At 50.1% G+C, this 57,671-nt stretch carries 44 protein-coding genes (1 of these 44 running past the window's edge); 25 read left to right on the top strand and 19 right to left on the bottom strand.

Annotation, left to right across the window (positions count from 1 at the left end):
- On the top strand, nucleotides 1–64 hold the final stretch of the coding sequence (locus tag AB1756_03815) for a hypothetical protein (GenBank protein ID MEW5806465.1). 2,774 nt of this gene lie to the left of the window's left edge; the window shows 64 of its 2,838 coding nt (coding positions 2,775–2,838); its start codon lies beyond the left edge, outside the window; it ends in the stop codon at nucleotides 62–64.
- A 101-nt stretch (nucleotides 65–165) separates the two neighbouring features.
- Here AB1756_03815 and AB1756_03810 read toward each other — a convergent pair whose 3' ends face one another.
- From AB1756_03810 to AB1756_03785, 6 genes are all read right to left on the bottom strand, one after another.
- Nucleotides 166–1,068, bottom strand: coding sequence for a permease-like cell division protein FtsX (locus AB1756_03810; GenBank protein MEW5806464.1), 903 nt, complete (start codon nucleotides 1,066–1,068; stop codon nucleotides 166–168).
- Nucleotides 1,065–1,736 (bottom strand): cell division ATP-binding protein FtsE, encoded by a 672-nt coding sequence (ftsE, locus tag AB1756_03805; GenBank protein MEW5806463.1) that lies wholly within the window; start codon nucleotides 1,734–1,736, stop codon nucleotides 1,065–1,067. The genes AB1756_03810 and ftsE overlap by 4 nt, the downstream gene beginning before the upstream one ends.
- A gap of 27 nt (nucleotides 1,737–1,763) precedes the next feature.
- The gene (locus AB1756_03800; protein MEW5806462.1) at nucleotides 1,764–2,513 is read right to left on the bottom strand and encodes a DUF6588 family protein; all 750 of its coding nucleotides are present in this window, start codon (nucleotides 2,511–2,513) and stop codon (nucleotides 1,764–1,766) included.
- On the bottom strand, nucleotides 2,510–3,475 hold the full coding sequence (locus AB1756_03795) for a transketolase family protein (protein MEW5806461.1): 966 nt from the start codon (nucleotides 3,473–3,475) through the stop codon (nucleotides 2,510–2,512). Before AB1756_03795 ends, AB1756_03800 begins: the two co-directional genes overlap by 4 nt.
- The gene (locus AB1756_03790; protein MEW5806460.1) at nucleotides 3,472–4,308 is read right to left on the bottom strand and encodes a transketolase; all 837 of its coding nucleotides are present in this window, start codon (nucleotides 4,306–4,308) and stop codon (nucleotides 3,472–3,474) included. The genes AB1756_03795 and AB1756_03790 overlap by 4 nt, the downstream gene beginning before the upstream one ends.
- An 83-nt stretch (nucleotides 4,309–4,391) precedes the next feature.
- Nucleotides 4,392–5,339 (bottom strand): peptidase MA family metallohydrolase, encoded by a 948-nt coding sequence (locus tag AB1756_03785; GenBank protein MEW5806459.1) that lies wholly within the window; start codon nucleotides 5,337–5,339, stop codon nucleotides 4,392–4,394.
- A gap of 351 nt (nucleotides 5,340–5,690) precedes the next feature.
- Here AB1756_03785 and AB1756_03780 point away from each other — a divergent pair, with 351 nt between their 5' ends.
- The gene (locus tag AB1756_03780; protein ID MEW5806458.1) at nucleotides 5,691–8,114 is read left to right on the top strand and encodes a M1 family aminopeptidase; all 2,424 of its coding nucleotides are present in this window, start codon (nucleotides 5,691–5,693) and stop codon (nucleotides 8,112–8,114) included.
- Nucleotides 8,115–8,145: 31 nt separating this feature from the next.
- Here the strand turns inward: AB1756_03780 and AB1756_03775 are convergent, their stop codons facing one another.
- The 6 genes from AB1756_03775 to AB1756_03750 form a co-directional block, all read right to left on the bottom strand.
- A complete protein-coding gene (locus tag AB1756_03775) occupies nucleotides 8,146–9,489 on the bottom strand; it encodes a sigma-54 dependent transcriptional regulator (GenBank protein ID MEW5806457.1) in 1,344 nt (447 codons plus the stop codon).
- Nucleotides 9,490–9,566: 77 nt separating this feature from the next.
- Nucleotides 9,567–11,105 (bottom strand): Do family serine endopeptidase, encoded by a 1,539-nt coding sequence (locus tag AB1756_03770; protein MEW5806456.1) that lies wholly within the window; start codon nucleotides 11,103–11,105, stop codon nucleotides 9,567–9,569.
- 34 nt (nucleotides 11,106–11,139) lie between these two features.
- Nucleotides 11,140–11,508 carry a response regulator gene (locus AB1756_03765; protein ID MEW5806455.1) on the bottom strand — a complete coding sequence of 123 codons (369 nt, stop codon included), beginning with the start codon at nucleotides 11,506–11,508 and terminating at the stop codon, nucleotides 11,140–11,142.
- A gap of 130 nt (nucleotides 11,509–11,638) precedes the next feature.
- Complete coding sequence (locus tag AB1756_03760; protein ID MEW5806454.1) at nucleotides 11,639–13,012, bottom strand: sigma-54 dependent transcriptional regulator; 1,374 nt, start codon at nucleotides 13,010–13,012, stop codon at nucleotides 11,639–11,641.
- Nucleotides 13,013–13,018: 6 nt separating this feature from the next.
- Complete coding sequence (ligA, locus tag AB1756_03755) at nucleotides 13,019–15,055, bottom strand: NAD-dependent DNA ligase LigA (GenBank protein ID MEW5806453.1); 2,037 nt, start codon at nucleotides 15,053–15,055, stop codon at nucleotides 13,019–13,021.
- Between the two features lie 69 nt (nucleotides 15,056–15,124).
- Nucleotides 15,125–16,543 carry an ATP-binding protein gene (locus tag AB1756_03750; protein ID MEW5806452.1) on the bottom strand — a complete coding sequence of 473 codons (1,419 nt, stop codon included), beginning with the start codon at nucleotides 16,541–16,543 and terminating at the stop codon, nucleotides 15,125–15,127.
- Between the two features lie 201 nt (nucleotides 16,544–16,744).
- Here AB1756_03750 and AB1756_03745 point away from each other — a divergent pair, with 201 nt between their 5' ends.
- From AB1756_03745 to AB1756_03660, 18 genes are all read left to right on the top strand, one after another.
- Nucleotides 16,745–17,914, top strand: coding sequence for a helix-turn-helix transcriptional regulator (locus AB1756_03745; GenBank protein MEW5806451.1), 1,170 nt, complete (start codon nucleotides 16,745–16,747; stop codon nucleotides 17,912–17,914).
- Complete coding sequence (locus AB1756_03740) at nucleotides 17,911–18,642, top strand: hypothetical protein (protein MEW5806450.1); 732 nt, start codon at nucleotides 17,911–17,913, stop codon at nucleotides 18,640–18,642. The genes AB1756_03745 and AB1756_03740 overlap by 4 nt, the downstream gene beginning before the upstream one ends.
- Before the next feature lie 392 nt (nucleotides 18,643–19,034).
- Nucleotides 19,035–19,478 carry a division/cell wall cluster transcriptional repressor MraZ gene (locus AB1756_03735; protein ID MEW5806449.1) on the top strand — a complete coding sequence of 148 codons (444 nt, stop codon included), beginning with the start codon at nucleotides 19,035–19,037 and terminating at the stop codon, nucleotides 19,476–19,478.
- A gap of 43 nt (nucleotides 19,479–19,521) precedes the next feature.
- Nucleotides 19,522–20,448, top strand: coding sequence for a 16S rRNA (cytosine(1402)-N(4))-methyltransferase RsmH (rsmH, locus tag AB1756_03730; GenBank protein ID MEW5806448.1), 927 nt, complete (start codon nucleotides 19,522–19,524; stop codon nucleotides 20,446–20,448).
- Nucleotides 20,445–20,876: a hypothetical protein gene (locus tag AB1756_03725; protein MEW5806447.1), complete on the top strand. Its 432-nt coding sequence runs from the start codon at nucleotides 20,445–20,447 to the stop codon at nucleotides 20,874–20,876. The genes rsmH and AB1756_03725 overlap by 4 nt, the downstream gene beginning before the upstream one ends.
- An 8-nt stretch (nucleotides 20,877–20,884) precedes the next feature.
- Nucleotides 20,885–23,062: a penicillin-binding protein gene (locus tag AB1756_03720; GenBank protein ID MEW5806446.1), complete on the top strand. Its 2,178-nt coding sequence runs from the start codon at nucleotides 20,885–20,887 to the stop codon at nucleotides 23,060–23,062.
- A complete protein-coding gene (locus AB1756_03715; GenBank protein ID MEW5806445.1) occupies nucleotides 23,013–24,554 on the top strand; it encodes a UDP-N-acetylmuramoyl-L-alanyl-D-glutamate--2,6-diaminopimelate ligase in 1,542 nt (513 codons plus the stop codon). The genes AB1756_03720 and AB1756_03715 overlap by 50 nt, the downstream gene beginning before the upstream one ends.
- On the top strand, nucleotides 24,541–25,935 hold the full coding sequence (gene murF, locus AB1756_03710; protein ID MEW5806444.1) for a UDP-N-acetylmuramoyl-tripeptide--D-alanyl-D-alanine ligase: 1,395 nt from the start codon (nucleotides 24,541–24,543) through the stop codon (nucleotides 25,933–25,935). The genes AB1756_03715 and murF overlap by 14 nt, the downstream gene beginning before the upstream one ends.
- Nucleotides 25,935–27,020, top strand: coding sequence for a phospho-N-acetylmuramoyl-pentapeptide-transferase (mraY, locus tag AB1756_03705; protein ID MEW5806443.1), 1,086 nt, complete (start codon nucleotides 25,935–25,937; stop codon nucleotides 27,018–27,020). The genes murF and mraY overlap by 1 nt, the downstream gene beginning before the upstream one ends.
- Nucleotides 27,021–27,034: 14 nt before the next feature.
- Complete coding sequence (gene murD, locus AB1756_03700; GenBank protein MEW5806442.1) at nucleotides 27,035–28,405, top strand: UDP-N-acetylmuramoyl-L-alanine--D-glutamate ligase; 1,371 nt, start codon at nucleotides 27,035–27,037, stop codon at nucleotides 28,403–28,405.
- The gene (ftsW, locus tag AB1756_03695) at nucleotides 28,398–29,489 is read left to right on the top strand and encodes a putative lipid II flippase FtsW (GenBank protein ID MEW5806441.1); all 1,092 of its coding nucleotides are present in this window, start codon (nucleotides 28,398–28,400) and stop codon (nucleotides 29,487–29,489) included. Before murD ends, ftsW begins: the two co-directional genes overlap by 8 nt.
- Before the next feature lie 20 nt (nucleotides 29,490–29,509).
- Nucleotides 29,510–30,598 (top strand): undecaprenyldiphospho-muramoylpentapeptide beta-N-acetylglucosaminyltransferase, encoded by a 1,089-nt coding sequence (gene murG / locus AB1756_03690; GenBank protein ID MEW5806440.1) that lies wholly within the window; start codon nucleotides 29,510–29,512, stop codon nucleotides 30,596–30,598.
- Nucleotides 30,595–31,989 (top strand): UDP-N-acetylmuramate--L-alanine ligase, encoded by a 1,395-nt coding sequence (gene murC / locus AB1756_03685; GenBank protein ID MEW5806439.1) that lies wholly within the window; start codon nucleotides 30,595–30,597, stop codon nucleotides 31,987–31,989. The genes murG and murC overlap by 4 nt, the downstream gene beginning before the upstream one ends.
- Before the next feature lie 7 nt (nucleotides 31,990–31,996).
- Nucleotides 31,997–32,908, top strand: coding sequence for a UDP-N-acetylmuramate dehydrogenase (murB, locus tag AB1756_03680; protein MEW5806438.1), 912 nt, complete (start codon nucleotides 31,997–31,999; stop codon nucleotides 32,906–32,908).
- A gap of 21 nt (nucleotides 32,909–32,929) precedes the next feature.
- Nucleotides 32,930–33,760 (top strand): FtsQ-type POTRA domain-containing protein, encoded by an 831-nt coding sequence (locus AB1756_03675; GenBank protein ID MEW5806437.1) that lies wholly within the window; start codon nucleotides 32,930–32,932, stop codon nucleotides 33,758–33,760.
- Nucleotides 33,761–33,765: 5 nt separating this feature from the next.
- Nucleotides 33,766–34,995: a cell division protein FtsA gene (gene ftsA / locus AB1756_03670; protein MEW5806436.1), complete on the top strand. Its 1,230-nt coding sequence runs from the start codon at nucleotides 33,766–33,768 to the stop codon at nucleotides 34,993–34,995.
- 27 nt (nucleotides 34,996–35,022) lie between these two features.
- Nucleotides 35,023–36,225 carry a cell division protein FtsZ gene (gene ftsZ, locus AB1756_03665; protein ID MEW5806435.1) on the top strand — a complete coding sequence of 401 codons (1,203 nt, stop codon included), beginning with the start codon at nucleotides 35,023–35,025 and terminating at the stop codon, nucleotides 36,223–36,225.
- Nucleotides 36,226–36,235: 10 nt separating this feature from the next.
- The gene (locus AB1756_03660; protein MEW5806434.1) at nucleotides 36,236–37,240 is read left to right on the top strand and encodes a diguanylate cyclase; all 1,005 of its coding nucleotides are present in this window, start codon (nucleotides 36,236–36,238) and stop codon (nucleotides 37,238–37,240) included.
- A gap of 190 nt (nucleotides 37,241–37,430) precedes the next feature.
- On the opposite strand, the gene AB1756_03655 is transcribed toward AB1756_03660, so the two are convergent.
- Nucleotides 37,431–38,162 carry a creatininase family protein gene (locus AB1756_03655; protein ID MEW5806433.1) on the bottom strand — a complete coding sequence of 244 codons (732 nt, stop codon included), beginning with the start codon at nucleotides 38,160–38,162 and terminating at the stop codon, nucleotides 37,431–37,433.
- 131 nt (nucleotides 38,163–38,293) lie between these two features.
- Between AB1756_03655 and lnt (AB1756_03650) the strand changes: the two genes are divergently transcribed.
- Both lnt (AB1756_03650) and AB1756_03645 read left to right on the top strand, forming a co-directional pair.
- Nucleotides 38,294–40,726 carry an apolipoprotein N-acyltransferase gene (lnt, locus tag AB1756_03650; protein ID MEW5806432.1) on the top strand — a complete coding sequence of 811 codons (2,433 nt, stop codon included), beginning with the start codon at nucleotides 38,294–38,296 and terminating at the stop codon, nucleotides 40,724–40,726.
- Between the two features lie 366 nt (nucleotides 40,727–41,092).
- Nucleotides 41,093–43,285, top strand: a complete 2,193-nt coding sequence (locus AB1756_03645; protein MEW5806431.1) for a CocE/NonD family hydrolase — start codon at nucleotides 41,093–41,095, stop codon at nucleotides 43,283–43,285.
- Nucleotides 43,286–43,336: 51 nt separating this feature from the next.
- Here AB1756_03645 and lnt (AB1756_03640) read toward each other — a convergent pair whose 3' ends face one another.
- Together lnt (AB1756_03640) and AB1756_03635 are read right to left on the bottom strand one after the other, a co-directional pair.
- Entirely contained in the window at nucleotides 43,337–44,977 is a 1,641-nt protein-coding gene (gene lnt, locus AB1756_03640) for an apolipoprotein N-acyltransferase (protein ID MEW5806430.1), read from the bottom strand.
- Nucleotides 44,974–46,269 (bottom strand): beta-ketoacyl-[acyl-carrier-protein] synthase family protein, encoded by a 1,296-nt coding sequence (locus tag AB1756_03635; protein ID MEW5806429.1) that lies wholly within the window; start codon nucleotides 46,267–46,269, stop codon nucleotides 44,974–44,976. The genes lnt (AB1756_03640) and AB1756_03635 overlap by 4 nt, the downstream gene beginning before the upstream one ends.
- 203 nt (nucleotides 46,270–46,472) lie before the next feature.
- Between AB1756_03635 and cyaB the strand changes: the two genes are divergently transcribed.
- Genes cyaB through AB1756_03620 form a run of 3 tightly spaced genes read left to right on the top strand, consistent with a single transcriptional unit; the run spans nucleotide 46,473 to nucleotide 49,207 of the window.
- The gene (cyaB, locus tag AB1756_03630) at nucleotides 46,473–47,045 is read left to right on the top strand and encodes a class IV adenylate cyclase (protein MEW5806428.1); all 573 of its coding nucleotides are present in this window, start codon (nucleotides 46,473–46,475) and stop codon (nucleotides 47,043–47,045) included.
- Nucleotides 47,042–48,106: an NDP-sugar synthase gene (locus AB1756_03625; GenBank protein MEW5806427.1), complete on the top strand. Its 1,065-nt coding sequence runs from the start codon at nucleotides 47,042–47,044 to the stop codon at nucleotides 48,104–48,106. Before cyaB ends, AB1756_03625 begins: the two co-directional genes overlap by 4 nt.
- Nucleotides 48,107–48,130: 24 nt before the next feature.
- Nucleotides 48,131–49,207 carry a phosphotransferase gene (locus AB1756_03620; protein ID MEW5806426.1) on the top strand — a complete coding sequence of 359 codons (1,077 nt, stop codon included), beginning with the start codon at nucleotides 48,131–48,133 and terminating at the stop codon, nucleotides 49,205–49,207.
- A 9-nt stretch (nucleotides 49,208–49,216) separates the two neighbouring features.
- On the opposite strand, the gene AB1756_03615 is transcribed toward AB1756_03620, so the two are convergent.
- From AB1756_03615 to AB1756_03600, 4 genes are read right to left on the bottom strand one after another with little or no spacing between them, the layout of a single operon-like run.
- Nucleotides 49,217–49,867: a methyltransferase domain-containing protein gene (locus tag AB1756_03615; GenBank protein ID MEW5806425.1), complete on the bottom strand. Its 651-nt coding sequence runs from the start codon at nucleotides 49,865–49,867 to the stop codon at nucleotides 49,217–49,219.
- Between the two features lie 23 nt (nucleotides 49,868–49,890).
- Nucleotides 49,891–52,995, bottom strand: a complete 3,105-nt coding sequence (locus AB1756_03610; GenBank protein ID MEW5806424.1) for an efflux RND transporter permease subunit — start codon at nucleotides 52,993–52,995, stop codon at nucleotides 49,891–49,893.
- 27 nt (nucleotides 52,996–53,022) lie between these two features.
- Nucleotides 53,023–56,235 carry an efflux RND transporter permease subunit gene (locus tag AB1756_03605; protein MEW5806423.1) on the bottom strand — a complete coding sequence of 1,071 codons (3,213 nt, stop codon included), beginning with the start codon at nucleotides 56,233–56,235 and terminating at the stop codon, nucleotides 53,023–53,025.
- A gap of 30 nt (nucleotides 56,236–56,265) precedes the next feature.
- A complete protein-coding gene (locus tag AB1756_03600; GenBank protein ID MEW5806422.1) occupies nucleotides 56,266–57,477 on the bottom strand; it encodes an efflux RND transporter periplasmic adaptor subunit in 1,212 nt (403 codons plus the stop codon).
- Nucleotides 57,478–57,671 lie beyond the last annotated feature (194 nt).

Here is a 57,671-nt window from a genome sequence, read left to right as displayed (position 1 = left end):
GACGGATATCAAATCGTCGGAGTCGGGTTTCCGCACCGATTTCTACATCGCATACGAATTCTAACTGATCGTGGTCTTGTTCATAGCATCCTGACGCAGCATAAGCTCAATATTCCTGAAAACTACAATAATTGAGGAATGAAAATTCAGGAATCTTTCATGTTATCAGATGGTGAGGAAGCGGCGAATGGAGAGAAAGCTTCCCGCCAGCCCGATGGCCATTCCAGACACAACGACGAGCAGAAACTGGGGAAGGGTGATGAATGTGGATGTAAAGAACCCCAGGAGGATGCTGTAGCTCTCTCTGGAGTAAGCGATGAAGAACCAGTATGTTCCATAAAGAGCAGCTACTGATAGGAAGGCGGCAATCAATCCCTGAAGAACTCCCTCGGCAAGGAAGGGTCCCCTGATGAAGCTATTGGTCGCTCCCACCAGTCGCATGATCTCTATCTCATCCCTGCGGGAATAGACGTTGAGCCTGATGACACTTGATATGGTAAAGGCAGCCGCGAAATAGAGGATTCCTCCGAGGAGGATGCCTCCGCCCTTCATAAGATTCAGATAGGAACCCAGTTTCTTTATCCATTCCCTGTCGCACTGTATGTCCTCGATACCATCTAACCGGGAGAACTTCCTGATAAAACTGGATATTGTGTCCTCGGAGTTCCCGGTCTCTGACAAGGCAACCTCGAAAGAAGCCGGTATGGGATTGTCTTCAAGTTCCTCGGGAATATCCTTCAGGTCAGGGAAATCCTTTTTGAACCTCTGCAGGGCTTCAGGCTTTGGGATGAACTGAAATGATTTTACGATACCATCCTCTTCCAGCAAGAGAGCGATCTCTTCCCTCTCGGAATCCGAGATATCGTCCTTCAGATAGATGTCGATCTGCGCTTTTTCCGAGAGAGCGTTGAAGAAGAGTGTGGCGTTCGCCATGAGTAGGAGAAAGATCCCTATTATATAAAGGGAGATGGCGATGGTGGCGATCGAGATGGAATTTACACCTTTCGCATACCATAGGTTGTAAATGGACTCAGAAATAAAGTACTTCAAGTTCTCGAGATATTTCAAATTGCAACCTTTCTATCCTCGAGGATCCGTCCCTTCTCGATCAGAATGGCACGCTTGTTCATCCGCCGGACCAGGTCTCTGTCATGCGTAGCCACGATGATCGTAGTTCCCCGCGCATTGATATCTTTGAATAGCTGCATGATCTCCAGGGCAAGGTCTGGATCGAGATTCCCGGTCGGTTCATCGGCAAGGAGGATCATGGGCTCATTGGCGATGGCCCGCGCTATGGCAACTCTCTGTTGTTCCCCGCCCGATAGCATCTTGGGATACTGATGAAGGCGATGATTGAGCCCGACGATACGCAGCGCGTTATAAGCCTTCCTCCTCATCTCCTTGCTCGATATCCCCAGTATTCTCAAGACATAGGAGACATTATCCAGGACGTCCTTTCTTTCGATGAGCTTGAAGTCCTGAAAGACTACCCCGATGGTCCTTCGAATGTACGGGATCCTGGAGTCAGGGATGGCGGTCACATTTTTCCCGTCAACCAGGATCTGCCCTTCCGTGGGAGTTTCCCCTCTGAAGATCAATCGCAGAAGCGTCGTCTTTCCTGCCCCGCTCGGACCAGTGATGAAGACGAACTCCCCTTTCTCCACGGAGAAGGTTACATCGTTGAGCGCGCCGATGTGTGGTCCGTATCTCTTGGAAACATGATGAAAGCTAATCATTCAAAGCTCGTCTCATGAATTCCATTTTCAGAAGTGAAGGGAGAGTTTAGCCGTAAGCGAATCGACGCCCCCGCCCCTGTCATACTCTGCCACGATGGCCACGATCCCAAACGTAAATCTGGCGCCGGCAAAGTATCTTCCCATGATGAACGATTCATCGAGAGGCACCGCTGGCGTGAACGGAAGATCAGCCGCTTCCGAGCGAACGGAGAGAAGACCTGCACCTGCATAGGGAGTGAAGAAGGTAAATCCCTTGCTTATGGAGAGATCGATCCCTTTGGTGTTCATTTCAAGATGATCCACCCCGTTCAACCTCGTGTATGCGGCTCTCGCGGCGAGTGCCGGAGTGACGGTTCCCCCTTTCAGGAAAGCCCATTTCACTTCCGCCCCCTGAATCTTCACATTGCTGTCCGGAACCATTGCGTAAAATGCGCCAATATCTATCTGCTTCGGCAGACCAACGCGGACCTGCAGAGCCGGCACTATAAGATAAGAGGAGACGTCCGTCTCCTGAGTGGCAGAGCTCCAGTAATCTGAATCTTCTGTGATATTGATCCCGCGGACTTGAATAGAGATATCGACGCCGGGAACGCCGAGACCCTCTGCAGGAGCAAGGGGGAAGTAGCTGATGGCAAATCCTATTTCTTCGCTCAACTTCCTGAAACCATCTTCCGTGAAATCCTCCGTGATCTCGATGTCAACGCCTGCAAGTGCGGACGAAACACCAAGAATTAAAATGAGAGCAAGATTCCATACGATCGATCTTTTCAAGGTCATCTCCTCCTTTTTCTCTCTATTACTTTCAGGGCAGCCTCTTCGATATCTTTCGGCATCAGATGAAAATGTGCTAATAGCTCCTCCGGCTTACCCGAAAAGCCAAACTGATCATGAACGCCGATCATCTCGATGGGAACAGGACATTCCTTCGACACGCGGGAGGCCACCAAGCTTCCAAGACCGCCGATGACGGAATGTTCTTCTGCGGTCACGATGCATCCAGTCTCCCTCGCTGCTTTTACGATCTCTTCTATATCGAGCGGTTTTATGGTGGAGACGTTGATGACCCGGGCGGAGATCCCATTCACCTTCAACAGCTCCGCTGCGAGAAGTGAGTGATATACCATGAGGCCCGTGCCAAGGAGTGAAACATCCTCGCCCTCCTGAAGGCGTCTTGCTTTTCCTATCTTGAAGTGGTAGCTCTCGTCGAAGAGGACCGGAAACTTCTCCCTTGAGAGGCGCATATAGACGGGACCGTCATGTTCTGCAATTGCCTTCACCGCCTTCTTTGTTTCCGCGGCATCGGCCGGACAGATGACGGTCATGTGGGGAAGCACGCTCATGAGCGCAAAATCTTCGCACCCCTGATGAGAGGCGCCATCCTCTCCGACTGTGATCCCTCCATGGCTTGCTACCAGTTTAACGTTATGATGCGAGAGACAAACCGATTGCCTGATCTGAATCCATGGAATGCCTGAAAGGAAAACGACGAACGAAGTTGCGAAGGGGATCAGCCCCGAAGCTGCCAGCCCGGCAGCCGTCGAAACCATGTCCTGTTCATGGAGCCCGAGCTGTATGAACCTATCTGGAAAAGTCTCTTTAAACCTGTGCGTCCTCGTCGATTCTGCCAGATCGGCATCGATGACGACGATCTTTTTGTTTTCCTTCCCCAGTTCGACAATAGCTTCACCAAAGGCGTCCCTCGTCCCCGCCATCTTCATCGTATTCGCACTGCCACTCATCCGCCGAGTTCCTCCAAAGCCTTGCGGAGCTGTTCATCGTCTGGAGCCTTGCCGTGAAACTCTACGTTGTTCTCCATAAAGGATACCCCCTTCCCTTTGACCGTCTTCGCAATGATGATGCTCGGTTGACCCTTTACGCTCTCCACTTCATTCAGGGCGTTCATGATGGAGTCAATATCATGTCCGTCGATGACGATGACGTTCCATCCAAAAGCCTTCCACTTGTCCGCCAGAGGTTCAAGCGCCATGATCATTTCGGTATTGCCGCCGATCTGGAGCATGTTCCTGTCAAGGATTGCGCAGAGATTATCGAGCCTGTAATGGGCAGCCGCCATGGCCGCTTCCCAGACCTGCCCCTCCTGAATCTCGCCATCCCCCATCAGGATGTAGACTCTCGCCGGGATCCCCTGGATCCTCAACCCATGAGCCAGTCCGTTGGCAACGGAGAGCCCCTGGCCCAACCCACCCGAGGAGATGTCGATGAAGGGAAGATAGGAACGTTCGGGATGCCCTTGAAGTTCCGATCCGAATTTTCTGAAGCTGATGAGCCTCTCTTCCGGGATGTATCCCGCTCTTGAAAGAATCGAATAGTAGGCGGGCGAAGCATGCCCCTTGGACATAATGAACCGATCTCTGCCATGCAGAGATAGATTCTTCGGATCATGTCTCATTTTCTTGAGGAAGAGGACGGTTAGAATGTCGATCGCTGACAGAGAGCCGCCCGGATGTCCGCTCCCCGCTTTATGCGTCATCCTGACGATATCAATCCGGCATTGCCGCGCGATTTCCTTGAGTTTCTGAATCTCTTCTTCGTGGAGTCTCATCTCCGGCATTTGCAATCACATCTCTCCTTTAAAATGTCACTAATTCTATACCGCAAGGGATTCCCTTTCAACCATAATTCTTGCACCTCCTACTATTGTTCCCAGTAATCTTCTTCCCAGCTTTTGAGAGTTTCTCGATTTCTCCTCTTCTTTCGCAGGTAGCCAAGAAGGAACAGGAGAGTGATACCGATCCAGAGGGTGATGGAAGAGGTGGCAATAGGGATCCACCTGTACCAGAGTGTTGTCCTGCTAATCCATCTCCTCTCGACACCTCTGAGATCTGCTCCGATGATGGCAGCAAAGGCAGAGTCGAAGTCGTTTCCTTTCTGCATCTCGGCAATCAGGAGCGAGATGGAATATTCTCCATAGTTCTCGGAAAGATAAGATAAAAATGAAAAGGATTCAACATAGGCCTTTTTTGCTTCATAGCGGTCTTCCGGGAAGCTTCCTCTGAGTGCATCCAGAGGTATGTATGTACCAGTGATAAGCGATGAAACGAGTTCGTAATGATCTCGCATCCCCCAGCGCCTGGCCTGGAGCATCGCCACTCCCTCGTCGAACCATCGGGGAACAAAGATCCCGCTCTCTTTCATCGAATGGTATAGATAGATATGGCTCAGTTCATGGGCAAAGACGGAAACGGCATCCATGTCGGGGTAGAACCCAAGCCTCTCAACGATTATTGCCATGAGCCTCTCCGACGGATAGGCTTTCCCAGCTGCCCAATCCGGTTCATATCCGATGGGAACCGACTTTCGGGACTCTTCCGATTCCGATAGAACGAGAAGCGTAACTTTCCCATCGAGCCTAATTCTAAAATCTTCCTCGAATCGGGGGAAGATCCCTGCCGAAGCACCCAGAATGATTGATGAGATCCTTCCCGATTTCGCCGTATCGAAGTAAATGTTCATGTACCGATTCTGCAACGCATTGAAAGATCTCAATTCCGGAGAGTTCTCTTCATGTTTCGAATAAGCCGGGATAGGAAAAATCAGGAAGAAGGCCGGGATGAGGATGCAAAAGATTCTGCCTGGCTTCATAAATCTGTAGAACCAACTCAACTCGACTTGCTGATGGATGCTTTTTCCATGACTTTCACAGGAACCTTGTTCATCGGAATTATAACATTCCCCTTTTCTCTTTCACCCAGAGAGATCTTCATTAAATTGCATCACTTCTCAGGTTACTGATGATCGTGCGATCGGCTTTTTCCATGCAAGAAGAACAATCGCCTGTTGGCTGCGTATATTAAGTCATAAAATGGAGGTTGAAAACTGCAATATTGAGTTTGATAAATTCGCATGTGAATGTTACCCTATAAGAACTAAAGAGATAGTGGAGATTTTCTAAAACAATTTTTATCAAGCGATCACCGGAATGGAGGAATGGCTATGGGATTCTTAAGATCAAGAGAAGTCGATCTTTTCAAACTGCTGATTTTCGTTATTCTAGTCTGTTCTGGAACTCTCACCTTTAATACTATCCTGGCGGATGAAGCGCAAGAAGCAGCAACGAAAGAGGGAATATTGAGCCTCATTGAAAAACTGAAAAAGATGGAAATCGATACTTTGAAAGTGGCCAGACTCGAGAATTTCTCCTTCAAGAAAGATAGAGTTGAGTGGAAATTCGAATCGGGATACATCTGCCTGACCAAACCGATCCCTGAGATTCCCAGGGCGGGGGGAGCCTTCTTCATCGGTCAGGGAAGGATGATCTTCGAACCTCCTGGAAAGATAGAGAAGGAAGAGATCAAAAATTACACTGACAAGGAGACTTTCAACGAACCCTTCAAGGAACTCTTCATCCGATTCAACGATGATACCCGGCAGATTTTCGAGCCGCTGATGAAAGATGCCAGCAGTGATGAGGGGAAAAAGGCAGCGGAGAAGTTCAAGAATCGCCAGCAGGCTCTCTACGACCTCCTCTTCAACTTGGAGTTCCCGGCCATAGAGGACTATTACTCCGAAGTTCCAAGGAACGCTTACCTGTTTGCGGAAACAGAAGTCGAGAAGCTGGGACTCATCGGCTTCGTTTACTCCCCCGCGGGTGTCTTAGAAGGTGCTGAAGAGATAATGCTTATCAAGAGAAAAAAGCTGGGCTTCGGTGCAACTACCTTTGAAAATATAATCACGGCTTTCAACAAGAAAGAAGATTATGAAAAGGGGATAGACCTCGATCGAGAAGACATCAATCTCTATAATGTGACTCATTACGACATGGACTTCACAATTGAACCGGGAAACCTGATATTCAACGCAAAGGTCTCCATGCGTTTCACGCCCCTCGTGGATAAGCTGTCTGTCATCCAGATCCCACTTGGCGCGGACTTCGATCCGGACCGACACGACAAACAGATCCAGATCAATAAGATCACAGATGAAACAGGAAAAGATCTTCCCTTCATCTATAAGAACTTCACAGTCCTGATTCAACTTCCCGGAACGCTGAATAAAAATGATGTGGCCGTGCTGAATTTTGATTACAAGGGGGATTTTTTGAGACCCGATCCTCCAGTTTCTCCTCCCCCTGGATACAGGCTTGATCCTTCTCTGGAGTTTCTTCCTGAAGGGGAATCCACGTTCAGGCTGTTGAACACCTATCCCTGGTTCCCCCAGTACGGCTATCTGAAAAGGTACAGCTTCGATATGACTATCCGGGTTCCAAAGCCTTTCATTGCTATCGCTTCGGGAACAACCTTGAAGCGCTGGACGGAAGGGCCCTATAATTGCCTCCACACGAAGGAGGATAAGCCGGTCGCCCTCGCCAGTGTCCTCTTCGGCAAATACATAACGATCAAGGACGATTCGAAGAGGCCTGTCATATACGTCCATTCCCTCTTCAAGCAACAGAAACAGGCACAGGGCATTCTGGAGGAATCGAGAATTATCGTGACGGAATACGAAAAATATCTGGGTTCCTTCCCATACGATGAACTGGACATTGCCCAGATGGGTTTCGGCTATGGTTTCGGTCAGGCCCCTCCGGGGCTCGTTCAGCTAACCGGGGAAGCTTTCCTGGGAGACAACGAGTTGGAGGCCATTCCCTGGAGAATCGGTGGCAAGCCGGGTTTCCGTGCCGGATTCCTCTCTCACGAGATCGGTCACGAATGGTGGGGCCATGTTGTGAGCTGGAAGAACTATCACGAGCAGTGGCTCAGCGAGAGCTTCACCGAATACATGGCGGGGCTCTATCTGGAAGCTTCGAAGGGAACCAAAGAGTTCGAATATAAACTGAACAACTGGAAGGAAATGTCCTATATGCGAAAAAATATCGGTCCAATCTGGTTGGGCTACAGGGATCAGAATGGAGCCATGATCTCTCTCTACTTCAAAGGACCCTATGTCCTTCACATGCTCAGGATGGCCTTATGCAAGGTGTACGGACCGGAAGAAGGAAACAGGCTCTTCTTCGAAAGCTTGAAGAGATTCTGCGAACAGTTCCGCGACCAGAATACCGTCACAAAGGATTATCAGCAGATCCTGAGAGAGACAACCAAGGCGAACTGGGACTGGTTCTTCGATCAGTGGTTCCGCGAAGCAGGTTTTCCCGAATTAAAATATTCCTACATATCCAGGCAGACGGAAGATGGAAAGTATCTCGTCGAGGTCAAGATCAAGCAAACTGATAAGGAACATCTCAAGAGGATGCTCATCCCGATCTTCTTCCACTTTCCTGGAAATGAACTGGGCAGAAAAGATGTCCTGATGGAACAAACGGAAGAGGCTGTCTTCAGATTCAAGTACTCCAAGAATCCTGAGAATGTGACGATCGATGATGCCAAAGAGCTCCTTGCCGCTGCTTCCTGGGGTGAGTGATTTTCAGAATTGTGGTATCAGGCAGAGAGGGCTACCTGTCCTTTTCACGAGAGATGCCATAGATCTCCATCTTCTTGTAAAGGTTGGAGCGCTGCATCCCAATCTCCTTGGCCGTTCTGGCGATGTTCCAGTTGTTTTCCCTGAGTTTCGCCACGAGGAATGCCCGCTCCGAAACATCTTTAAAATCCTTAAGCGTCTTTGCGGACTCGAGGGATAGCCTCTCCGGTGCTGTTTTGATGAGGATCTCTTCGGTAATGTCATCCGCATCGATAACATTTCGCGTCTTCATGATGATGAGCCGTTCGATGCTGCTTTTCAGTTCCCTGATATTGCCCCGCCAGGGAAGTTCCATCAATGCCTTCATTGCTTCCTGTGTGATCTCCTTGACCTTATAGTTGTTCTCACTGCAGAAATTCTCCATGAAGTAATTGACGAGAGGAGGGATGTCATCGCTTCGCTCCCTGAGAGGAGGACAATGGATCGGGACGACGTTCAGCCGGAAGTAGAGATCCTCGCGGAAGGTTCCCTTCTCGATCTCTCTCGGAAGGTCTTTGTTGGTTGCCGCGATCACCCGTACGTCGACGTTGAAGCTCCGCGCCGAACCGACAGGCTCAACCTCCCCGTCCTGGAGGACCCGCAGGACCTTAGATTGCGTTTTCAGAGTCATGTCCCCCACCTCGTCGAGAAAGATGGTCCCGCCATCTGCCTGAACGAACTTTCCTATCTGCTCCCTGTGAGCACCCGTAAAGGCTCCCTTCTCATGCCCGAAGAGCTCGCTCTCTATCAGTTCCTCGGGAATGGCGGCACAGTTGACCTTGATGAAATCCCTGTCCTGCCTTGAGCTCTGCCTGTGGATTGTCCTTGCAACAAGCTCCTTCCCTGTGCCGCTCTCACCGGTTATAAGGACAGTTGCATTCGTCCCCGCTACCTTTGCGATGTCTTCCTTGAGCCTCTTCATGGCACCGCTTTCGCCTATCATCCGGAACCTGTTCTCTTCGTGTTTTTTTAAAGTGATGTTTTCTTCCTTCAATCTCTTCTGCTGGATGGCATGCTTGATGATGAGAAGGACTCTTTCCCTCTCAAGCGGTTTTTCCATGAAATCGTAGGCTCCTATCTTCGTCGCTTCAACGGCAGCCGCAATAGTTCCGTGCCCGGAGATCATGACAACGGGGATGAGTGGATGTGATCTTCTGAGCTGAGTCAGGACCTCCATACCATCCATCCTCGGCATTTTGATGTCGAGGAGGATCAGATCCGGATTTTCCTTCACCCTCTCCAGCCCTTCCATCCCATTCCTGGCAGCGATGAACTGATACCCCTCATACTCGAGAATCATCCTGAGCGAGGACAGGATGTCATCCTCATCGTCCACCACAAGAACTTTCCCTTTCGCCTTTCCCAGGGAACACCTCCCGGTTCTCAGTTATTCTAAGTAATTTTATAAGGAGCTGCTTACCTAGAGGGCCTCAGGAAGATCATGTGGGAAGTTCCATCCTGGAGGATGATCTGAAACTTTACAACATCATCTTTGCCAACCTTCCTGATCTCCCTGTTGAAGTCAGAAACATTCTTCACACGGACCTCATTCACTTCCGAGATGACCTGCCCTTCCTGGATGCCTTCGTCCGCGGCATCGCTGAACTTCTTCACGTCAACGATGACGACACCCTGGACCCTCTCATCAATTTCAAAATAGTACCTGTTCTCAGAGGTAAGATTATCCACCGCGATGCCAAAGCGATCATAAGAATCACTCTCTTCTTCTTTTTCAGGATATTCTTCTCCCTTCTCCGCGGAAATTGTTTCTCTCTCGCCAAGTTTTACTTCAAGGGTCATCCCCTTCCCATCCCGGAAGATCTCGAGTTTCACTCTGTCACCGGCCGATCTCGAAGAGATCTCAGAAACTAGGTCCTGACTTTCCTTGATCTCTTTTCCATCGACACTCAGGATAATGTCCCCTTTTCTGATGCCAGCCTTATCTCCAGGCAACCCTGGCTGGACTGCATCTACAAAGGCACCTTTTCTCGATCCAAGTTTGTAGTAATCCTGGATCTTCTCATCGACACTTCGGACGACCACACCAAGATAGCCGCGGGAAACTTTCCCTTTTGCCTTGAGCTGATCGAGAATCGCTTTCACCTGATTTATCGGAATGGCAAAACCTATCCCCTCTGCAAGGTTACCACGATATATGGCAGTATTGATGCCGATAACCTCGCCTCTTGCGTTGAGGAGAGGCCCACCAGAGTTCCCTAAATTAATGGCAGCATCTGTCTGAATAAACGTCGCCAGGGGGCTATCGCTCATCATCATCAAGTTCCTTCTTCCCTTGGCACTTACCACCCCTACCGTTACTGTATGCTTGAGCATGTATGGATTGCCGATAGCCGCCACCCATTCCCCCACTCTAATCTTATCCGAGTCTCCGAGAGGAAGGACAGGAAGAGCTCTCCTGGGCTCGATCTTAATCAATGCGACATCGATCTCAGGGTCGCTGCCGATCAGCTTGGCCTCATACTTTTCATCGTTCTCCATGGTGACCTCGATCCTTGTAGCGTGCTCGGTGACGTGATTGTTGGTCAGGATGTAGCCATCCGGACTGATGACGAATCCAGAGCCGCCTCCATCCTCATGTTCGAACTCTTCCTGCCTAGGAGACCTTCGCCGGTAATGTTGGCGTTGCTCTTCTCTTCTATCCTGTCTTTCAGGCATCCCAAAGAATCTCCAAATGAAGTCATCTAAGGGAAAGTAACGCTCATCGATCACCCGTTTCTTGGAGTACTTTATGACGCTCACGACAGCAGGATTGGCCTTTTCGGCGATATCCGCAAAGCTTGGAGCCTGAATGGCCATATCCGGAGCCGTCGAATAGAGCTTACTTTCAGCCGAAGCTACCGGGATCCTGTTCACCATGCCATTGATGACCATTCCAAAAATTATGGATACGCCCACAATCAACAGAAGCAATATAAATTGAAATCTCTTGTTCATTCCTGATCCTCCGAAGTTAGAGTAAAGATAATAATCAAGCCTCGAGGGCTTCCTTGATGGATTGTTTCAATTTCACCACATCCACTGGCTTATGGAATATTTTTGCCACGCCCAGAACTTCCGCTCTCCGTATGATCTCATCGGTCAGATAGGCGGAAATCAGTATGACTTTGGGAAGGAACTTCATCTTTCTCATCTCGACTAGAAGCGTAAGCCCATCCATGACTGGCATCTTGTAATCGAGGATGACAAGCCCGGCCGATCTGAATTTCTCAAGGTCCCTGAGGACCTCTGTCCCATTTTCCGCAGTCATGGCTATATACCCACATCTTCTGAGAAGCTTCCTGTAAGTATCAAGGACGGAAGGGTCATCATCAACTACGAGAATTCTCTGGTTTTCCATAGCTGCATATAAATCGCAAAACTTATACCATTTTTATGTTAGCGGTATTTTATATATCTTTTTTATCATCAATTAGTTATAAAATGCCCCCAGCCGATAGAATCCGGACAGTGCCTTTTTGACACAGATCTCAGCTTCTGCCTTCTTTTTCATATTCCCTCAATTTACGATACAGGGTCCTGAGTCCCATTCCCAGCATCTCTGCGGCGCGTGTCCTGTTCCCACCGGCCTTCTCAACCGCCTTGAGTATGGCTTCTTTTTCTACCTCCCGTATCGTTTTGGTCATTCTCATCTCCTCCAGTTCCTTGATTCCCTTTCTTCTGTAATCTTCCGGAAGGTCTTCAAAGCCGATCTCATGCTTATCGGTCATGACGACCAGACTTTCAATGAGATTTTTAAGTTCCCTGACATTCCCCTCCCACTCGTGCTCCATCAGGGCCAGCATCACGTCTGAACTGACCTTCACTATCTCCGATCTCGTGTTTTCTTCGGAAAACTTCTTGAGGAAATGGTTGACGAGAAGGGGGATGTCTTCCTTCCTCTCTCTCAGAGGAGGGATCTTGATGGTTACTACCTTGAGACGATAGTAGAGGTCTTCCCGGAATGTTCCATCTGCAACCATTCTTTCTAGATCGATTTTCGTCGCCGCGATAATTCTTGTGTCGATTTTGATCGTCTCAGCGCCGCCTACCCTCATGAATTCCTTCTCTTCGAGGGCTCTCAGCAGTTTGACCTGGATCTCCATTGGAAGCGAATCCACCTCGTCGAGGAAGAGCGTCCCTCTGTCCGTCAACTCGAATTTTCCGATCTTCCTACCGATGGCTCCTGTGAAAGAACCTTTCTCATGCCCGAAGAGTTCGCTTTCAAGAATCTCTAAAGGAATGGCAGCGCAGTTGAGGGCCAGAAAGCGTTCACCTCTCCTGGGAGAGTTCTCGTGAATGGCATTGGCGATGAGTTCCTTCCCCGTTCCACTCTCTCCAATGATAAGAACGCTGCTCCTCGTGGGGGCAACCATCTTGATCTGCCTGAAGACATCCCTCATCGGAGTCGATTTTCCGATAATATTCTCAAAGGTAAACTCCCCCAGTCTTTCTTTGAGCTCTTCCACCTTCCTCTCGAGAAGCTTCTTCTCTACGATGGCACCGACTCTCTTTCTCAATTCGAAGAGATCAATCGGCTTCTGAAGATAATCTTCCGCTCCCTTCTTCATCGCCTCGACGGCAGATTCTATCCTGGCATGCCCTGTTATCATGAGAACGGCGATGCTGGCATTGTACTTTTTGATCTCCCTGAGAAGGTCCATCCCATCCATATCCGGCATGATGAGATCCGTTATGACAAGGAAGACGTTTTCCCCTTTCCTGAGATAATCGAGCGCTTCTGCAGAACGTGAAAAGTCCTTCACATGATACCCCGTCTTTCTCAGGGCGCGTGCCATGGTCTCCCTATTGGAATCCTCGTCCTCGACAAGAATTATTTTTGCCTCTTCTCTCACAGATTTCACCCCACATCACCTTCTTGAATGATCGAGCATTTTGAGGAAGTCATCCTCGGAGATGGTTTTGACTCCCAGCTTTCTTGCCTTATCAAGCTTGGAACCGGCCTCCTTTCCTACGAGCAGAAAGTTTGCCTGCTTGCTTATGGAAGAAGAGACTCTGCCTCCGAGCGATTCAATTATCTCCGTCGCTTCTTCTCTAGTGTATTTATCAAGAGTTCCTGTCAGGACAAAGGTCTTGCCCTCGAAGACCGATGCCACTGCTTGCTTTTCCAGTTTCTCTTCCACCTTAAGACCTGCTTTCTTCAACCTTCTGATCAGGTCAATGTTACTCTTCTGAGAGAAAAAGATTCTGATGGATTGAGCCATCTTCGGTCCGATCTCTCTTATGCTCTGAAGTTCTTCCTCCACGGCTCCGGCAAGGAGATCGATTGATGGATATTTCATTGCCAGAATCTTGGCTCCCCTCTCTCCCACAAGCCGTATCCCGAGGGCAAAGATCAGTTTGTGTAGAGATTTAGATTTGCTCTTTTCTATTTGCTCCATGAGGTTTTCTGCTGATTTCTGTCCCATCCTTTTGAGCCCCGCGATCTCTTCTTTCTTCAGGCTGTAAATGGAGGAGATGTCCTTGATCATCCCATTCTCAATAAGCTGATCCACAAGGGCTTCGCCCAGCCCCTCGATGTCCATCGCTCCTCTCGACGCGTAGTGGAGAACGCTTTCCCTCAGCCTGGCGGGACAGCTTGCTCCTGTGCATCGGGCGATTGCCTCTCCTTCAGGTCTGAAGATCTGGCTTCCACAGACGGGACACTTCATCGGCATGTGAAACATACGGGCGTTTTTAGGCCTTTTGCTCTCTATGACCCTCACCACCTTCGGGATGACGTCTCCCCCCTTCTCTATGATGACCGTGTCACCGATTCTAATATCTTTTCTCCTGATCTCGTCTTCGTTATGAAGCGTGGCTCTCGAAATGAGGGACCCGGCAACGGCAACCGGCTCCAGATCAGCCACAGGAGTCAAAGCTCCTGTCCTTCCCACTTGGACGACGATATCCTTTACGACGGTCGTTGCCTGAGTGGCCGGGTATTTGTAGGCGATTGCCCACCGGGGGAACTTCGACGTTGTTCCAGCTTTTTCCTGAAGGAGGAGAGAATTCAGTTTGATGACGACACCATCAATGTCGTAATCGAGTTTTTCTTTACTCTCTTCCCATTCCTTGCAGAATTCAATGACCTCTCCAATACTCCGGCACAACCTGGACGCGGGATTTGTCTTCAGTCCCAATTCTCTCATGAAATGAAGCCCATTCCACTGCGTCTTTACATCCGCGCCTCTTACTTCTGTCAGCGCCCAGAAGCAGATGTCGAGTTTCCTGGTAGCAGTTATCCTGGGATCGAGGAGTCGGACTGATCCCGCAGCCGCATTTCTCGGGTTGGCAAAGAGCGTCTCTCCCTTCTGTTCCCTCTCGCGGTTGATCCTCTCAAATTCAGTCCGCGGAATGTAAACTTCTCCTCTAACCTCGAGATAGGGGATATCCTTCAGAAGCCTCAGCGGGATAGACTGTATGGTTCTGATGTTGGGGGTGACATCCTCGCCCGAAAGGCCATCTCCTCTCGTTACTGCCTGCTCCAGGACTCCTCTCGAATAGCTTAATGAGATGCTCATCCCATCGATCTTCAGCTCCGATACGTAATCAAGCTCCTGGATTCCGAGAAGCCTCTTAAGTCTCGTGTCGAATTCTTTCAGCTCTTCTGTATCATAGGCGTTGTCCAGAGAGAGCATCGGTCGTGTATGCGAGATCACTGGAAACTCTTTTGCAGGCTCTCCTCCGACTCTCTGTGTTGGAGAATCGGGCGTGATCAGATCTGGAAACCTCTCCTCGATTGTCTTTAGTTCTTTTTCCAGGAGGTCGTACTCATGATCGGAAATCTCCGGCTGGTTGTCCACATAGTACCTTTTCCTGTGATAATTGATCTGAGCTTTTAGCTCTTCAGCCTTCTTTGCCGCTTCAAGCTTGGTCATTTTCTTTACTCTGTCCTTGAAGCTCATGTCTCGTTCCTATTCAAAAACTCCTATTCGCAGATGGGAGCCTTTTCGACACCAAAAATCGCGGAGTCATCACCTTCCCTTTTCGTGGACTCGCGGCAGGAATATGGTGAACCTGGTCCCGTGATCCCGCTCCGACCAAAGGTCGATCTTACCTCCGTGAGATTCTATTATCTTCTGCGCGATTGGAAGCCCGAGACCGGTTCCACCGCCCCGAGTCGAGAAGAAGATGTCGAAGACCTTATTCTTCATCTCCTGTGACATGCCAGGGCCATTGTCTGCAATCTCAACGATCACCCTTCCTTCTGAGCCCATCCGCGTAGTAACAGTGATGATCCCGCCCTCCTTTAATATCTGCTTGGCATTGATCAAGATATTCATCAATGCCTGCTTGATCCTGTGCTCGTCCAGTTCCACGGAGGGGAGATATGGATCGAGATTCAGGTTCACATCGATCTTCTTCTGCTCGATCTCCGGTTTCAGGAATCTAACCACTTCACTTACGGCCTCATTGATGTCCCCCTCTGAAAGATTCAGTTTCTGAGGCCTCGCATAGGCAAGGAAGTTGTTGACCAATCTTTCCAGTCTGTTTATCTCTCCCTTGATCCCCTTGAGGAGCTCATTGAACTCTTCGCTTCCATCGAAGCTCTTCTCGCCGATCTCCTCTTCAAGCATCTGTAGATTCATATTCATTGCGTTCAGGGGGTTTCTGATCTCATGGGCCAGTCCGGAAGCCAGCGTGCCGACATAGGCAAGGCGATCGGCGGTCTGTGCCTCCGCCTCAAGCCTTCTTGTCTTGTTCAGCAGCTTGATCACATAGAGAAAAGCGATGAAGAGGAGAATGATGCTAATCCCGATGGTTATGGAGAGCTTGAGGATTAGTTCCCTTCTCAGACTTTTTATCTCCTCTTCAATGCGCTGCTGGGAGACCCCAACCCTCACTTCTCCCTCCCGACCACCACCAATCCTGACCGGAACAGTCACGATCGGATTCTCCATAGGTTCCTGACCAGGTGGCACCTCACCATCAGTCTGATTGATGAACTCTATTTTATCCTCATGGTATCCCGAGCCGTTGACCACCCTCTGTGATCTTACAAACGCAATGATTCTGTTGCTGAAATTATCCCTCACCTCGACGTAGAAGAGGTAGCCTGACATCGCAATATGCTTTCTCACGTACGATTCCAGCCTCTCTTGATTTTTTCTAAGAAGATTGAAGTTCAGTCCATCGGGCTGGAGGCTCAGCTTGATGACTTTATCCGCAATGTCTTCGGCGCAATCCCGGGAGATCATGAAGGCAGAATAGATCTTACTCTTGCTCAGATGCCGGAACATGACATAGCCGACCATTCCAAGATTGGTCAGTATTAAAGCAGCAAACACAATGGAGGCTATCAGCAGGCTTTTTTTGAAAGTCGGCTCCGATTTGGTCAGTTCCCTGCCTGGACTTCTATCCACTCGTTCCAGAGCTTCATCTTGTTTTATCACAGGATTATTGCCCTCATTCCCTTTTTTAATTTTAATGCATCGAACACTCAAAAACAAACCTTTCCTCTTTGCTGCAAGAATGCAGCATGAAAAGATCCTCAGGGGGGTTCGCCTCCTTGACCACTATCCATCATGGGAGTATTATCAAAACAAAAAATGGGGGTTTTGAAACACTCGCTAAAGTTTGGTTTGGGGGAACCAATGAAGAGTCTTAACGGCAGCAGAAAGCTGGGTGAATATTTAAAAACACTGAGAAGAGGATATGGCTATTCCCTGAGAACTGTCGAGTACAAGGCGAAACAGGAGGGATCTCTCCTTGACAATTCGCAGTTGTCCCGGTATGAGAAGGGAACCTGCTTTCCCTCTTTTGACAAGCTGAAGATTCTCGCCGATATCTTCAACGTCTCCATCCAGAGCTTCTCGGATGTGGTCGAGCTCGAGAAATTCGAAAGGTACAAGGACCCCTCTAAGGGTTTTCACGCTCTGATGGAAATGGGTCAGGAAGCCTTCAAATCCGGATATCATGGAAAAGCTTATGCTCTTTTTGAATCGGCTCTGGAGAGCCTCGGAAATGGAAACGATGGGAAGCTGGACGAGCTAAAAAGTAAGGCCCGATGCTCCAAGGCGATAGCCCTGGAAAAGATGGGTAAACTCGGTGCGGCAGAACATGAGCTCAGAGCGATCCTCAAGACTGGGAATCATCTGAAGGACTCCACGCTTCTTTCCGTACTGATCGAGCTGTCCAACATCCACATGGAACTTGGTGAAACATTTATCGCCTCCATAGAGGCCAGGACCTGCCACGAGATGGCTGTCCGGCAAAACAATGCGAGAAGTACCGCCTTTGCCCTGCACCTTCTCGGGTCGATAGCCTCACAAAACGGGGAAAACGAAAAAGCCATAGCGTTCTACAGGGAAGCAAGGAATATTCACGAAAAATCCGGCAACGATCAAGAAGTCATCAATCTCAACATCAATATCGGCAGCCGGTTGATAGCTTCTGGAAAATTTCAGGAGGGTGTCCATACCATCAAGGAAGCAATCAGGGCTTCAGAGGGAAAAGGCTTTATGAGGTGCATGGCCTTTGGCCTGAACAAACTCGCGGAAGCCTGCCTTATCAGAGGAGACCATAGAAGGGCGAAACATTACGCGCGGAGATCCGATGCATGCTCCGAAAATTCCGACGAAAGATACATTGACATAAAATTCCTGAATGCCTTTTATCTCTGGAAGATAGGCATCAAAGAGAAGAACGAGATTGACGAGAAGTTAGCCTTTGGGAGATTAAGATGCCTGAGAAAATCTCTAGAGCGGAGATTTCCAGAAGTCGATGAGTTCGACTCTTTCATAGAGAGGAGGAGATCTTCATGAAACGCTCCATAACGATCATCGCAGCGAGGGTATTCCTCACTCTCCTGATCTTAACAGGATCTGCACTGGCCGAAGTATCAGTGATCGTCGACGGTCGGGGAAACTACATCAGCACGCTTCTTCTGTTCAAAGAGAACAAAGGACAGCCCTCGTACTGGGAACCGGTAAGAAGCGGAGTCCCATCCTACCTTATGCTTAACATGGAAGGAGATATCCTCGGCGATGCGAAACCAGTGTTTACCGAACACCCATTAAACAGATATCCGTGGGTCGTCTGGTCTCATTTCAACGGGAGAGATTTCGATATAGTCTATTCCAGATGGAACGGTGAGTACTGGATTGCGCCCGCGATCGTTCACGCCGGGGAAGGAGATGATTTGGAAGCTTCCATTGCGTTTGAGCCTTCAGGGATCCTGTTTCTCGCCTTCACTAAAAAAACGGAGACCTCCCGGATCTTCATCACTGCATTCCTGAACGGACGATGGTTAAACCCTGTCCTAGTCTCGGATCCTTCCAATAACAGCAGCAACCCGGCGTTGATATTCGAGCAAGACCTGTTTACCGTGGCCTTCCGCACACCGGATGGAATTACCATCATTGATCTCAGTGATATTGTTTCTGATTCATGCATGGGAATTGAAGAAGGTCCCAATCCGTTTCCAGAAAATAATCCCAATTCAGGGACTGGAGGAAGCACCACAGGCGGAATCGCTGGCCGGGACCGTTAGTTTCCATTTTCTCCCACTCGCTCGATGTCATCTCATCTCACCCTTAATCAATCGGTCCACCTTGTTTTGAGCCGGTGTGGCTTTGGTTTTTGCACTCCATCCAATGAGATCAGTCTATTCCCGGTGGAAATCGGTTTACTTCCTATTTCGAAACTACCTTATATAGTGGTCTTTAAAGAATTGCATCCCAGATAGCGCGGTTCTCAAAAATCTAAAGATTTTATTGAAAAAAATAGATTTTTTGCTTGACAACAAAAAGGTGAAACCGTAATATTGCTGTGGAATAAAGTGGATAAAAGTGGATTTCTTACCCTAGCTTATTTTTTTATGTTACTTTTTTTGTATTTCGAATTATAGAGTTTTCTGGTTTTCAAGTAAAGAACTTTTAAGAGATGCTCAGAGGTAGCGCACCGGCAAAAGTAGACGGGAAGGGTAGGTTGAAGATCCCATCGGAATACCGCTCTATCATCGAAGGAGAGTTCGGAACCATGTTCTATGTAACGAGCATCGATGGCCGAGCCGTCAGGATCTATCCCTTCCCTGTCTGGGAAGAAAATGAAAAAAAGCTCAAGGGGAAGTCCTCTCTGAATCCGTCGTTCGAGAAATTCTACAACCTGACAAACATCTACGGAAGGATGGTCGAAATGGATTCGCAGGGGAGAATCCTGATCCCTGCCTTTTTGAGAAAGGATGCCAATATCAACGGTGAAGTTGCCGTGATCGGGAAGATCCTCTTTCTTGAGGTCATCAACATGAAGGATGTGAGAGAGCAATTGGAGAAGTCAAAGCTGACCAGGGAAGAGCTCAACGAACTGGCCTCTCACGGCATCATGTAGTCCCGATGATGAGAAAACGGTTATTAACGCATTCCTGTAAGAGATGCAATTGCATAGACCGGTCCTACTCGAAGAAGTCGTTGAGCTTCTGAAGTCCAGAGATGGCGGTATCTACGTAGATTGCACAGTTGGATTAGGTGGCCATTCAGAAAAAATATTGACTGTTGCCGCTCCTGAAGGTTCCGTCATCGGAATAGAGATAGATGCTGAATCACTGGCGCTTGCAGAAAAAAATCTGTCTCGCTTCGGGAAGCACTTTATAAAAGTGAGGAACAACTACAAGAAGCTTCCCGGGATACTTGATTCACTCGGGATTGATGCAGTGGATGGAATTCTGGTGGATCTGGGGATGTCTTCATACCATGTCACACAGTCCTCGAGGGGGTTCAGCTTCCAGATCGATGGACCGCTCGATATGAGATTCGATACAGATCAGGAAGAGACTGCAGAAAAGCTCGTTAATGAACTTCCCGAGGAGAATCTTCAAAGGATACTTGAAGAGTACGGCGAGGAGAAGTTTGGAGGGAAGATCGCCAGGCTCATCGTCGCCAGGAGAAGGGAAAAACGGATCGAGCGAACTTCCGAGCTTTCCCGGATAGTGCTCGAAGCCTGCGGACAGAGGAGATCGAAGATCCATCCCGCAACTAAAACTTTTCAGGCTCTGAGGATTGCCGTCAACAGGGAACTCGAAGGCTTGAGCGACTTTATCAGGAGAGCGATCGAACGTCTGAAAAAGGGAGGGAGAATGGCCATCATCTCCTATCATTCTCTCGAAGATCGGATCGTCAAGATGAGTTTCAGGGATCTCTCGTCTTCCTGCATCTGCCCTCCTGCCCTTCCCGTCTGTGGATGCGGCAGGGAAACACTGGTAAGGCTAATAACGCGCAAGCCCATTCTTCCTTCCAGGAAAGAGCTGCTCGAGAACCCTAGGGCGAGGAGCGCGCGGTTGAGAGTCGTGGAGAGACTATGACATCAAAGGCAATCAGATCTAGAAAGAGCCGACTTAACCGCAGGATCATTCGGGAGAAGGACCGGAAGAAGAGGAATGAGTTTTTCATCTTCTTCATCATTCTCGTTCTCATCTCTATTCCGATCCTACTTTATCTCAGGAATCGCATCGAGTACGTCCGCTACCAATATGAGATAGAAGAGCTGAAGAGCCGGAAACAGATCCTCATAAAGAACGCGATCTATCTCGAAGCGGAAAGATCGTACCTTGAATCCCCTCGCATGATCGAGGATCAGGCAAGAAGGGACTTATACCTCAAGGAACAGGGAGATGGAGGATGTCTGGTGGTCGTTCGGGTGCATCCGGACAATGAACAGGGCAAGCATCTACTCACAGAGAGCAAGTCTCAGGATGCGGAGCAGGCCGCTATGAAGGCTGGATGGAATTGAGGAAGTGAATGACGCAGGATAGAAAGCACAGGACAAGATTGATCACGTTTCTGGTCCTGCTCTCTGCATGGAGCGGGGTCATCATCACCCGGCTCGTTTTTCTTCAGATTATCAGACACGACCACTATGAGAAGGAAGCAACGGCCAGGCAGGAGGCCATATGGAGCCTTGAACCCAGGCGGGGAACCATCTTCGATAGAAACGGGCGGATACTCACAATCAGCGTGGAGGCGGACAGCCTCGTCATCAACCCTCAGGTGATAACTAATCCCGAGGATACACTGGCAAAATTTTCAAAGGTGCTCCATTTCAACCTCCATGAGGCATTAAGAAGCTTCTACGAGAAGAAGCAAAAAAACAAAAAATATTTCTTCGTGAAACGCAAGATCACACCCAAGGAAAAGCACGAGATCATGAGGCTGGACATCGAAGGGGTCGTCCCCTGCTCAGGGAGGATGAAGGAAGAGTGCCTCAGCAGGGGACACATGGAGAAGCATTTCCAGGAAGCCGGGATATTCTTCGAGAAGGAGTTCAAGAGATACTATCCCAAAGGCTTCCTTGCCTCCCACGTGATAGGAACCTCTGATATCGACGAGAAAGGACTGGATGGTGTGGAGTCGCAGTACGATTCTTTTCTCAAGGGAGATCAGATCTTTCTTCAGGTCACCAGGGATGCTGTTGGGAACAGTTTCCCCGTGCTGAATTCAGGCGAGAGAAGAAGGGAAAGCCATCTGGTTTTGAGCATCGATGAGGTTCTCCAGTACATCGCCGAGAAAGAACTTGGGAGAGCCTTTGCGGAAACCAATGCCTACAAGGGATGTGCCATCGTTATGGATCCATCAACCGGAGAGATTCTGGCAATTGCAAACAGACCGACATTCAACCTGAACAACGTTACCGGGTATCCTCGGGAGAACCGCAAGAATATCTCAATCACGGACCTCTACGAACCTGGGTCAACGTTCAAGGGGATAGGACTCTCCGCTCTTGTCGAAGAGGGGAAATTCGATCCTGCCGAGATCATCTTCTGCGGAAATGGTGTCATCAGAGTCGCCGGCATACCGATCTCGGACCATCACCCTTACGGTGATCTGAGCGTCATGAAGATCATCGAGCATTCCAGCAATGTGGGAATGATCAAGATCGCATCGAGACTTTCCAAAGAGACCTTCTACCGATACATCAAGGACTTCGGCTTCGGGGATAAGACCGGCATTGATCTCCCGGGCGAGGTAAGCGGCTCTTCTCTGGTGCGTTCCCCTTCCACATGGTCCAAGATCTCGCAGGCCAGTATCTCAATCGGGCAGGAGATCGGAGTCACTCCGATTCAGATGCTTGCTTCATTCTCCGCAATCGCCAACGATGGCGTCATGGTCCAGCCCCACGTTGGAAAGGGCTACATCGATCCTTCCGGTGAATACCACTTATTCAAGCGCTTCAGGGAGAAGAGAGTCCTTTCCGCAAGAGGTGCGAGGATAGTCACAGGAGTTCTCGAGGGAGTCATACTCAACGGAACCGGTAAGAAGGCTGCCGTGCCGGGTTACTCGGTCGCCGGCAAGACGGGAACGGCGCAGGTATTTGATTTCAACCTCAGACTCTTCAGAAACGACCGTTTCGTGGCTTCCTTCATCGGCTTTGCCCCTTCCCATAACCCGGCGGTCATCTGCCTCGTGATGCTCGACCTTCCCAGTGGGAGATATTACTATGGCGGTGATGTCGCAGCGCCGGTCTTCTCCAGGATCATGGGAGAGACACTTTCCTATCTTCAGATCCCTCCCAACCAGGAGACGTTTCCTGCCCATAGATTCCAGAAGGAAATGCCTGAAGATCTTCACGATGAAAAAACATCACTCGTCCCGACGAACCTGCTGCTTGTCAAGAACCGCTCAGGGTCGATGCTGGCAGGCTTTGACCGTTTCGTTAGATTCTCTAAACTGGACGAGCCGCTCCCAATCGATATGGAGAATGGCGTCATGCCGGATCTATCGGGAAGAAGTTTGAGAGACGCCGTCTCATTCCTCTCAACCAGAGGAAGCAGGGTTAAGGCTTCGGGCATTGGTTACGTTGTTGCTCAGTATCCATCAGCAGGCTCCCACTTGAAGAGGGGGGATATCTGTTTTCTCGAACTTGCAGAAAATGTTCCATTACCGGAAGAAGGGAAAAAGAAGGAGGGAAAATACAATTAAGCTGCAGCAGCTCATTAAAGGGATCGGTGTCCAGAACGTGAGAGGGGACCTCTCAATCGAGATCCGGGGAATCTCATACGATTCCAGGAATATTGGAGCAGGATTTCTCTTCGTCGCCCTCAAAGGATTCAAGCTCGATGGTGCCTATTTCGTGAACGAAGCCATTGCGGCAGGGGCAGCAGCCGTTCTTTCCTGGAGAGACATCCATCTCCTTCCAGATAACATTCCACTTGTCGTCGTCCGCGATGAAAGAGAGGCTCTTGCGGTGACCTCAAGGAACTTCTATGAGAAACCCGACGAAAAGATTCGGGTCATCGGCGTGACCGGAACTAACGGAAAGACAACGATATGTTACTTCCTAGAATCGATCCTCTTCGCTTCGGGGAACAGCAGCGGCGTTCTCGGAACGGTCACTCGCAGGATGGGCGATGAGATAGCACCGTCCGAGCGAACGACGCCGGAATCATCTGACATTTTCGCCTTCATGAGCAGGCTTCATGAAAAAGGGTTCGGATACTGTGTCATGGAGGTCTCATCCCATGCGATCGCGCTTAAGAGAGTCCATGGAATGAAATTTCGGCAGCTCATCTTCACAAATCTCACGCAGGACCATCTAGACTTTCATGGAACACTGGAGGACTACTTCAGGACAAAGTCGCTTGCCTTCCAAGAGTTGCCAGATGGATCCGACTCCATCGTCAACATCGATTCGGAATGGGGGAAGAGCATGATAAGTATATCGAAAGGGAGAATCTCTACTTACGGCCTTTCCGACGATTCGGACTTCAGGATCAGAGTTGAAGGAATGTCCTTCACGGGAAGCCGTTTTGCCGTTCGCTTTCAGGGAAAGGAACACCAGCTCTTTTCTCCTATCATCGGCATCCCCAACATCTACAACGCGACGGCAGCCTTTGCCGCTGCCCTCCTTCTCGGATTGGAACCAGAGGCGATCAGAGAGGGTATCGTGAAATGCCGCCATATTCCGGGAAGGTTCGAGAAGATCGAGGAAGGGCAAGACTTCACACTCCTCATCGATTACGCGCACACCGATGATGCTCTGGAGAACCTCCTCATCTCACTGAGGGAGATCATGGAAGCAAGGCTCATCACTGTTTTCGGATGCGGCGGAGACCGGGACAGGCTCAAGAGGCCGAAGATGGGAGCAGTCGCCGCAAGGCTGAGCGATTTCGTCATCATCACCTCAGATAATCCGAGGAGTGAAGATCCGGAAGCCATCATCTCCGAGATCGAAACGGGAATCGCCACGGTTGGTGGCTCCTCATCAAAGTACATAACGATCACCGATAGAGCCGAGGCAATCGAAGAGGCCATCATGATGGCGCAAAAGGGAGACATCGTCGTCATCGCGGGAAAGGGGCATGAGAAATACCAGCAGATAGGAGACACTCTCATACCTTTTGAAGACAAGAAGGTAGCTGCGCAATTGATCAGGAAGAAAATGGGAGTTAGAGTTCAGAATGTCAGTACTTGAGATCCGGGAAATAGCGGCCACCGTTGAGGGGACCCTAATCTCAGGAGACGCCAGTGCCAGGATTGGCAGGTTCAAGATCGATTCAAGAGAAGTGGAAGATGGAGATCTTTTCTTCTGCCTCAGGGGTCCAAACCAGGATGGTCATGACTATCTCCAAGATGCCATAGACCATGGCGCGACCGCTGCCATCGTCTCCAGGGCACCGAATGAGGAGTTCAAAAAAAGGCTCCGGATCATCAGGGTTGCGGACACGAGGGAAGCGCTTCAGAAGCTTGCTCACCATGTCAGAGTGAAAGAGGGGTTCAAGGTGGTAGGGATTACGGGAAGCATGGGAAAGACGACGACGAAGGAGATGATCTTCCATGCCCTCTCTCCCTCCTTCCGAACAATGAGGTCGAGGGGAAACTTGAACAATCTCTACGGACTTCCCCTCTCGCTCCTCGAAATGGACGAACGGTGTGAAGTGGCCGTTCTTGAAATGGGGGTGAGTTATCCTGGAGAGTTAAAGAAGCTCACCGACATCGCCGACCCTGAAATCGGAGTGCTGACGAGCATCAAAGCAGTTCATCTAGAGCATTTCCATTCCATCGAGGAGATCGCCCGCGCCAAGGCAGAGCTCTTTGAAGGGATGAGACATGGATCGGTCGCTATCTATAACAAAGACGACGAGAGGGTCAGGGCCATCGCCATGAGGTTCCCAGGAGAGAGGCTCTCGTACGGGCTCATGCCGGGATCCGACATTCATGCCGTGTCCATTCATGGCAGCATCAGGGAAGGAGTCACCTTTGACGCGCAGTGTAGGGGAGAGAGATTCCAAACGCATCTTTCCCTCTTCGGACTGCATAACGTTTACAATGCCCTGGCTGCCTTATCGGTCTGCGCTTCACTCGAAGCGGATCTCGGCAAGGCATCCGAGGCTCTTTCGGCATTCAAACCATGCGACAGACGGGGAGTCATCACAAGATTGAAGAAAGAGATAACCATCATCGATGATACTTACAACTCCAATCCGGCTGCAATGGAAATGGTTCTGGAGAGCATTGCGCGGGAAAGGGTCGACGGAAGGAAAGTCGTTGTCTTCGGAGACATGCTGGAGCTCGGATCAGATGCTCCCATGCTCCATGCAGCCATAGGAGAAAAAATCGCGGAAGCCGGAGTGGAGCTTCTCGTGGGCGTAGGAGAACTCTCAGCATTTACCCTTGGAGCGGCCGCAAGCCGTGGATTGAAAGCATGCAGGCATTTCCCGGACTCGAAGCAGGCATCCGATGCAGTTGCGGGCCTCGTCCTAGAAGGAGACCTGATTCTGGTTAAAGGCTCAAGAGGGATGAAGATGGAAGTGGTAATTGAAAAATTGAAGCAGGAACTGGAGGAGGGAATCTAATGCTTTACCATTTCCTCTATTCCCTCCATGATGTCATCGGGCCGTTCAACGTTTTTAAGTATATCACCTTTCGAACTGCACTCGCCATTCTTTCGGCAATGCTCATCTCATTCCTCTTCGGACCGAGTATGATCAGGACGCTGAAAAAACTCCAGGTCGAGCAGAGAATCAGAGAGGAAGGACCCCAATTTCACAAGCCGAAGGCTGGCACGCCGACTATGGGTGGGATCCTCATCATCATCTCCGTGATCATTCCCACGCTGCTCTGGGCGGACATAATGAATCTCTTCGTCTGGGTCATTGTCACCTCCATGATCGTCTTCGGAACCATCGGATTCATAGATGATTTCATGAAGATCAGGAGAGGAAAGAATCTTGGACTGACGATCAGTTCAAAGCTCGCCATCCAGTTCGCCGCTGGATTCTTACTCGGTCTTCTTCTCATCTATCTCTCGAAGTACGGAGTCTACACAACGAAGCTCAGCGTCCCCTTCTTCAAGACTTTCACTCCCGATCTGGGATTGTTCTACATACTTTTCACCATCGTCGTCATCATCGGCTCCGCCAATGCGGTGAATCTTACGGATGGGCTGGACGGCCTTGCCATCGGTTCCGTCCTGATCGCCACGGCGACCTTCGCCATTATCACTTACGCCGTGGGTCATGCTCTAATCGCCAATTATCTTGGCATCATCAACATCAAGGGAACCGGGGAATTGACCGTCTTTTGTGGAGCTGTCGTCGGGGCTAGCATCGGCTTTCTCTGGTACAACAGCCATCCAGCCGAGATCTTCATGGGAGATGTCGGTTCTATGGCACTGGGAGGGTCGCTGGGGACCCTTGCTGTCCTGACCAAACAGGAGATCCTGCTGGTCCTGGTCGGAGGACTGTTTGTCATCGAGGCGATGTCAGTCATCCTTCAGGTTTCCTCCTATCGGCTGACCGGAAATAGAATATTCAAGATGGCTCCACTCCACCATCATTTCGAGCATCTCGGGTGGAAGGAATCAAAGGTCGTCATACGTTTCTGGATCGTTGCCATCATCTTTTCTCTGCTCAGCCTCGCAACCCTTAAGCTGAGGTAGGGAAAGTATAGAAAATGGAATTGAAGAACAAAAGGGTGTTGGTTGTTGGGATGGGAAAGAGCGGGCTGGCCGCCTCCCTCTTTGCCGCAGAGCGAGGGGCTCTGACCGTCGCCACCGACATCAAACAAAAAGAGGAGCTCGGCATCTCCACGCTAGAGCTTGACGAGAAAGGGATCAGGGTTGTTGCCGGTAAACATATACTTGAAGACTTTACTTCCAGCGACATAATAGTCGCAAGCCCGGGTGTCCCATTGAACATCTATCCATTGAAAGCGGCGCGCGATGATGGCAAGCTTATCATCGGCGAGATAGAACTGGCTTCTCTCTTTCTGAAGGGAACGATCATCGGCATCACCGGCTCCAATGGCAAGAGCACAACGACATCGCTTACAGCATGGATACTATCCTGCGCCGGAATCGACTGCAGAGCCTGTGGGAACATCGGCCTCCCCCTGATTGAGATGGTCGCCGCTGATTCTCAGGATAAGTTTTATTCCGTGGAACTCTCATCGTATCAGCTCGAAGCAATCGAAAGCTTCAAGCCGCATATTGCTCTTTTACTTAACCTGAGCCCCGACCACCTTGACCGATACGAGAGCTACGCTCATTACATCGCTGCCAAGGGAACCATCTTCAAGAATCAAATAGAATCAGACTATGCAATTCTGAACAGAGAGGACAGCGATTCGAAAACCCTTGAGGAACATATCAAGGCACAGAAACTGTATTTCTCTTCGATGCATCCTGTCGAGAAAGGGGCTTTTATCAAGGCTGGAAATATCTACCTCAAACTTCAGGGAAAGGAAGAATATCTGATCGCGCTCGACGAGATTCCTCTTCCCGGAATGCACAACGTGGAAAATGTGATGGCCGCTGCCCTGGCCGCAAGGGTCGTAGGAATAAAGTGCCCCATAATAAGGGCTGCCGTGATGAGTTTCAAGGGACTCCCCCACAGGCTGGAGCATGTGGCGGAGATTAGAGGGATCTCCTTCTACAACGATTCCAAGGCAACGAACGTCGATTCTGCAATCAAGGCAATTCAATCCTTCCCGGGAAAAAAGATTGTCCTGATCCTTGGAGGAAGGGATAAGGGGGGCGACTTCACCAGACTTATTCCTCTAATCCAGGACAACGTGAAAGAAGTCATCCTGATCGGCGAAGCGACGGAGAAGATAAAAGGCCAGATCGAGGGGAGCGCACCCATCTATGAAGCCTCTTCGCTTGCCGACGGAGTCAAGAGGGGGTTCAAGACAGCCTCTGCGGGAGAGATCGTCCTCCTGGCGCCTGGGTGTGCCAGCTTTGATGCATATCGGAACTACGAGGAGAGAGGGGATGACTTCCGCCGCAACGTTCTCGAATTAATGGAGGAGCTTGGGGATGCCTAAGAAGTTATCATCCGACAAAGTTCTCTTCATCACGACGACTGTTCTCTCCATCTTCGGGATACTGATGGTTGGAAGCGCCTCATATTACGTCGCCATGAAGCAGATGGGGAATTCCTATCATTTCCTCATCAGGCAGATCATCTTCGTCCTCGCGGGAATGTTACTCCTCTATCTGATTATGAATCTCGATTACAGAATATACAAGAAGAAGTGGTTCATCAACATCTTCCTGATCGTGACTTCCGCCCTTCTTCTGTTTGTTCTGACAATGCCTCCTATTCACGGGACGCGGCGGTGGTTCTCTCTCGGATTCTTCTCCATCCAGCCTTCGGAATTTGCCAAGCTGGCCGCCATCTTCTTCGTGGCCTACTGGCTTGAACTGAAACAACACCGCCAGAACGATCTTAAGGAGATCTACGGACCCTGCCTTCTTGTAGTGGGAGGGATGTCCCTCATAATCGCCATTGAGCCAGACTTCGGAACGGCCTTCATACTGCTTTTAATTTCAGGCATCATGTTCTTTCTCGCCGGGATGAGATACAAACAGATAACAATCATCGGGGCAGCCGGACTCGCCGCCATGGCCCTGATGGTAGCCACAGCTCCTTACAGGATAAGCAGGATCTTTGCATATCTATCCCCGGATGCTGACCCGCTCGGCTCAGGATACCAGTTGAATCAGTCTCTCATCGCAATTGGAAGCGGCGGAATAACGGGGAAACATTTCGGCTCCGGACAGCAGAAGGCCTTTTTCCTTCCAGATCCCCATACTGACTTCATCTACTCGGTCGTTGGAGAGGAGTTCGGCCTCATTGGAGCCGTTTTGGTGGTGGTAGCCTTTCTGGTCTTGCTCTGGAGAGGAGTGATATCCTCCGCCAGGATCCATGACCTCTTTGGCTATTACCTCGGAATGGGGATTACATCGATGATCGTTGTGCAGGCGTTTCTCAACATAGCCGTTGCGACGGGGCTAGTGCCGACGAAGGGGATAACTCTCCCATTCATCAGCTACGGAGGATCGTCCATCATCGTCAATCTGATCGGTGCGGGGATACTTCTCAACATCTCGCAGCACTCGAGTTGAAGGAAAGACCAGGGGCGTTCGTGAATGAGAGAAAGGAAATCATTGTGATTGCGGCAGGGGGAACTGGAGGACATATCCTCCCCGCCATCTCCATGGCACGGGAGTTGAAGAAGAGGGATGGTTCGAGAAGGATTGTCTTCATCGGCAGCAACAGGGGACTCGAGAGAAGGCTCATCCCTCCAGAAGGTTTCGAACTCATTGAACTGGATGTGTGCGGCATAACCGGAAAGAAACTCTCGAAAAAAGTCCTGGGATTCCTAACGGCACTCCACTCATTCTTTGAATGCCTTGGAGATCTGAGGAGGCTCAGACCGGCCATCGTCATCGGAGCCGGCGGTTACGTATCCGGCCCTGTGATAATCTCCGCCTGGATCCTGCGAATCCCGACGATGATCCAAGAGCAGAACCTCTTCCCTGGACTCACCAACAGGATCCTTTCCATGCTCGTAAAGGAAGTGGCCGTCTCCTTCGAAGAATCAAGAAAGTATCTGTACGGAAAAGTTACGAACACAGGAAATCCCGTGAGAAATGATTTCACGTCATTGAGAAAGAAAGAGCGCAGCGACAAGCTATCTGTCCTCGTCTCCGGTGGGAGTCAGGGCTCCAGAACGCTGAACAAGGGGATGGTGGAAGCTCTACCCCTCCTGAGGAGTTTCAAAGACAGATTGCGAATCACCCACCAAACGGGAGGCGCCGAACTGGAAACTGTCCGGCAAGCTTACATCAGACAGGGTGTGGAAGCGGAAGTTCTGGAATTCATCACTGACATGCCAAAGAGATTCGAGCATGCCGACATTGTCATATCGAGGGCAGGAGCTTCGACCATCACGGAGATCACGGCTGCGGGTAAGGCTTCCATCCTTGTTCCCTTTCCATTCGCCGCCCATGATCATCAGCGAAGAAATGCGGAAGCTCTCCTCAAGGCTAAAGCAGCTTTCGTGTGCGAGGATGCCGAATTCTCCGGAGCGTACGTTGCCGAAACATTAAAGGGGTTCATAGACGATCCATCACGAATCGGTGAGATGGAAAAGAATGCGGCCTCCCTGCACAGAGGTGGTGCCGCTGAGAAGATTGCAGACATGGCTGAGAGATTGATGGCTGGGAGATGAAGTTCCGGAAAGCTCACAACATTCATTTTATTGGTATCGGGGGAATCGGAATGAGTGGAATCGCCGAAGTTTTGTTGAACCTGAATTACGCTGTGACTGGTTCCGACATCACTTTTTCCCCTATCATCAAGAGGCTGAGGAAACTGGGAGGGAAGATCGCCATCGGGCACAGGGAAACAAACATCAAGAACCCGGACGTCGTCGTCGTCTCTTCTGCCATCGATAGTGACAACATCGAGGTCCGGGAAGCCATAAGGAGGAAGATCCCTGTCATTCCGAGGGCAGAGATGCTCGCCGAGCTGATGAGGATGAAATACGGCATTGCCATCGCAGGATCGCATGGAAAGACGTCGACCACTTCCATGGTGGCGACCATCCTTTCCCGTTGCGGTTTCGATCCGACCATCGTCATCGGTGGAAAGCTCGGCATACTTAGAAGCAGTGCGAAGCTTGGCAAAGGAGACTTCCTGGTTGCAGAGGCGGATGAGAGTGATGGCTCTTTCCTGAAACTCAGTCCGATCATTGCCATCGTAACCAACATCGACAAGGAGCACCTGGACTATTACATGAACCTCGATGAGATCATGAACGCCTTCGTTCGTTTCCTGAACAGGATCCCCTTCTATGGCGTCGGCATCATCTGCCTTGACGACAGGAACATTCAAAAGATCATGCCGAGGCTTGACAGGAAGATTGTCACCTATGGATTCAACGAGAAGGCAGACCTCCATGCATGCAACTTAACATTCGATCAATTCCAGTCTGCTTATACCGCATATCTAAGAGGGAAGAAACTGGGGAAGGTGACTCTCAGGGTGCCGGGCAGACACAGCATTCTGAACTCGCTCGCGGCTCTTGCCGTCGGCCTCGAATTCGACATCGAATTCAAGAAGATTGCGAAGGTGCTCGGAGCGTTCCGCGGCGCAGAGAGGCGCTTTCACCTGAGAGGTGAGATTGATTCCATCATGGTCGTCGATGATTACGGCCATCATCCGACAGAGATAATCTCCACGCTGGCCACGGCGAAACAGGGATGGAACAGGAGACTGGTTACCGTCTTCCAGCCGCACCGCTACACCAGGGTCAGCGCTCTAATGGATGAGTTCGCTCACTCCTTCAAACATACAGACTTCCTGATCGTCACTGAGATATATCCTGCTGGAGAAAAACCGATCCAGGGAGTCACGGGAGAGCTGCTTGCAGACAGGATCAGAAGAGAGAGTAGTCATCTCAAAGATGTGGTCTACATAAAAAAGCCCGAGGAGATCCCTCCATATCTGATGAAGGTAGTTCAGAAGAAAGACATGGTCATCACTCTGGGTGCCGGCAACGTCTGGAGAGTCGGGGATGCTTTCCTGAAACTCCTTGCACAGCATAAAAAGGAGGATTGAAGGAGGAATGATTGCGATAGGGAAAAGCATCGTGGAACAGATCGCGGCCGATTACGGAGCAGAGGTCAGGAAAGATCGGCTCCTGAAAGACATCTTGTCCATGGGAGTTGGCGGAAAGGTTTCCTATATGGTCTTTCCGTCAACTATCATTTCCATGGAGAGGATTATCCGTGAATTCCATGCAAATGACCTCTCCTTCCACATTCTGGGAGCGGGTACGAACATCGTTGCCGGAGACGAGGATCTGGAGGATGTCGTCATCGCAACGGACACCCTGGAGAGGACGGTTCGGACAGAAGGGAATTTCGTTCGAGCCTCATCCGGGTTATCCATCTCCAGACTCATCAGGAGCCTTGCCGAATCAGGACTCGGCGGTCTGGAGTTCGCCGAGGGCATTCCGGGTTCTCTTGGAGGAGCCGTCATGATGAATGCCGGTTCATACGGTCATTCCATTTCTGAGTTCATCAGAGAGATCTCTTACATCGATAGAACTGGCAGGGCTCTGCGCAGGAAAGTATCCCAAGGCGACTTCAGCTATAGAAAATCCCCTCTTTCATCCGGATCAATTCTAACAGAGATCCTTTTCGAATTCATGCCGAGAGAGCGAGAAGAAATCCTTGCAAAGATGGATGAGGTTAGAGAAAGGAGGAGACGGAGCCAGCCGCAGGGGGTGAGAAGTTCCGGATGCATCTTCAAGAATCCGGAGGGGGACCATGCCGGGCGGATCATCGAATCAGTTGGATTAAAAGGATTGACAAGGGGTGGCGCCATCATCTCGCCAGTTCATGCCAACTTCATCGTGAACATGGGCGAGGCAGACGCTGACGATATTTTCTGGCTTATCGACAAAGTGAAGGAAGTGGTTCTGATGAAAGCCGGGATCCTTCTCGAAGAAGAAGTAGTCATCTGGCGACGATGAGACATTAGTCATTTTGAATCTATGGATTATCTGAACGAAAAAGAGCTAGGCAAGGATCGACGGTACATGAGGGGCAACCTCCTCGTCCGAAGGAGGAGAACGAGGAAGGGGATCCTGAAACTGATCCTTTTCTTCCTGTTTCTATCAATCGTCATCGCAGGACTGGCCTTTGGATTCAAGGAAGGGTATCTCTATTTCATCTCCTCTCCCGAGTACGACGTCATGAATATAAAGATCATGGGTTGCAACTATTCTTCATGCGACGAACTGAAATCCTCCATCGCCAGCATCCTGAGAACGAACATCTTCACCATCGATCTCGAACAGCTAAAGAAGAGACTCAAAGAAAATCCCTGGGTGGAAGATGCCGCCATCAAGAAGAACCTCCCATCGAAGATTGAGATCGAGATCAAAGAGAGAGAACCGGTCGCTCTTCTCCTCTGGAAGGAAGAGATCTATCTGATCGACCGGAATGCCGTTCCTATCGATTTCCTGAAGCCTGAATATTCCAAATTCGATTTCCCCATACTAATAGGAGCGGAGACGGATAACTTGGAAGAATCTGTCCTGCGGATCAAGAGAGGCATCGCCATGCTTGAAACGATCAGAGATGCGAGACCATCCATGATGGACATGGTCTCCGAGATCAACGTCTGCAAAGGACACTATTTCCAGGTCCGATTTACCGATGGTAGCCCTATCCTCTATCTGGACGAAGAAACCTTCGATGAGAACATAGACCATTACCTTTCCATCAAGGACGACATCGCCAGGCAGTTCGATAACGTAGAATACATTGATCTGAGATGGAAGAATCGTGTTGTTGTCAAACCGATTTCATTCATAAGGTGAGTGCCATGCCTAAAAACGAGAACTACATTATCGGAATCGACATCGGAACGACGAAGATCTGCTGTGTCATTGCCGAGATCAAGGAAAACTCCCTTCTCGAGGTCATAGGCGTGGGAACAGTCCCATCTCGCGGGATGCGAAAGGGGGTAGTCGTCAACCTCGATGAAACCATCAAGGCGATCAAGAATGCCGTTGAAGAGGCGGAACTCATGTCCGGATTTGCCGTCGAGAAAGCCTACGTTGGGATCGCAGGCTCGCACATAAAGAGCTTCAATAGCCGCGGCGTCGTAGCCATCTCCGGGAAGGACAAGATGGTAACCAAAGACGACATTAAGAGGGTTATCGAGCATGCCGAGACTGTTACCATCCCCCAGGAGAGAGAGATCATCCATGTTCTGCCCCAGGAATATATCGTTGATGACATGGGTGGGATCGAAGATCCTCTCAGCCTGAACGGCTCCCGTCTGGAGGTGAACGTCCACATCGTCACCGCCCTCATCTCTTCTATCCAGAACTTGATGTCCAGCGTCAACGGTGCCGGGATTGAGGTAATTGATATCATCCTTGAGCAATTTGCCGCGAGCGAAGCCATCCTGATCCCTGATGAGAAGGAGCTCGGCGTCGCCCTCATCGACATCGGAGGAGGAACGAGCAATCTCTCCATCTATGAGAAAGGAGCCGCATGGCACACAAGCGTTTTTCCACTTGGAGGCGACAATTTTACGAACGATATCGCCGTTGGGTTGCACACCTCTATTCCAGATGCCGAGAAGATTAAAAAGAAGTATGGATGCGCGCTGAGCACTCTGCTCGAAGAAGATCAGCCCCTGGAGGTTCCGGCCATAGGGAACAACAAACCTACGATGGTCTCCCAGCAGGTTCTCTGTGGGATCATCCAGCCCAGGGCAGAAGAGATCTTCCAGATCGTCCATGATGAGATCAAGAGGACCGGATTTGAAAATTACTTGAACGCCGGGGTTGTTCTGTCGGGCGGGGGCTGCATCATGCAGGGGATGACGGACGTCGCGGAGCAGGTCCTCGGCATGCCGGTGCGGCGTGGCGTTCCGATGAACATCGGGGGGCTTATCGACGTGGTCAACAGCCCGGCATACAGCACTGCTATCGGGCTTGTCCTCTATGGATGGAAGTTCGGAACCAAGAGGAGGACAGAACAACCATCGGTCATTACGAAAACGATAAAGAAATTACAGGAAGCGTTTCGGGGCATGTTTTAAAACAACCAAATTGTTATGAGGCGGAACATGATCACATTTGGAAACGATCAGCGAAAACCAAAGAAGTTGAATCTCGTGTTTGATGAGAGTCTTCACGGCGCCGTCATCAAGGTGATCGGTGTTGGGGGAGGAGGCTGCAACGCAGTCGAAAGGATGATCAATGCCAACGTCGGAGGCGTTGAATTCATCGCAGTGAACACGGACTGCCAGGCTCTCAACAACAACAAGGCCCCCGTCAAAGTTCAGATAGGTACGAATGTCACAAGAGGGAGAGGAAGTGGTTCCAATCCCGAAGTGGGTCGTCAGGCTGCAGAAGAGGATAGCAACAAGATCGCAGACTGCATCACAGGCACCGACATGGTTTTCGTGACCGCAGGACTTGGTGGCGGGACAGGGACTGGTGGAGCGCCCGTTATTGCCAAGATAGCCAGCGACATGGGGTCTCTCGTAGTGGCCGTCGTCACCAAACCTTTCTACTTCGAGGGAAAGAAGAGAAAGGAGCAAGCCGAAAAAGGGCTTATTGATCTCAAGAACAAAGTTGATACGGTCATCACCATCCCGAATGACAGACTCCTGCACACCGTCGATAAATCAACCCCGCTCCCTGTAGCCTTCCTGATGGCGGACGATATCCTGAGACAGGCAGTGCAGGGAATCTCTGACCTCATCACCATCCCCGGCGTCATAAACCACGACTTTGCTGACGTAAAGACGATCATGAAGGGGATGGGAATTGCTCTCATGGGAACGGGAGTGGCGAGCGGGGAAAACAGGGCAGTGGAGGCAGCACAGAGAGCCATTTCTTCTCCCCTCCTCGAAGACACATCGATCAAGGGAGCAAGAGGAGTACTCCTTAACATCACTGGTGGCGAAGACATGGCCCTATCCGAAGTGGAAGAGGCCGCCAAGATCATCCACGAATCGGTCGATCCCGATGCCAACATCATACTCGGGATGGTCATCAAGAAGGAGATGAAGGATGAGATCAAGCTGACTGTCATTGCGACCGGATTCAAGGATTCCATCTCCGTCCAGAAACAGTCCCAGCAGCAGCTTCTGGAGATCCCTATCACAGAGGGAACGCATCCCAGCGCCCCCTCCCATCACAGGAAGGGACATCATATCTTCTATCGTTTCGGAAGCGAGGGAGGTGGCGGTTTCTCCCCTAACATCGGCCGAACGATGGACGACCTTGAAGTCCCGACTTTTTTAAGGAAACACACAGATTGAGAGGTCCCACATGAATCCGAAGAACAAGATACTAATAGTTGACGACGAAAAGGACAACGTGAACTGCCTTGCCAGATGGTTCGAGAGGGAGGGACTCGACATAATTTCAGCTTACGACGGCCAGCATGCGCTCGATATGGTCGAGAAGCATCATCCGGACCTGATCATCCTGGACATCATTATGCCCGGGCTGGACGGCCTGGAAGTGGCCAGAAGGTTGAAGGCAGACAGCATGTTCTGGTCCATCCCGATCATCATGCTCACGGCAAAGCATGAAATGAAGAACAAAGTCGAAGGATTCCGGATCGGAGTGGACGACTATGTGACGAAGCCCTTCGATTTCGAAGAGGTCGATGCCAGAATCAAGGCGATGCTTCGGAAGAGGGAACTCTACCTGGAACTCGAGAAGAAGAAGCTTCAACTCGATCAGACGAATCTCAAGCTAAAGGAAATGGCAATCACGGATGATAAGACCTCCCTTTTCAACCACAGGTATTTCCTGAACAAGCTCAAGGAGGAATTCAAGAGGACGAAAAGATACGGAACGTCCCTATCCATCATCATGCTCGATCTCGATGATTTCAAGGAAATCAACGACATTCACGGCCATCAGAGGGGCGATAGGATACTGCGGGAGGTTGGTCGGATTATCCAATCCAATGCCCGTGAAACAGACTTCGTGGCTCGCTATGGAGGAGAAGAGTTCGCAGTCATACTTCCAAATAGCGACGCCCAGATGGCGAAGCAGGTAGCTGAGAGAATCCGGAAAGCCGTCTCGGTACACGTCTTCAAAGAAGAGAAGAGCTCGCTGGCGATGACGATAAGCGCCGGCATCGCTACCTTCCCGGACAATGCGATGATCAAAAATGCCGATGAGCTCATCCATTCTGCGGATGCGGCGCTTTACATGGCAAAGAAAAAAGGGAAGAACAGAACTGAAATCGATGGAGGGTCAATTTTCAGGGAAGCCCCGGAACGGGGAGCCAAGGAGGCAAGAAAAGACAAACGAGTCTAAAAAATTGGGGGAGGGAAGGTTCGGTCCTGCCCTACCGTTAAACCTTCCAAGTAAATCTCCTCAAGTGATGTTTTCACCTTATCGGCTACCTTGCTTTAAAGGTTGCAGCTTTTCCCGATTAGGCCGATCTTCCCTTCCCCTTCCTTACATAGAAATTATACAAAGCCAGCGGTGAGCTGCAACCTTGCATCTATTCTATTCTTCTCCAGCCGGAGATGATCTCTCTCATGACTTCCACGACCCTATCGGCCGCTCTCCGGAAGAAAAGATTGGCCTTCTCTTTGTCGAAGAGGGGCATCCCTTCCCCTTTCTTGTAAAGGATTATGCTCGACGGGAAAGGCTGCGCCACGACACCATTCCTTAAAAGCATCCCCTTTATTTTCTTAAGCCTCTTCTTATGAACGAGCCCTTCGTCGATGGCCAGGACCGCTGCCGTTTCGTCCAGCCCGGCATGACCTCCTACCTCGCCATAGATATCCTCCGCGATATCTTCACATAGGAGCCACCATGAAATCGCCGCAGAGAAGATTTTCCTCTCATCCCAGAGCTTCCTGACAAGGGTTCTCAACTCATCTTTCTGTCCCCCGTGACCGTTCATGATGAAGATCTTCCTGAACCCTCCATCCACAAGTCCCGTACATACTTCAAATACGTAGTTCGCAAACGATCCTGGCGAAACGGTCATAGAGCCCGGATAAGGGAGGAGAGATCTGGTGATGCCGTAATTGACCGTCGGAGCGATGAGCATATTCATCCTGCCGGCTATGATCTCCGAAAGCTTCTCCGGGATAATGACGTCGGTTCCGAGAGGGATGATTCCGTGCGCTTCGATCGTGCCTACGGGAAGAATGACAGAATCGATCTTTTTTGGGACTATCTCTCTGAATTCCATCCAGTTCAATTCAATAATCTTTCTTCTCATTCTGATACCCCCACCTTGAAAGAAGATTTTTCTATATAGCACATATTCTTCTCTCCCGTAAACAAGAAAATTTGGTGAATTGAAAAATAATTTGACCTTATAATATACTTTGAATATTTTAATAGGAACCTATGAGAAAATCCTCAATCATCGTTGCGCTATCCCTGGCATCTGGATTGCTTTTTGCTCTTCCAAGCTTAAATGACTCTCTTCGATTCATCTCCTTCATAGCTATCATCCCATGGATCATTTTGTACGATCGGTATGAGAAGGCATCCATTTTTGCCATCCTCATCGGGGTCTTTCTCTTCTCGAACATTGCTTACAGGACAGGTTTCATTTACAGAATGTACATCCCTCCGTTCATCTCTCTCTTCTATATCCCCTATTTCATCGTCTTCCCGATTATCCTCAAGAGAGTGAGAAAACTAAATATTCCTCTATGCCTTTCCATTCCTGTTGTTTGGGTTTTTTTCGAGTGGTTCCGGGTTCATTTCTCTATAGGGAAGTTCGTCTTCTTCCTTCTCGGCTATAACTTTGCTCCGGATATCCGGTTCATTCAGATCGCCGACATCGGCGGAGTTTATATTGTCTCCTTCCTTGTTGCTGCAATCAATGGTTTTTTAGCCGAACTCATTATAGAAGGAATGAAAAGTAGAGAAAGGAGAATCCTTAAGCAGGAACCTGCAGGAGCAGCGGCACTCGATAGGCTTTTTCCATGGAAGAAGACCATTTTATCGGCTCTTGCCCTCGTTGTTCTTTTCTCTGCCGCATTGATCTATGGGTTCTTCAGAATAAGAGATAAAAACTGGGAAGAAGGGCCGCGCATCGCCCTCCTGCAGCCCAACATTATTCATTTCATCGACAACAGCACGGAAGTGTATCTGAACCAGATGCTCGCTACTGAAAAGGGAGTGATGGAAGACGAGGTGGACCTCATCGTCTGGCCGGAATACTCAATCAAGGGAGAAGTCTACAAGGACCCAACGATTCACAATGATTTGAGATGGCTGTCCTCAAGAAAGAATGTACAGATCCTTTTAGGAGGATACGGTCAGGCCCAAAAGACGAAGTGGAAGAAGACAAACTCTGCCTTCTTGATTTCCAGAGAGGGAGAAGTTCTCAGCAGCTATTCGAAAGTTTTACTCTTCACATGGGGGGAATATATACCTCTGGATGGAGTACTGGGAAAGATCTCTAGACATGCCCAGGTTTCTGTGAGAAGAATAGCACGTAGAGCAACAGGCGTGGAGCCGTTCATTGAGCCAGGCGATGAAATATCTACGATGAAGCTGCTATACCGTGGGAGGGAGTGCAGATTCTCCACAGTGATATGCCACGAGACAATCTTTCCCGGAATCACGAGAGAGGCAAAGAGAAATGGAGCCGATTTCATCATTAACATTACGAGTGAGGGATTGACCAGGGAATACTTCCAACGGCAGATTCTACACATCTCGATAATGAGAGCCGTCGAAAACAAGATCTCCATTCTGAGGGATGGCAACACCGGTATCACGGCTTTCATCAATCCCTACGGCGAGGTGCAATCAGTCCTGGGAAAGAGCGGTGAATATGGCAAAGTCCAGGGAATTCTCAAGGATGTCGTCCACATCAAGCGTAGCAGAACCTTCTACTCGACCTCTGGAGATCTTTTTGCTTACGCCTGTATAGCCACACTCATCGTCTTCCTCCTTCTCTCCATTAAGAAATCCTCTGTCCCCTCAGAGCGCTCTTCAAAAAGATGGCTTGTTATCCTGCTGTTCGTCATCCCGGCCGTTCTTCTGATTAGCTGTCCACCGCTTGTCTGCTGCCAGAAAGGAATCCAGAGAGATAACGATTTCGTCTCACATATCGAGAAGGCTCAGGAATATCTAAATGCCGGCGATCCCAACAATGCCTTCAAGGAGTTCGTCAAAGTGACCAGGATGAACCCCGATGCCAGCAAGGCTTACCCTTTCATTGCCCAGACGTTCAGCACGTTCGAACTCAATGAGGTCGGCGAAGAGTTCTTTCGCAAACTTAAGTCCAGAGGCGCGGATAACCCCGAGCTTCATTTCTACCATGGGTTTTTCCAGGAAGCTCTGGCAGATTACGGAGAAGCCGAGAAGAGCTACAGGCGGGCCATAGAGCAAAAGAACGATTACATGGTGGCCTACATGAAGATGTCCGACATGTTCATCAACCAGGGAAATGCGAAAAAGGCTCTGGCGATCCTTCAGGAATATGTATCCCGCTTTGGCGAGAACGAACTTGTGTTGAAATTCCTTGCCCGGGCAGAATTGCTAAACCGGAATTTTGCCAGAGGTCAGGAGATCGCCGTGAAGTTGCTTGACATAAATCAGTCCAACGCAGAATACCATCTTCTTCTCGGCCTTGCGGCGTTCTATCAGAGAAATTACTCGGAAGCGGAAAGAAGGTTCAAAGAGGCGGAAAGCCTGGCTCCGGATAACTCTACCATAACGCTTTATCTCGGAAGAGTCTACCTCAGGACGGGGAATTTCAGCGAGCTTGAGAAGCAGATCGAGAAGGCCGGCCTGCTCGCAAGAAAAGTCAAGAGGTGACCGTGATTCCTTTTCTCATCTCCAGAATTGAATTACACACGTCACGATCATGGAAAGCTTTTTCTGTAAGGACAGGATTGTTCCGAGTATCCCATCGTCTGCCATCTGTCGTCATATTTCTTCCTTTACATCTCTGCGGCACATGATATCAGCAAGCTCTTCCGAACTTGAAGATTGATTTATGGCGACTTGGACGTATAATCAAAGAAAACAAGGCATCAGATGACCTCTGGCTGGAGCTAAATCATGAATGACAATAAGCAATCAGAAAGTTCTGGTTTTTTGATCACTTTTGTTATTTTAATCTCTATCTTAACGATTCTATGCCTTCCCTCTATTATCTCTGCTGCAACTGTAAGTGGCAGATTGACGAACCAGTCCGGGAACTCGATTTCAAGCCAGTCCGTCGGATTGAGCAGGCTTGACTACATTGGAACAGGGAAACCGGATGACAGGATCCCTGTTGAATACATGGACGATACTGACAGCAACGGCTATTATTCAATAAGCGTTCCCGATGGCACTCCCGGGCTGGACAGGGTGATCGTATTCTCAAGAAGCCTTCTCCATTACAACGAGCTCTACGATAACATCGAAACGTCGCGATGGTCGCCTACGTACTCCGACGCCCAGAGGGCTGATATCACGATAATAGATGCAAGAATGAACCCATCCGGGATCGATTTCCAGCTCGACTCCAATAAGCAGACATTCATGGTCCTGATGCGAGACGGCGTGACGCATCTGGCAACCGATCTCAGCAGACCGGTGAGGAACGGCTCCTGGCCAGTCGTCCTCGTGAGAACTCCATATAATAAGGATAGCGATGGAAGTGGAAACAATGCCCGAAGCCTCTTTCTTCCAGATGACTACGCCATCGTCGTTCAGGACGTGAGGGGGCGGTACGCTTCTGAGGGTGAATACAAGCCCTTTGAAGACGATGGCTGGGGTGAGAATCAGGATGGATATGACACAATCGAGTGGATCGCAGTTCAACCCTGGTGCTGGAATGGGAAGATAGGGATGTTTGGCGGATCCGCCCGGGGCATTACAGGTTACTGCGCCGCCGGCGCCGCGCCACCAAGTCTTGATTGCGTCTGGGCCACCGTCGGGGCACCCGACCCTTACCAGCACATGACTTTCCAGGGCGGTTCCTACAGAAAAGAACTCGTCGACAACTGGCTCGATGCTCAGGGAGCCTCTTACATGAAGGATGTCTACAAAGAACATCCAAATTACGACGACTACTGGAAGCAGCGAAACCTCTTTGAGATCACCGGTAATGTCCGTGTTCCGATCTTCCACCAGGGAGGCTGGTACGACATCTTCGATCAGGGTTCGATCGATGGGTTCGTGAAGCTCCAGGAAGGAGCCGGACGAGGAGGCCGCTGGAACCAGAGGCTCATCATGCATCCAAACACGCATGGCACCATGGGGACCAATCTTGCCGGTCAGCTAATCTATCCAATGACCGCTTACGACCATCAGGTCAACGAGATGCAGCATGGGTTCTTCGACTTCTGGCTCAAGGACATTGACACCGGGATCATGGATGAACCGCCGGCCAGGAACTATCTCATGGGCGAAGCTGGGCTCTATTCATCGGCTCCTGGAAACATATGGCGCACTACCGCCTCATGGCCGCTTGCATCGACTCCGACGAAATATTACCTGCGGCGGAATGCAAATCTCTCTATTACGCCGCCAACCAAGACGGAAGGCTCCGACTCCTTCACCTATGATCCACTCGATCCGGTGCCGACAGAAGGGGGCGCTAATCTCTATGAAGAGGCTGGACCGTACGATCAGAGAGTCATCGAGAGCCGGGCCGACATGCTCTCCTACACGACGGACGCTCTCACGGCACCGCTGGAAGTCAGCGGGAACATCAAGGCTCATATCTTCATCGAGACGGATGTTCCTGATACAGATCTCAACGTATGGCTGACAGATGTATATAATGATGGAAGTTCCATGCTTGTCCTGGACGGGGTTCTTCGAGCCAGGCACTACCAGACGTTCGAGGGGGAAAACCTTCTCACGCCTGGCAACGTTTATGAGCTGGTCGTCGACCTCTGGTCAACGAGCCTCGTCTTCGATGCTGGTCACAGGATCCGAGTGAACATCTCCTCTTCAAACGATCCCCGCTTCGATCCGAATCCCAACACTGGAGAACCTTTCAGAAAGCATACCTACACTCAACCTGCCAATACGAAGATCTACCATTCTCAGACCTATGCTTCCTACATAGAGTTGCCCGTTGTCACGGGAAATCCATCGGGATGCAAGGCAACGACGGAAGTTACGAACCTCACGGCCACAAAGACTCCGGAAGAATACCTTCAGCTTTCATGGGACCCTGTATCTGACGGTTGCTTCAGTGAATACAGGATCTATGGAGCCGACAGGCCGGATTCCTGGGTTTGGTTTGTTCGAAACCCGGAAGCGAGAACCACCGAGACGCAAGTTGTTCTGCAGGATACGCCGTTCAGCTATTTTCTCATCGTGGCAGGCGGTACGGACGGAAGCAATGGTCCCATCGGCCACTTCGATAAATAAGGCGTCATGGAGATCTTGCCTGCATCGCAATCATCACCAATACAAAACATGTCAGGCATGAGGTCTTTTCCTTATTACTGCAGCAAAAGCTATGAGAAGGATGATGGGATAGGAAAGATAGAGAATGATATCTCCATATCTCGAGTAGAAGGTGTCCAGATTTGTCGTTGCAATGAGACCGGAGACAATCGCCTTCGTGAAAAGCTCCGTTGTTTGATACATCCTGCCGGCCGGGTCGCAAAAACCGGAGATTCCGGTATTACCGCATCTCACAACTGAGATGCGGTTCTCAACTGCTCTCATACGTAGTATCCTGGCATGCCAGCGGGGAAAGAGGGTATCGCCGAACCATGCATCGTTAGTTATGCATGCAAGGAAGTTCGCCCCACCCTTTCGCATCTTTCTTGCAAGTTCCGGATAAAGCCCCTCGTAGCAGATGAGGGTTCCGAATTTCACTTTCTCTTTTCCTTCAGACTGCCCTTTCTGCTGCTCCGGTTGCATGAATTGCGGCTTCCTCTTCTCGAATTCAAAGACGGTTAGCTTCTCTCCCGGAGTAAAGCCCCCAAGTTGAGACAGAAATCCCTTCCTCCCCAGCCTCTTCACTCCGAGAAGTTCTTTGAACGGAATCCCCTCCACGAAGGGGACGAGATACACTTTCCCGTAGAAGTCCAGGATCCTTCCCCCTGAATCCATCAGCAGTGCCGCATTGTAGATGTCATAATCTTCCTTTGTCCTGATCCTGGCATATTCCGCTCCCACGAGCATTGGTGTGTAAGAGTACTGGGCTAACGCCGAGATCTCGGGCAGGGACGGTGCAGGGGATCTCTTGATCCAGTGCTGCACCGTGAAAGGAAACGACGTCTCTGGCCAGATGAGGATGTCGGGCTTCTGCCTGACGGCCTGGGAGACGATGGATTGTATGGTCTCCATGTTCTCCGATGCAAACTCTCTATTCAGTTTTTTTTCCAGCGGGATATTCGGCTGGATCAGGGAGACTTTTAGATCATGCTCGAACTTCAGAGACTTCCATAAATGCAAGCTGTAAACCGATGGCAGCAGGATGACAAGCAGGACGATAACCGAATAGACGAAGAATCTCTTGCTTGCCTGGAAGGAATGGACTGCTTCGAAGATCAGGGCGTTGCTCAGGATCAGCCAGAATGTGAGTCCGTAGGGACCTGTGAGATCGATGAACTGGATAAGATAGGGATAGATGGCCATGGAATTGGAAAGATGGTCGACAGTTAATTTAAAGGGACCGAACGTCCTCACATGTTCCAGGATGATCCAGAGGAAGGGGGCGAACAGGAAAAAGCGAATGCCCCATCTTCTATGGAACTGATAGGAAATCAGGACGAATAATGTCATGAAGATTGAAAAATAGACGACGACAGCCAGGTAGATCAAGATTGTAAAATAAGATATCCTTATCAGGGCATAGAACCAGTACGCGCTGATCAGGTAAAGGGGAACGCCAAACCAGAGTCCCCCTTTCATGGCATCCCTCCAGTCATCCAGCCGCTTTATGAAGAAAAATAACGGGATGAGGAAGAGAAAATTCGTTACCAGCAGATGGTATGGTATCAGTGAAGCCGCCAGAAGGATCGCGGATAGGAGCGGGAGATAATACCTCTTCTGCAAGAAAAAGGAGCTATTTCTTCTGAAGGATGCTTCTTTCCTTCTAGATTTCATTCGAATTTCTTTATGAGAAGGCTTGCGTTATGGCCGCCGAATCCATAGGAATTGCTGAGTGCCACTCTCACTTCCTTATCGGCCGCCCTGTTGGGCAGATAGTTCAGGTCACACTCCGGATCGGGTGTCTCGTAGTTGATGGTCGGAGGAATCTTCCCATGCTTGATAGTCAAAGCCGTGGATGCGGCCTCGATGGCTCCAGAGGCTGCTATGGCATGCCCCGTCATAGATTTCGTGGAAGTGACAATCAGGTCGTGAGCCTTTTTACCAAAAACCTCTTTGATGGCTAATGTCTCGATCTTGTCGTTGAGGACCGTGGATGTACCGTGAGCATTGATGTAATCAATGTCGTCGATGGAGACTCCGTTCCTGCCGATGAGATTCTTCATCAACCTTATGATCTGAGATGCGTTCGGCTCCAGCATCATCATGCTATAAGCATCGCAGTTAGTCTCGTATCCTATGATCTCCGCATAGATACCGGTACCTCTCGCGAGGGCGTTCTCCAGCCTCTCGAGTACAAGGATGGAGGCTCCCTCACTCAGAACGAACCCGTCCCGGTTCTTATCGAAGGGACGGCTGGCGTGTTCCGGATCATCGTTCCTTGTGGACATCGTGCTCAGGAGGTCAAAACCCATCAACCCGTAGCCATCGTTATCACTTAATGCGGCCTCTGCTCCTCCAGCGAGAGCATAATCTGCCTCGCCAGCTTTAATCAATTTGTAAGCATCGCCGATGGCCATTGTGCCTGCAGCGCAGGCAGTGGAGATCGCTTTGCATTCTGCCTTTGCCTGGTACTTCATGGCGACCTGTGCTGCAGGTGCATTCGGGATCAGCATCGGCAGAGAATACCTTTTGACCCCCTTCCTGCTGGCATTCATTTTCCACTGTCCATGACTGATCTCTGTCGTGGTTAACCCTCCGATCCCGGAGCCTACGACAACAGCCAGCCTTTCCGGATCAATCCCTTCGATCCTGTTGAAACTCTTCTTGGCGTCGTAAAGCATTGGTCGCAATCCGGCATCCAGAAGAGCCATATAAGCTGCTGCAAGCGCAAACGCGGAGACTTTATCGATGATGCTGATTTCCTTGTCCAGAATGCTGAAATCGATCGGGTTGAAATTGGTAACCGGTGCTCCGATATGGGTGTAAAAGACATTCCCGTTCATCCAGGGGTAATCAAGCTTTTTCCCGCCGGACTTTCCGGCAAGCGAGTTCATCCAGAATTCATCTTTTCCAATCCCTATCGAAGAGATGATCCCCAGCCCCGTTATGACGACTCGAATTGACATACCCCCCCTGGCTAAAAGCTTGTCCGCTCTTATTTATACAGCCTTATCGATTTTTTTCAATATCTTTTCAAAAAAGGGCAATTTTATAGCACAAAATGATTCGTTTAAAAAGATTTTCTCTCAGGAAGTTGCTCTTTGTATTAAGATAAGTACTGGATAGTTTGAACGCGACAGCTTCAGGAACTTTGAGAGAGGCATGGAAGATGTTCCGGAAAGAGATAGAGATCAAGTTGAAGATCGACGATGCCGAAAGAGCCATGGAAGAAATCGAGAAAATGGGCGGTATCCGGGAAAAAGACCTTTTCTTTGAAGATAATCTCCTTTTCGATTACCGTGATCTTTCTTTGCAAGAGAAAGGTATCGTTTTGCGGATCAGGGAGTATGCCGGGGAATGCACGCTAACCATGAAGAAGAAGGAGAAGCGAGATGAAGGATCAGCCTACAAGATACGTTCCGAGATCGAAACAAGAGTAAGCGATTCTCAAACGCTAATAGCCATTCTGAAATCTCTGAATCTTAAGGCCGTTTACAGATACCAGAAATACAGGGCGGAATACTTATGGGGTAACCTGCATGTTTCGATCGACAGGACACCCATCGGCGACTTCATCGAGCTGGAAGGAAGCGAAGAAGAGATCGACTCCGCAGCGCGTTCTCTCGGATTCTCCAAAGCGGACTACATCAACGTCAGCTATCGTACATTTCATCTAGCGTATCTGAGAGAGAGAGGACTCCCCGCGTCCGACTTGCTCTTTCCGGAAGGAACCAGGAAATGAAGGGAATGATCCTGGCAGCGGGATTAGGGGAAAGGATGCGTCCCCTGACGTTCATGAGGGCAAAATCTTCCCTGCCCCTCTTCAACAGACCGTTCATTGTCCATGCGGCAGAGTATTTGAAGCGATTCGGTATCAATGAGGTCGCCGTGAATCTCCATCATAGACCCGATTCCATCCGTTCCATCCTGAAGGATGGATCTGATCTGAACATCAGTATCAGTTATTCTCATGAAGAGAGGATTCTCGGAACGGCAGGAGGAGTCAGGAAGATCGAGAAATTCTTCGATGGAAAGAGATTCATCCTTCTCAACAGTGATTTCATCTCCGATGTCAACCTGGAGAAAGCCATTGAGCATCATGAAAGCTACGGTGCCCTTGCCACGCTAGTCGTGATGAGATCGACGACCGACGGGTATTCCAGGCTCCTCATCGATGAAGAGTGGAATGTCCGTGCGATTGCCGAAGGGAAGGGAGATCACATCTTCTGCGGGATCCACATCCTGGAGCCGGAGATCCTCGATCGGATACCCGAAGGGGAAAGGCTGGACATCATCAGAGATACTTACAGAGATGCCATGGAGAAGCGGCTTCCCATTAAAGCCTTTGAACACCAGGGATTCTGGTTCGAATTCGGGGATCTGAGCAAATATCTTCAGGGTCACATTCAACTGGCCGGGACGAGACTGGAGTTCATCCAAAAGATCTTGAACGTGCCGGAAACGGGACAGTTTCAGTATTCCGGGGGATCTTGTCTTCTCTTCTCCACTGAAGATGTAATGATCGACGAAGAAGTACGACTGTCGGGAATGGTAGTCGGAGATCGGGGATGCCGCGTGGAAAGGGAAGCATCCATCAGTAACTCTATACTCCACCGGCACTCCGTGATAAGGAGGGGAGCCTCTCTGTCGAAATGCATCGTCGGTGAAGGGGTCATCATTCCTGATGGGATGAAACTGCATGGTGTCGCCATCTCCACGGTTCCAGCCGACTGTATTCATGTTATTATTCCGGAGGATATTCACAGGAAAGGCGACCTTTTGATAAAGCAATTCCTTTCGTGACAACCGGAGAGGCAGGTATCAATAATGGTAGAAGAGTTCGTCAGGAAAAGATATGGGAAGGAGGCGAGCATCATCCAGCTTGCCGGGGATGCCTCCGAGAGGAAATTCTACAGGATATCGATCCATGGCCGATCATTCGTCCTGATGCAGTGCGCATCCAACTTCGAGGATGAGAAACATCCCTACATCGATATCTGGCGTTTCCTGAAGAGACATGGTTTTCGGATCCCGGAGATCCTCGAGGTTCACGCGGAAACCGGGGTGATTGTGCTCAGCGATCTCGGAGACACGCTTCTCCAAAACCTGATGCTCAACCTCATAGAAGAGAAAAGAGTCAACATGGTTAAGGCTCTGTGCCGCAAGGCTATCGATATTATCGTCGATCTTCAGCTCAAGGGGACGGAAGCTCTCGATGAGACCTGCATCGCCTCCAAATACGCTCTCGACAGGGACCGTTTCATCTTTGAGCTGAACTTTTTCTACGAACATTACGTCCTGGGGCTCCTCGATCTAAGGTTGACAGAAGTGGAAGAGGGGGGGCTCCGGTCCTGGTTCAACGGTCTTGCCGGAGATGTTTCCGGATTCGGGAGTGTCCTCTGCCACAGGGATTTCCACTCGAGGAATCTCATCGTCGTCGATGCCGAGCTTTACATGACGGATTTCCAGGATGCCAGGCTCGGCCCTTACACATATGATCTTGCCTCATTCCTGAGGGATTCCTATGTCTCATATGAAGAAGATGTCATCAATGAGATGCTCGACTATTACATTGACACGATACGGGAAAGGATGGTTTCGCATCAATCCATCCTTACGGCGAAAAGAGAATCCCGCTTCCAGCAATTCCTTTCAGGTCCTGATAGTGAGAAGAGAAATAGTTTCAGAAGAGAGTTCGACCTCACCTGCATACAGCGAAATATCAAAGCACTTGGCACGTTTGCCTTTCAATCGCGGGTCAGGAAGAACCATTATTATCTAAGGTACGTTCCTGCCACGTTGAACTATATCAGGAAGAACCTTGATAAGCTCTCCATCACAATGCCTCCCCGGAACCTTATCTTGCTTGCTTCACCTATCGGCATTCCGGATGAAAAGGCATGACGGAGGCGGTTACTCTAATTTCTGAATGACGGCTTCAATCGAATACTCTCCATCGCTGTGAATACGGGGATCAGTGATTGTATGCCCCTCACTGCATTCCCTGACATAGACGATCCTGAAATTCTTCAACGATCGCTCGATCAGTGGAACGAGGCCGATTGTGTCGGGAGGCTCGTCCCTGTATGGCAGGAAAAAATGTTTGTGGGAAGGGTTCCATCGCGAAGGGAGAGTATTCCTCTTTTCGTAAAGCTCTCTATGGGGCATGTAGAGAAGCAGATAGCCTCCCGGTTTTAATACCCTCCACCAGTTCTTCAGCGCCACGGAGGGATCTTCCATATGTTCAAGCAGGTGCGAGGAGTAGACAAAATCAAAGCTGGAGTCTTTCACCTTTCTGAGAAACTGTGCGTCGCCATGCTCAAAATCCCACCCGCGACAGTTCGGCGCCAGAAGGTCACCCCCATAACCGATGTCAAGCCCCTGCCCTTTACAGTACTCTTCAAAGAAATTCTCCCGGATCCTTCTTGCCCGGGCCTTCGAGGTCTCCAATCGGGCCGGCTTTCTTCCAAAGATCCGGAAACGGATGGTCAAGACAAGGCATCGAAGCTTTCTTAACAGGTTCATGCCACAATTCGGAATGACCGATTTCGCGAATTCTTTCATATGATTCCAGATATCAGACAGAATCATATTTTAGTCTGAATCCCGAGTTTTAATTGAAGATTTTTCGGAGGAAAGATCCGACTGCGTTGGGAGAGAACCACGACCTTCTTTGCCCAGGCTGCGATCTCGTCGAAAATTGTATAGATGTATGGGAGGATAAGGAGCGTCAGCAATGTCGAAGCCGCCAATCCTCCCATGACCGTTCTTGCCATTGGATAGTAATAGGCATCTCCCACAGAGGAAGATCCCAAGGACATCGGAAGGATGCCAAGGATTGTTGTCAGGGCGGTCATCAGGATCGGTCTCAATCGTTCTCTTCCGGCCACAACGATTGCTTCATCTCTTGGAAAACCATCCCGTCTCAATTGATTGACTTTATCGATGAGGACGATCCCATTGTTGACGACGATCCCCATCAGGATCAGCAACCCGATCTGCGCCATGATGTTGAAAGGTGTCTGCGTGGCGAGCAGAAGCCAGGAGATACCCGGCAAGGCAAAGGGGATCGAGAAGACGATGGAAAATGGATGGGAGAGCGATTCGAAGAGAGAGGCCATGACTATGTAGATCAGAGCAAGAGCGAGAAGAAGATTGACGATCATTTGCCTGGTCTGTTCCTGCTCCTGCCTCATCCGCTCCCCGAAGGACCATGAATACCCGGGCGGGAAATCCATGGAATCAAAGATTCTCTTCAATTCTGCCTGAGCCTTCTTGAAGTTCTTCCCTTCATAGGTGGCGCTTACCGTGACAGTCGTCTTCTTGTCCTCCCGCACGATTCGCTCCGCTCTCGGGACGATACTGAATTCCGCAAGGTCTCCCAGCGGAACGCCGCGCCTTTCTGTTCCCACGACCACCAGCTTCTTGAGATCTTCGATGTCTTCCCTGTCGGATTTATCCAGTGAAATGTAGACGTCAACTTCCCTGTCGCCTGCATTGAACTTCCTGAGTTTCTGGCCTCCCATCGTGAAATAAAAGATCCTCGAGAGCTCCTCCGGCGAGAGGCCATACTTCGCGGCAAGTTCCTTGTTGAGGGAAACCTTGACCTCGTTCTTGCCTGACAGAATGGAGCTTCTGACATCTTCCAACCCTTCAAGCTGCGACATTCTTCTGATCGCCTCATCTGCCATAGTGGAAAGGAATTCCGTTCTCTCGCCGTATAGGTTGACGCTAACCCTCTGGACCGGACTCTCCCGATCGTCCTCCTCGCCCCAGAAGCCGATCTTTGCTCCAGGCAGGACGGGATGCTCTTCCCGAATCTTTTTTCGCAACTTCTGGATGTCGTCGTCTGTCAGATCGCTCCTGTCGAAGGTGATGATGCTCTGGGCATCGTTGTCGGAAAACATGCTGTACACGGTCTTGATGTGGAACTCCTTCGCATTCTTGAAAAGGTAGTCCTCCATTCTGTTGACGTAGTCCTCAGCCTGTGACTTGTAGAAATAGTCGAAAAACTCATAACGAATGCCGAGCCTGTTGTACTTAATCCCTCCAGAGAAGGGCTTGGCGCTCACCCACCCCATGGCAAATGGGAGGACGCCAAGGACCAGAGTGCCGATGATAACGAGGAACATGGCTATGCGGTGCCTCATCGTCCAGGAGATGGCACTCACGTATCTATCCTGGAGGAAGCTTATGAATTTTGACTCTTTCCCGGTCTTTCTCATCAGGATCCTTGAAGCCATCAGGGGGATGAGAGTCAGAGAGACGAAGAGTGAACAGATGAGGGTAATCGATATCGAGATCCCGACCTCCTTGAGCCAGACGGAGAGCTCATCCCTTCCTCCGATTATGAGCGGAAGGAAGACAATCAGGGTTGTCATTGTGGCGCAGGCCACGGCCATTCCAACTTCCTTAGTTCCCATGATGGAGGATGAGATCGGGTCACCGGTCTTCTGGTATCTCCTGTAAATCGATTCCAGGACGACTATGGCGTTGTCCACCAACATTCCCACTCCAAGCATTAACCCCATCATGGAAAGGATGTTGAAATTTTTCCCCATGATGAAGAGGACTACGGAAGCCGTCACGAGGGAAAGAGGTATAGCCAGAGAAACGATAAAGGTCGCATCCCAACGTCTCAGGAAAAAGTAGAGAACGAATACTGCAAGGATACCGCCTACGAGCCCGGCATTCCGCAGGCCGTTGACGCTGTTTATGATCTCTGCCGCCTGATCGTTCCATATGAAGAGTTCGATCCCTTTCAGCAGCGGGTCTCTTCCTATGTCACTATTTATTGCATCCAGTACGTTCCTTGCGACCTCCACTGTATTGGCGGAAGATTCCTTGAAGACCTCGAGAGCCACTGCGCCCTGCCTGTTTAGATGCCGCCCGAAAGTCAGAGCCGGTTCCTCGTAGGTGATGGTCGCAATATCCTTGAGCCGTAACCCCCTGTCGTTGACCTTAAAATCTTCGATGAGCTCGATGGTCTCGAAGTTCCCGAGGACACGAACGTTGAAGTGAAATCCATCTTCGGAGATCTTACCGAGACTCATCTGGGTGTTGGCTCCCTGAAGTCTTCGGACGAGCCCTCCGACATCGATGCCATGCTCCTTTATCTTATCGAGGATGAGATAGATGTTGATCTCTCTCGCCTGGACGCCGTTCAGCTCAACCTTGGCAACGCCCGGGATCCTCCGGATCTTATTCGCGATCCTCTTGTCCAGGAGGTCGTAGTTCTTGGAGAGGTCCACTCCCGTAGCTGAAATTCTCGCCTGTACGACCGGGATGTCCGTCGTGTTGAAATTGAAGACGTAAATATGCTCGACGTCATCGGGCATTTCTCTCTTGGCGATGTCCAGCTTCTCATCGACCTGCATACGTACCATGTCGAGCTTCTTGCCCCAGTCGAAGGTGATCTGAAACTGAGCGGAATCAGCGTCGGCCGTCGCCCTTATTTTCTTAAGCCCGCTTATGGTGGAGAGCATCTCCTCGGCAGGCTTCACGATGTTCTTCTCGATGTATGTTGGGCTCGAATTCGGGTATGGGATCCAGACCCACATCTCTGGCCAGTCAAGAGTTGGCAGGAAGGCCAGAGGTATCCTGTATATGGCGATCGCTCCCAGGATGAGAAGAGAGATATACACCATGAAGGTCGCCACCGGCTTCTTCACCGATATTTTCGCAATCCTCATATTATGATCTCTTTTAAATTATCAAATCTACTGAGAAGAGGAGGTGGATTCTGCCGTCCTGCCCTTAAGATTCTCTCGCATCCTTTCTGCCTCTGGGACTATAAGGACTCCTTTGCGGTCAACGATGGCATAGGCGCAGGGGATCACGATAAGGGTCAGGAATGTCGCCACACTCAGTCCCCCTATGACGGTGATCGCCATGGGAGCCTTGACCTCCGACCCTTCACCAAAGCCTAGAGCCATTGGAGCAAGCCCGAGAACTGTCGTCGCCGTTGTCATCAGAATCGGCCGGAGGCGGATACTTCCCGCTTCCACAATGGCCGCAAATTTATCCCGACCCGCTTTCCGCAGTTGACCGATGCAATCGATGAAGACGATGGCATTGTTCACGACGATCCCTGCCAGCATGACGATCCCGATCATGACGACGATGTTGATGATGCTCCCTGTGAGAAGGAGTGCGATAGCAACCCCTACCAATCCCAGAGGGACCGTGAACATGATGATGAAAGGTTTGAGGAGAGATTCAAATTGCGCCGCCATGACGAAATAGACCAGAAATATGGCGAGTGCGAAGGCGAAGAGAAGGGACCGATAGGAACGCCTCATCTCCTGATTCTCCCCCGAGATCTGAGCCGTCATGTTCATTGGAAGAGGATAATCTTTAAGAAGATTTTCGATCTTCCCGGAAACTGATCCAAGGTCGATTCCAGAAAGGTTGGCGGTCACGACTGCCGCCCTCTTCTGCCCGATCCTTCTTATTTCGCTGGGACCGGTCTCCATACGGACATCCGCCACGGAGCTTAGCCTGATCGGTATCTCTCCGACATTGGCCACGATCAGATTTTTCACTCCATCGATGGTTGTCTCTGAGAGCGGGTGTGTGTAGATCCTGATGTCCACTTCCCTCTCTCCTCTGTTCAGCTTCGTTGCCACATCCCCTTTGATCTTCTGCCGGATGACGTTAGAGAGGGTCATCAGATCAAGATTCCATTTGGAAAGCTTATCACGATCAAAAACGATCTGGAGCTCGGGATTCCCCTTCTGAAGGGACGATCTGACATCGACTACACCCGGAATCCGGGCGATCCTTACGGCCAGGACACGGGAGACTGTGGCCACCTCATCGATTTCGTTTCCATATATTTCGACTTCGACAGGAGTCTTGAAGGAGAAGGTTGTCGGTCTCCCGAATTTATAGTCTACTCGTTTGTACTCTCCCAGGATCTTCCTGATTGCAGCGATGGTCCTGGTCTCTTCTCCCCGGTCTCCCCTGTTCTTCATCGTGATGTTGAGCTGCGCGATGTTTTCTCCCTGCCCCGTCTCCGTCTCTGTTGTCAGCTGAAAGGCACCGATGGAGCCGAAACATGACTCGACTCCATCTACTTCTATGACCTTTTCCTCGATAATATTTGCTATTCTGTTCGTCACGTCGAGAGGAGTTCCCTGAGGGAGTTCGAGTCTGAAGTAGAACTCTCCCTGGGAGAGGGATGGAACGAGTTCGACCCCGAGTTTGCTCATGGCAACCAGAGAGAGCACGAAGATAACAAGAGCCACGAAGATGACCGCATATCTGTGTTGCAGAGAGAATGTCAGGAATCTTGGATAAAAGGCAGCGAGCCAGGAGTAAGCCTTATCAAAAAGAAAGATCAATGGACGGAGCGGGAGGAGGAGGAACCAGTAAAGCCCTTTCACAGCTTTGGATGTCAACCTCAAGAGGAGGCTGGGAAGCGTGACAAAAACAAAGGATGTCAATTCTTCAGTTTCCGCAGGATTCATCCTGATGCTCCAAGAGGAGAACATCGGAATCAGCGTGATGGCGACGATGAGCGAAGCCAGCAGGGAGAACGACACAGTGAGGGCTTGATCCTTGAAGAGCTGAGCAGCTATCCCCTGAACGAAGATGATTGGGATAAAGACAGCCACGGTCGTCAGCGTCGAAGCGGATACAGCCATGGCGACCTCGGCCGTTCCGATGTGGGATGCTTCCTCGGCGGGCTTTCCGAGATTCCTGTGCCGGAAAATCGACTCCAGAACGACGATGGAGTTATCCACCAGCATTCCGACACCAAGCGCCAGCCCTCCGAGAGACATGATGTTCATCGTTACTCCCATCTGATACATTATGAAAAAGGTAGCAATTATGGAAATGGGGATGGAGACCCCGATGATGCTTGTGCTCTTGAGGTCCTTCAGGAATAAGAAGATGATGAAGATGGCGATCAATCCTCCAAGGATGGCATTGCCGATAATCTCGTTGATCGACTGCCTGATGAAGAATGACTGATCAAAGACCGTGGAGAGGGAAACGCCTTCTGGAAGGGTCTTTTTCAAATTCGTCAAAGCGGCTTCCACTCTGCGTACGACCTGGACCGTATTGGCATCCCCTTCCTTGTACAGGGCTAGCTCAACGGCTTCTTTCCCGCCGAAATGAGTTATTACTTCCCTCTCCTTGTGGCCCCGTTCGACCATTGCGATGTCTTTCAGGAAGACCTTCCGATTATCCTTCTCCACCATGATTGTGTTCTCAATGTCCGGGATATCCTCAAACTCGTTGAAGGCTCTAACCAGATAACGCGCTTCATCTTCGTAGAGGCTTCCCCCGGCCAGATTGACGTTGTTCCTGGCCAGATTCTGCCTGACCTCTTCGAGCGTCATCCCTATGGATGCCAGCCTTCCCTCGTCGATGACGACCTGAATTTCCTCTTCCAGTCCACCGTTCACCTTGATTGCTGCAAGTCCTTCCAGCGATTCCAGGTCTTTTTTCAGCCCTTCTTCCGCAATGTACCGGAGCCTGATCAGATCCGCACTCCCCGAAAGCGCAAGCCTCATCACAGGATCCGACTCCGGATCAAATCTGAGGATCATAGGGTCATCGGCATCATCCGGAAGGGTGATGAGATCGAGCTTCTCCCTTACTTCCATCTGGGCAAAATCCATGTTCTGTCCCCAGGCGAATTCGAGAACTACCTGGGAGAGGCCGGCCTTGGAGCGGGAGACAATCCTCTGAATTCCAGAAATCACTCCCACCGCTTCTTCTATAGGCTTCGTTACGAGGTTCTCGACTTCGACAGGAGCCGCACCTCTGTATTTCGTCTCAATGGTGAGCGCAGGATAGGAGATGGTGGGGAAGAGATTGATGGGCAACCGGTAGGCGGATACCATCCCGAAGATGATGAGCGCAATGGCGCACATGCTGACAGTTACCGGTCTCCTGATGGAAAAATTGATGATCTTCATTTCATGCTTCCAGCTATAGTGATGTAGAGATCAACCCTGAACGATCTTGATCTTTGTGCCATCTTTGAGGCCGCCCTGCCCGACTGAGATTACCTTCTGAGCGCGGTTCAGCCCGGAAAGGACTTCAACATTCCCGTTGTCTTCGAAACCAAGCTTTACCTTCATTCTTCTTGCCTGCTCGCCATCCACGACAAAGACAAAATCTTCCTGAAGGTTTTTGATGACAGCCCTCTTTGGGATGAGCATAGCCTCGGAATGGACTTCCCTTACAATGTTGATGTTTACGAAGCTTCCCGGTTTTATCAATTCGGGAAGATTCCTTGCATAGATCGTGATCTTGACCGTCCCGGTCTGCGGGTCAACGACCGGGCTGATCCTCTCAATTGAGCCGGTATATCTCCTGGTCCCGTCCCATGGAACGAAAATCTGAACGTCCTGCCCGACTCTAAGTGAAAGGGCATCTTTTTCTGGGAGATAGATGTTGGCAACAAGCGGATTGAAATTAGTTATTGTAAAGAGCCGATCTGTCTGGCGAATGTTCTGTCCGATTTTTATGAACCTGGCCGTAACTTTTCCGGTGAAGGGGGCCACGATCTTCGTCTTGCTCAGATTGTACTCTGCCTCCTCAAGTTCCGACATTGCAAGGTCGTGCTTGTATCTGACACTGTCAAAGGCTTCAGGGCTCAGCAGGTTCTGACTGTGAAGTTCTCTGGAGCGCGCACAGTTCGTCTCTTCATTGTCAGCCTTCACCCTGGCCTTCTTAAGAATGATCAGTCTTTCGCTGTCATCCAGTTTTGCCAGGAGTTCACCTTTTTTAACGTAGTCCCCTTCTTCTTTGTAGATCTCCATGACTCGTCCATCCACTTCCGCGAGGATGGTTGTTTCGTTCTCCGCCTCGATATTGGTAGTCGAGCTGATGTAAGAGGAGATGTCCTTGATCATGATCTCGGAGACTTCGACAGGAATTCCCCCGTTTTCTTCCTTCCCATCGGGCTTTCTCCTGGCTTCCTTGCTTACTGGTTCGGCCTTGCCTGATGCAGGTTTTTCCCCTCGTGTTTCCTTCTTCGGTAACGCGTCCCCCTGAGCTTGACTTTCCGACTCGACGTTATCGGTCCCTGTCGAGGCATCGACTTTGCCCACCCTTGATTTACAGGAATAAAGCAAGACGAGCAGGATCAGGACAGGAAATAAAGAAAAGAGCAATGATCGCACAATCCTCTTCTTTACAACATGATGAGTCATCGTAAATTCCTCTCTTTGTTTTACATAGATAACGATAAAACACTAAAAATGTTTCAAAATTCTTGTATAATAAAAACACCTGTCATGCGAGAGCTTAAACTGCACAAGAGCATCGGCTTCAAGATCATCCTCTCCGTCGCCATTGTGGCCGTGATCGTTAACGGTTCCTTCGGCTACATCAAGCTGACCATCCA

Source organism: Acidobacteriota bacterium (assembly GCA_040752675.1).
In the GTDB taxonomy this organism is placed as follows: Bacteria; Acidobacteriota; Polarisedimenticolia; order JBFMGF01; family JBFMGF01; genus JBFMGF01.
The sequence above is the reverse complement of the archived record's forward strand: the minus strand, read 5'-3'. Positions and strand labels throughout refer to the sequence as shown.

What these genes read in the sequence shown, in the direction of transcription:
- ftsE (MEW5806463.1), bottom strand. Translation starts at nt 1,736, where the DNA reads ATGATTAGCTTTCATCATGTTTCCAAGAGATACGGACCACACATCGGC.
- AB1756_03800 (MEW5806462.1), bottom strand. Translation starts at nt 2,513, where the DNA reads ATGACCTTGAAAAGATCGATCGTATGGAATCTTGCTCTCATTTTAATT.
- AB1756_03795 (MEW5806461.1), bottom strand. Translation starts at nt 3,475, where the DNA reads ATGAGTGGCAGTGCGAATACGATGAAGATGGCGGGGACGAGGGACGCC.
- AB1756_03790 (MEW5806460.1), bottom strand. Translation starts at nt 4,308, where the DNA reads ATGCCGGAGATGAGACTCCACGAAGAAGAGATTCAGAAACTCAAGGAA.
- AB1756_03785 (MEW5806459.1), bottom strand. Translation starts at nt 5,339, where the DNA reads ATGAAGCCAGGCAGAATCTTTTGCATCCTCATCCCGGCCTTCTTCCTG.
- AB1756_03780 (MEW5806458.1), top strand. Translation starts at nt 5,691, where the DNA reads ATGGGATTCTTAAGATCAAGAGAAGTCGATCTTTTCAAACTGCTGATT.
- AB1756_03770 (MEW5806456.1), bottom strand. Translation starts at nt 11,105, where the DNA reads ATGAACAAGAGATTTCAATTTATATTGCTTCTGTTGATTGTGGGCGTA.
- AB1756_03765 (MEW5806455.1), bottom strand. Translation starts at nt 11,508, where the DNA reads ATGGAAAACCAGAGAATTCTCGTAGTTGATGATGACCCTTCCGTCCTT.
- ligA (MEW5806453.1), bottom strand. Translation starts at nt 15,055, where the DNA reads ATGAGCTTCAAGGACAGAGTAAAGAAAATGACCAAGCTTGAAGCGGCA.
- AB1756_03745 (MEW5806451.1), top strand. Translation starts at nt 16,745, where the DNA reads ATGAAGAGTCTTAACGGCAGCAGAAAGCTGGGTGAATATTTAAAAACA.
- AB1756_03740 (MEW5806450.1), top strand. Translation starts at nt 17,911, where the DNA reads ATGAAACGCTCCATAACGATCATCGCAGCGAGGGTATTCCTCACTCTC.
- AB1756_03735 (MEW5806449.1), top strand. Translation starts at nt 19,035, where the DNA reads ATGCTCAGAGGTAGCGCACCGGCAAAAGTAGACGGGAAGGGTAGGTTG.
- rsmH (MEW5806448.1), top strand. Translation starts at nt 19,522, where the DNA reads ATGCAATTGCATAGACCGGTCCTACTCGAAGAAGTCGTTGAGCTTCTG.
- AB1756_03725 (MEW5806447.1), top strand. Translation starts at nt 20,445, where the DNA reads ATGACATCAAAGGCAATCAGATCTAGAAAGAGCCGACTTAACCGCAGG.
- AB1756_03720 (MEW5806446.1), top strand. Translation starts at nt 20,885, where the DNA reads ATGACGCAGGATAGAAAGCACAGGACAAGATTGATCACGTTTCTGGTC.
- AB1756_03715 (MEW5806445.1), top strand. Translation starts at nt 23,013, where the DNA reads ATGTTCCATTACCGGAAGAAGGGAAAAAGAAGGAGGGAAAATACAATT.
- murF (MEW5806444.1), top strand. Translation starts at nt 24,541, where the DNA reads ATGTCAGTACTTGAGATCCGGGAAATAGCGGCCACCGTTGAGGGGACC.
- mraY (MEW5806443.1), top strand. Translation starts at nt 25,935, where the DNA reads ATGCTTTACCATTTCCTCTATTCCCTCCATGATGTCATCGGGCCGTTC.
- murD (MEW5806442.1), top strand. Translation starts at nt 27,035, where the DNA reads ATGGAATTGAAGAACAAAAGGGTGTTGGTTGTTGGGATGGGAAAGAGC.
- ftsW (MEW5806441.1), top strand. Translation starts at nt 28,398, where the DNA reads ATGCCTAAGAAGTTATCATCCGACAAAGTTCTCTTCATCACGACGACT.
- murC (MEW5806439.1), top strand. Translation starts at nt 30,595, where the DNA reads ATGAAGTTCCGGAAAGCTCACAACATTCATTTTATTGGTATCGGGGGA.
- murB (MEW5806438.1), top strand. Translation starts at nt 31,997, where the DNA reads ATGATTGCGATAGGGAAAAGCATCGTGGAACAGATCGCGGCCGATTAC.
- AB1756_03675 (MEW5806437.1), top strand. Translation starts at nt 32,930, where the DNA reads ATGGATTATCTGAACGAAAAAGAGCTAGGCAAGGATCGACGGTACATG.
- ftsA (MEW5806436.1), top strand. Translation starts at nt 33,766, where the DNA reads ATGCCTAAAAACGAGAACTACATTATCGGAATCGACATCGGAACGACG.
- ftsZ (MEW5806435.1), top strand. Translation starts at nt 35,023, where the DNA reads ATGATCACATTTGGAAACGATCAGCGAAAACCAAAGAAGTTGAATCTC.
- AB1756_03660 (MEW5806434.1), top strand. Translation starts at nt 36,236, where the DNA reads ATGAATCCGAAGAACAAGATACTAATAGTTGACGACGAAAAGGACAAC.
- AB1756_03655 (MEW5806433.1), bottom strand. Translation starts at nt 38,162, where the DNA reads ATGAGAAGAAAGATTATTGAATTGAACTGGATGGAATTCAGAGAGATA.
- lnt (MEW5806432.1), top strand. Translation starts at nt 38,294, where the DNA reads ATGAGAAAATCCTCAATCATCGTTGCGCTATCCCTGGCATCTGGATTG.
- lnt (MEW5806430.1), bottom strand. Translation starts at nt 44,977, where the DNA reads ATGAAATCTAGAAGGAAAGAAGCATCCTTCAGAAGAAATAGCTCCTTT.
- AB1756_03635 (MEW5806429.1), bottom strand. Translation starts at nt 46,269, where the DNA reads ATGTCAATTCGAGTCGTCATAACGGGGCTGGGGATCATCTCTTCGATA.
- cyaB (MEW5806428.1), top strand. Translation starts at nt 46,473, where the DNA reads ATGTTCCGGAAAGAGATAGAGATCAAGTTGAAGATCGACGATGCCGAA.
- AB1756_03625 (MEW5806427.1), top strand. Translation starts at nt 47,042, where the DNA reads ATGAAGGGAATGATCCTGGCAGCGGGATTAGGGGAAAGGATGCGTCCC.
- AB1756_03620 (MEW5806426.1), top strand. Translation starts at nt 48,131, where the DNA reads ATGGTAGAAGAGTTCGTCAGGAAAAGATATGGGAAGGAGGCGAGCATC.
- AB1756_03615 (MEW5806425.1), bottom strand. Translation starts at nt 49,867, where the DNA reads ATGAAAGAATTCGCGAAATCGGTCATTCCGAATTGTGGCATGAACCTG.
- AB1756_03610 (MEW5806424.1), bottom strand. Translation starts at nt 52,995, where the DNA reads ATGAGGATTGCGAAAATATCGGTGAAGAAGCCGGTGGCGACCTTCATG.
- AB1756_03605 (MEW5806423.1), bottom strand. Translation starts at nt 56,235, where the DNA reads ATGAAGATCATCAATTTTTCCATCAGGAGACCGGTAACTGTCAGCATG.
- AB1756_03600 (MEW5806422.1), bottom strand. Translation starts at nt 57,477, where the DNA reads ATGACTCATCATGTTGTAAAGAAGAGGATTGTGCGATCATTGCTCTTT.